We start from the raw sequence: 57,671 nt of genomic DNA, 5'->3' as shown, positions 1-57,671 counted from the left end.
GCATCCAGGTGGGCGGCCAGAATTTCATCGTGCCAGTCGATGCGACGCTGGAGACGCCCTATGACGTCGAGACGCAGACCATGCCGCTCGACCTCATCCTCAACCATCTCAAGCAGAATTCGCGGGTGCAGTTGATCTTCCTCGACGCCTGCCGCAACAATCCCTTCAATGCCCAGAAATTCTGGATGGCGGAGAAACTGGAGCCGGTCGGCGCCACGCGCGGACTTGCGCGCATCGACAGCGACCTCGGCAGCCTGATCGCCTTTTCCACAGAACCCGGCCAGGTGGCGCTCGATGGCACCGGCGCGCTCAGCCCCTATTCCGAATCCTTCATCAAGCGGGCGAGCGAACCCAACAAGGAAATCCGCCAGGTCCTGACCGATGTGCGCCGCGACGTGATGGCCATGACCGGCGGCAAGCAGGTCCCCTGGGAAAACTCCTCGCTGATGGACAGCTTCTATTTCATTCCGGCGCCGCCGCCGCCGAGCGTCGAATCGATGCAGCAGGTGAGCGTGCCGGAGGGTGCGGCCACGACCAAATTGCCGATCGCTCCGCCGCATGACGAGACCGGCTCGGCGCTGCTCGTCACCGTCAACCAACTGCCTAAGACCGGCAAGCTCAGCTTCGACGGCAAGCCGGTCGAGCAAGGTGCAAAGATGCCTGCCGCGGCACTGACGGCGCTGACCTATGATTCATCAGGTGTTGCTGCCGGAACCGTCGGCCTGATTGGCTATACCGTGAGCGATCCATACGGGCAGGCGGCGCAGGGCGTCGTCGCAATCACCGTCTCGGCCGACGCCGGCGCCAAGCTCGCCCAGCTCGAGCAGGAAAAACAGGTGCGGCTTGCCGATGCCGACGCCTATCTGAAGACGCTGCCGCGCGACGTCGAAACGACGATCGGCGTCGGCCCTGTAGAAGCCAGCCTGCCGGTCGTGCCGGCATCGGCCGCGGAGATGACCTTCAAGGTCGCGGCCCTGCCCGACAAGGGCACGCTGCGCGCCGGAGACCGGGTGATCGGTCTCGGACACGTGCTTGAAGCCGCCGATATCCCGGCGCTTTCCTACGAGCCCCAGATCGGCACTGAAAACCAGCCTTTCGCCCTGACGCTGCAGGCAGCCAACGACGACTTGCCGCCGGCGACCGTCACTTTCAAGCCGACGCTCGACGCCTGCGATACGTCAGCCGCGGCTCCGCTCGACCTGCAGGGCGTGACGGCAGGCAAGTTGCCGAACGAGATCGACGCCGATGAAGCACTGTCGGCCTGCACGGAGGCGATAAAGGCCTATCCCGAGGTGGCGCGCTTCGTCTATCAACTTGGCCGTGCCCAGCTTGCCAACCGCGACGCCAAGACGGCTTTTGCGACGATCAAGAAGGCGATGGATGCCGGACATGTCCGGGCAATCCAGCATCTCTCGAGCATGTATGAGATCGGTGCAACCGTGCCGCGCGATGCTGGAAAAGCTGCGAAGATTGTTGAGGCAGCAGCGAAAAAAGGGGATCCCTACGCGCTGCAGAGCTTTGGGAATGCCCTGTATTTTGGTCGGGGTATTGAGGCGGATCAGCAGCAGGGATTACGCATGATGCTCCAGGCAGCCGATCTGGGCCATACTTATGCAATGAACGCTCTCGGTTATATTTTCCTAAACGGCGTCAATGTCCCGGCCGATCCGGAGCGCGGCATCCGCTTCTACGAAGCCGGTGTCGAGCGCAATGACATTTATTCCCAGAACAATCTGGCTCTCGTTTACCGCTTTGGAAAAGGCGCACCGGCGGATCTCCCGAAAGCGCTCGAGCTTTTCACGCGGGCGGCCGAGGGCGGTCAGCCCTATGCCCCAACTAATCTCGGGCGTATGTACCGCGACGGTGTCGGCGTTGTCGCGGACAAGGCGGAAGCGGTAAAGTGGCTCGAGGTGGGTGCGGAGCGCGGCGACTATTGGGGCGCACTCGACCGCGCGATGCTCGCGAAGGAAGAGGGCGCGGACGCTGACAGCCTTGCGATCGCGGCTCGTTATTTCGCTCTGGCGACCGCCATCAACTTGCCGGGCAGCGGCGATCCGAAGAACCAGGCGCTGGCGGAACTCAAGAGGCTTCCTGGCGCTGCCAAGAAGAATGCGGAGTCCGTCTTTGCGGCCGAGCTGAGCGCTCAAGAGCAAAAGGCAATTCCAAAGACCAAGTCGCTCGATGACAGGCTCGTCAAGCTCGCCAAAGCGACATGGATAAAGCGAAATCCGAGGTACGATCTCTTCTGAAACGGCGGTCCGGGGGCGCCCTATATGAACAACAAGCTAATCATCCGTATGCTATTGTGCTCGACATTCATCGCAGGCTCAGGCGCGATCCTGCAGAGTTGCATCTTCGATCCTGGCGCCAGGACGCTGTTTGCCAGCGAAGAGCCGGTGGCCAGGAGCGCCACGCCTGCCAGGAAAACCACGCCCACCGTTAGAAGAGTGGCCGCACAGAACAATCCACCGGCTTTCTCCCGCTCCGAGAACAGTTCCAGTGGGAATTCCGGCGGCGGCGGCATGGGCGGCGGCTCAGGCTCGAGCGGCTCCTCCAGCTCCAGCGGCAGCTCTTCCAGTTCTAGCGGTGGCCAGTGGAACTAATAAACATCAGTAGTTACGCTGTTTGATGCGTTGTTTATCAGCCTCGCGATACAAGCCGCAACCCTCATTGGCGCAGTAGCCGGCATTGCGCTTTCGACCTATCTGCAGCTTGAGCCCGGCAAGGCAATGGCGCTTGCCGTGTTCTGCCTTCTCCTGGCGTGGATCGCCGTCGACGGCACATTCGCTGCTCGTTCGACCTGGGCATCGCGAAAGAGACGAGACGAGGCTCCCGCCATTTTCTGGCGTCGCATCGGGACGAAGCTTGTGGGCCTCGCCGCGCTGCTTGGCGTGGTCGTGATCGCCTGTTCGGTCTTTCCGTTTTTCACGCAGTCGTCGGCGGTCCGATGGATCATCGAGGCTGGGCACACCACTATTCCCCTTTCCATCGCACTTGCCGGCGCCACCATTCTCTACGTCGCGGTCACCGATTTAGTCGCGGAGGAGCCCGACGATTATCTCAATCAGGTCGGGCGCGCGGTGTTGATGCAGGATTTTCGCGAGGAGGACGTGCTGTTTGCATTGCGCCTGCTCGCGATCAAGTGTTTCTTTCTCGTGCTGATGTTCTCGGGCGGCATGGCGGCTCTTTCCGATCTTGCCGAGAAGCCGGCCTGGGCGTTTCCGCCGCTTTCGGCGGCATGGTTCGAAGGCCTGTTGCGGCTTGCCTTTCTTCTCGACATCGTGCTTGCCGCCGGCGGCTATGTCGCGACTTTCAAGCTCTTCGGATGGAATGTCAGGGCAACGGAGACGACCGCACTCGGCTGGCTCGTGTGTCTCATCTGTTACGAGCCGTTCTTCCCTGCGATCTCGCATGCTTTCGTGCCCTATGGCGAGGGGCCGGGCTGGGAGACGGTGATCCAGGAAGGTTCGGCCGTCTTTATCCTCTGGAGCGTCGCGACGCTGTTCTGCACCCTCATCTATGTCTGGGCGACCGTCGCTTTCGGGCCGCGATTTTCCAATCTCACGCATCGCGGCATCATCACATCGGGCCCTTATCGCTTCATGAAGCATCCGGCCTATGTCTCGAAGAACATCGCCTGGTGGCTGGTTGCGATCCCAGGCTTCCTCGCCAGCGGCCTTGCGGAAGGACTTGCCCGGGCCGGCATGCTGGCGATCGTCAGTCTTATCTACCTGCTGCGCGCCCGCGCCGAAGAACGCATGTTAAGCCGGGACCCCGCCTATCGGGACTATGCCGGCAGCGTCGCGGCGCATGGACTTCTGGCGATGGCGAAGCGGCGGCTGACATCAAGACCGGCGGCGTGAGTTTCCCGCCGTTTAGCCATCGAGCCCCTTGAAGCGCACCGGCTGGTAGCCGCGCATCAACAGGCTGCCGAGCGAATAGGTATTGCGGCAGACGCGGCCCTTGCAGGCATTTGGGGAGGCCTCCATCACCTCCACCTTCTTATCGGCCGTGAAGCGCATGAACAGCAGCACATGCGAGCCGGGCTTGTTCAGTGCATCGCCCGGCCGCATTGACCAGGGGTCGGAGAGGCGCTTGGTGATCCCGGGGATGGCGCGCGTCGAAACGTGCATCTTCAGGCCCCAGGCGTCGCTGACGAAACCGGAGCAATCGACGCCGAGGATGTTGGATTGCGGCGCGCTCTTGGTGCAGACGTTGCCGGCGGTCTGGCCCTTTTCCACGCCGCCGATGAAATTCTCGAGCGGCGTCTTGCAGCCCCAGCAGTAGGGAACACCTTTGACCGTCTGGCCGCGTTTGCCGATCAGGTAGATCGGGCGGCGCAGCCGGTTCATGTTGACGCAGCCCGGTCCCGGATCCCTGCCATAGGCGGTTGGTGTCACCAGCCAGTTCATCGTCTCGAAGCCGATTGCCCGCTCGATGACGTCGCTGCGCGATTTCGGCACGATCGCCACCTTCGGCGTCTTGCCGGGCTTGCCGGCAGCCGGCTGCTTGGTGGGCCGAGCGACGGCAAGCTTGCGGCCGGGCTCCCGGCCGTCGAGCCGCAGCACCTGCGCCCGGCTTTCCTGCGAGCGGAGATAGAGCACGTCACCGCGCGGACCGATCGCCACGAAGCGTCTGGAGAATACCGTACCCGGTTCGATCGGCAGGTCGTAGACCCGGTCCATCGCGCCGTTCGGCGTGAATCGCACCACCAGCATGCCGGTGCGCTCGGGCCGGTCGGCGGGTACGAGCTCGACCAGCACATAAGGCCTGCCCGTCGTGTCGATGTCGAGAAGTTCGACGGTGCCGATCCGCCCTTCCGAGGCGAGTTGCAGCGAGAGGAAATTCTCCTCCGAACTGCTGCGCCGCAGTAGGATCTCCGCCTTGTCGTTTGCAGCAGCCGAGACCTCGGCGACGATATCGCCGAGCCCGCGGCTCGGCACATATTGAATGACCGGCGGGCGGGCCTCGGGCCGGCTGGTGCTGCGACCGATCTCGTCGATGATGCTGTTCAGCGGACCCGGCGAAACCGAGCCCATGGAGGCGAAAACCGAGCGGGTGTAGTCGTCGGCATCAGCGCCGCCGTCGACGGCGCGCAGCGTCTGCGAGCGGCCGTCGGCATCGGTGGAGCGCTCGAGCGGCACGACGCCGTCGGACCAGAGGTAGAGTTCGTTGTGAACGACGGCGAGATCCTCCGCCGTGGCATTTTCCGGCAGCGGCAGGATCGCAGGCTCGGCCTGCGAGCGTTCGGCGTCGACGGCGAGCACGCGGCCGTTGTTCTGGTCGAGGATGTAAATGGTGCCGTCGTCACCGACGGTGATCGCCGCCGGCCCGGATGCCTCCGCTTCCTCGTTGGAAGAAATGATGCCGACCGAACGCGCGCCGTCGCCGCCGCGAAGCTCGATGATCGTCGTGTCTTTGGCAAAAACCGGCGAGGCGACCGCAAGTGCCGCGGCAAACAAAATATGCGACCCAAAACTACGCATTGCCTCGACCCCCAGAACAGGATGATTTTAGTCCGATCCGGCTAAAAATCTGAATCCTGTTCTCAATTAAGGTTAGTGCATGATGTCGTCCGAAAACCGATCACACTTTTCGGCATCATGCACTGTTACCGTCACGCTTTTCAAAAATGGTAGGCTAGATATGACTTCTCAGCAAGCCGTTGCTTTCCAAACGATTTGGAGATCTGCGCGGGCGATAGTACAAGATCATCGTCTCGAAGATTCGTCGGCAGGGAATGCTTATGCTGGAATGGAACGGTGACGAACTGGCGCTCGATATAAGCTTGCTGGAGCAGGTTCGCGCGGCGAGGATAGATTTCTCAGACCGCGTCTGCGCTGCCTCAGCCAGCAAGGACGACAAGCATCTGGCGCAACTGCGCTCGGAGCCGACCTACCTGATGGCCGAGTTCCTCTATTCGATGAAGGTCTTCGGCATCAGCACCGCCGAGGACATCGAGCGCTTCGCCGATCTGCACAATGATTACGTGGTTTCGCTGACCCGCGATCCGGCCAAGCTGCAGCGTCTGGGGCTTTCACAGGATCGTGCGCTCGCCTCGATGTTCACCGCCGACACCAAGCCGCGGCTGATCCAGAACTGGGCTGACAAATCAGGCGCGATCGACCAGTCCAATCTCGCCCGTTTCCTTGTTGCGGTGATGTCGAGCGAGACCTGCCGCAAGACGTTGATCGATTTCGAAACGGCAGGCTTCATGCAGCGCAAGCGCTCGCCCTACGGCACCATGGTCGTCTGGTCGACCGGAATGATCGAGGAGATCTTCGGCGAGATGCTGCGCGATCTGCGCCTCGGCTTGCAGCAATTGAAGATCCTCTGATGCATGTCGCCCGGAAGTGTGCGGCGGTGGGTCAACGACATGCATAAAACAAAGAGCGAAAGCGCCGCTGCCAGCCGATTTCAACCCTCCCAATCGATTGGCACTGTGCGCCGTTGCCTTCCTTTCGGCCTCTCCCTATTCTCGGGGCGCCTATGCATGTCGCCCGGAAGGGTGCAGCGGTTCCGGGAGAACGACATGCAAAAAACAAAGAGCGAAAGCACGTCGCATGAATCAAGTTTAATGCGACGTGCTTTTGTCGCGCAGTGGCGCCAATAAGACGGAAGTGACGACGATGACGAAATCCTGGCTCATAACCTTGTCGATCGGCATTCTGCTGGCGCTGCAGATACCTGAGCTCGCGCATTCCGGCCCTGCCGAAGACGCGCTTGCGGCGCGAAACCCCTCGCTTGCGGCGCTGCGTCATCATGACGAAAAGGCCTTTGCTGCGGCGACTGCAATCATCGCCGAACAAGAACGCGCCAAGGGGCTGGCGCCCGGCGAGGCGAAGCTGCCCGATGCGACCTCTCCCGGCCGCGACATGGGCTCAGGCCCCGGCAAGGAATTCACGGTCGACAATCCGGATATTCTTTGGCTCTACAATTCCTCACCCGAAGGAATGAGCGACCTGATCTCGATTTTGAAATCAGCCGGGCAGAAACCCAAGAACTAACCATCTCCCTGCAGTTGAATGGACTATAACAGGCCCCGGTTATGCCAGAGCGTGAGTCTTGCTCACGTCTTTGCCTTGTCGGATTCTTGGCGGTTCCAAATAATTTGTAACCCTCCCTCAAGCAAGACAGGCAAAGGCATCCCAATTTCGCCAGTCAGTGCTATTCTCATCTTCAACACAGTGTGAGATGTTCGAAGAGGAGGTTTTCCAATGCCGAACCGCAAAGCCATCTTGGCAGCAGCCACCTTTCTTTCGTTCTTCTCGGTGGTTCCCGCCGTCGAGGCGCAGAACGAACGCACGTTGACCGAAGCGCCGGCGCAGACCGGGCCCGTCAGCGTCACCTTCGATCGCGCTGAAGCCAAATACGCCATCGGCGAAGTTGTCGGCCTCTTCATCCAGTCGACCGAGAACGCCTATGTCACGGTGCTGAATGTCTCGCCGAATGGCGCAGTCGTGAAGCTTTTCCCGAACAAGTACCAGACCGACGCCCTTGTCGGCGCCGGCAAGCGCGTGCAGGTGCCGGATCCGGCAAGCGGCGCCAAGCTGCAGGTTTCAGGCCCGGTCGGTCAGGAGCAGATCAAAGTCTTCTATTCCTCCAAGCCGCTGAACATCTTCGCCGATCTCGGCGGCAGCGGCGGCGGCATGTTCCGCTCGGTTGACGGCGGCATGGATGCCGTCTCCCGAAGCCTTGAAGAGGCCCGAAGCCTCGGCACCAAGATCAGCAGCAAGACGCTGATGTTGACGACGGTCGATAGTCCGGCCGCTGTCCCGCCCGTCGCAGCCGCCCCCGCAGCAAAACCCGCCCCGGTCGAGCAGGCTGCAAAGCCGCCCGTTGCCCCGAAACCTGCAGCCGCTCCGAAGCCGAAGCCGGTGACGAAACAGGAAGTCGCCAAGAAGCCGGAAACGGTGGTGGAAAAACCGAAGCCTGTTGCCCCGAAAAAGGTCGCGCCGAAGCCCGTCGAGCAGGCAGCACAGCAGCCGCCGAAGAAATACAAGATCGTCACCAACCTGGCGCCCGGCCAGGAGCTTGCCGCCGACGAACTGGAGCTGATCGGGCCCGCCGATACGACTTCATCCACCAAGCCGACCCAATATAAGCAACCGACGACGCAGTATAAGCAGCCGGCCCAGACGTCCCAGACGAAGATGCCGAAACTGCCGATGCCACAGATCAAGATGCCGCAATTCAAGCTTCCCGGCGGCTTCAGCATCAAGATGCCGCAGCTAAACCTCGGCCGTTCGGCCGAACCTGGCCAGGCAGGGGAAGAGATCGAGGTAGCAAACGCCGATACGCCTGTTTGCACGGCTCTTCTCGATAAGCTGAACACCGCCGTTGCCGCCAAGGATATCAGTGCCGCCGCGTCTGAGGCCGATGCGATCGCCGTCAGCGCCGATTGCGGCCAGTTCCAGGTGAATGCCCAGCGCCGCGTCGCGGCCCTCAGGCTTTCGGCTGCCCAGGAGATGATGGCCGCCAACCAGCCGGTCGCCGATTACGAGCCGTTGCTTGTCGCCGCCGACAGCCCGCAGGTGCTCTGGCAGGCCTCCGCCACACTCGGCGAAATCTATTTCTCCTCACGCCGCTTCGCCGATGCCGCCGCCGATTACCAGCAGGCGATCGAGATCATCAAGAACGAGACCCGCACGCCGAAGGCGCCACCGGCCGAGACGATCTCCGATCTCATCCAGCGCGCCGCCCAGGCCCGCATCCTTGCCGCCAACCCGACGAGCGACAATCCTGAAGGCAGTTTCGTGCCGGCCGAGAAGGATCACCGCAGCGGCGTGCTCGGCGGCATCTATTCCGAGAATGTGCGCGGCATCGTGCCGGTCTCCATTCCGGTTCCGATCACCTTCGACTTCAACAAGTCGAGCTTCACCTCGATCGGCACCGAAGCCGCCGAGGAGCTGCTGGAGGCGCTGAAAGAGCAGAAGCCCGGCCGCATCATCCTCATCGGCCATACCGACCGGCGCGGCGGTGACGACTATAATCAGAAGCTTTCCGAACGCCGCGCCCAGGCCGTCGCCGACTTCCTGAAGAGCAATGGCCTCGACGCGACAATCGACGCCGAAGGCCGCGGTGCATCCGAGCCGGTGGACGTCACCGCAACCGCAAATCTCACCGAAGACGATGTCGATGCGCTGAACCGCCGCGTCGAATGGCGCCGCGAGTAGCTGAGGCGGGGAGGAGCTTGGCCATGACCGCATTCGTTTCCATGGCCGCAGCACTTGCCCTCCTCACCACGGCGGCCACCGATAGCCTGGCAAGGGTGATCGAGGCGCCCGAGCGTGGTGCGGTCAGGGCCGTACTGATCGGCATCGACCTCTACCGCAACGTTCCGCCGCTGCACGGCGCCGTCGCCGATGCCGAGGATCTTTCGCTTTCGCTGCGTTCGGTCGGCGTCGAGGACATGACGCTCTTGAAGAATGGTGCTGCCGACCGCGAGGGCATCTTCCACGCGATCGAGGCCGTGACCGAAAGGGCAGGGCCTGGCGATCTCGTCGTGCTCGGCATCGCCGGTCACGGGTCGAGCGAGCCGGAACGCGTCAAGGGTTCCAAACCGAGCGGCCGCGACGAGGTCTATGTGCTTGCCGGCTTCGACACCCGGCTACCGGGTTCGCGCGAGCGCATCTTCGGCGACGAATTCAAGGCGCTGATCCGCAATCTAGAGACCAAGGGCGCCGATGTCGTCTTCATCGCCGATACCTGCCATGCCGGCGGCATGACCCGCGACGTCGATCCGCGCGGCGCCGAGATCACCTGGCGTCAGGCGCCTTCCTATACGATCGAGGAGGACGACCTCGCGCCGATTTCGACCACGGCGGATGCGCTGTCCACCGGCTTCGATTTCAAGCGGCTGACCTTTCTCGCCGCCGTCGACGAAAACACCAAGTCGCCCGAGATATCAATTCCCGGCATTCCGCAAAAACGCGGCGCGCTGAGCTATGCCACCGCCCGCGCCTTCGAAGGGGCGGCCGACCGCAACGGCGACGGCGCCGTCAGCCGCCGCGAACTGTTCGAATATGTGCGCCAGGCGGTCTACCAGTTCACCAACCAGCGGCAGAACATCTTTACCGAAAGCCCGCCCGGAACCGATCTCGATCGCGCGGTCGTCTATCATTACGAAGGGGCGGGGGCCCAGGCGGCGGCGGAGAAATCAAACACTCCGCTGCCCGCCGAGCCCGCACCGATCAGCGTTGCCGCCCTCGGCTCCGATCCGGTGCTGCAGGGGATCGACGCCGCCGTCACGCCGTTCAAGCTGACGGAAGGTGCCGATGCCGAACTTGTCTTCGATCCCGCAAAACACGAGGCGATTGCCGGCGGCGATGTCGTCGCCTCCGCCATCGGCGCCGGCGACATGCCTTTCGTCGTCGACCGGATGGCCGCGCTCGATGCGCTGAAGCGGCTCTCCGAGACCAACCCGCAGACCGTGCGCGTGATGCCTTCCGATACCGTCCATCGTGAGGGTGAACGCGTCGGCGTCACCGTTTCGGATCTATCAGGCCGCAAGCTCGTGCTCTTCGACGTCACCGGCGATGGGACCGTACAGTTCCTGTATCCGGGCGAGAAGGAGGTCGATGCCGAGATGTCTGCCACCTTCGATCTCGACCTGTCCGTCGTCGCACCATTCGGCACGGACCTGCTCGTCGCCGTTACCTCTGAAACGCCGATGCCCGAACTTCTGGAGTTCCTGAAGCAGAACGACAGGCGCCGCACCGCCGGCAATATCGCCAAGCGCCTCGGCGAATTCCTGCCCGAGGGCGCGCGCGTCGGATTTACGGTCCTCTATACCTCCGCTGGAGCCAAGCTATGAGCACGTCGATCAGCAGGGTCCTCAATATTGCGTCCGTCATGCTGCTTCTGGCTACTCCCGTGCTGGCGCAGCAGGATACCGATTTCGCCGGCGAGGATGGCGGGCGGGTCATCGGCGGCCAGGCGGCCAAGAAGGGCGAATGGCCCTGGCAGGTGAAGATCCTGGCGCCCGATCCCGAACAGCGCGGCCGCTTCGGCGGCCATTGCGGCGGCTCGCTGATTTCGCCGCGCTGGATATTGACGGCCGCCCATTGCGTCACCAGCGGCCGCTCCGGCAAGCAGGATCTCTTCGCCCGCGACCTGCTGATCGTCGAGGGTAAATCGAAGATCGATAAGGTGATCGCCGTCGATGGGCCCGATAAGCCGGGACTGGCCGTGGAAGACGTGATCATTCACGAGGACTTCGACCGCAAGGTCTTCGCCAACGACATCGCCCTCATCAAGCTGAGCGAGCCCGCCAAATCGAAGCCGGCGATCCTTGCCTCGGCCTCGGACGACGAAGTGGAGGCAGCCGGCCACCCCGCCGTCGTCACCGGCTGGGGCTACACCAAGGCCGATCACGGCTGGGACGACAAATACCTGCCGACCGAGCTGCAGGAAGTGGAACTGCCGATCGTCCCGCGCGAGGACTGCCGCGCCGCCTATCGCGACAGTTCGATGCGCATGAACCCGATCGACGAGCGCAATGTCTGCGCCGGTTATGCCGAAGGCGGCAAGGACGCCTGCCAGGGCGACAGCGGCGGGCCGCTGGTCGCCCAGCGTCCCGACAAGCGCTGGATCCAGCTCGGCATCGTCAGCTGGGGCGCCGGCTGCGCTGAGGCCGAGCACTACGGCGTCTATACACGTGTTGCCGCGTTCCGCGACTGGATCGCCGCCAAGACCGACGGCGACGTGCCTGATGTTGAAGGGCCTGCTGCCAATGATCAGGTCGCGTCCACCACCACCAGTAGCGGGATGAAGCAGAGGAAGTCCGGACAGGAAGAGGCCAACCTCGCCATCACCACCCCACCCGCCGGCGATACCGCCCCGGCTGGGACGACCGAAACGCCAGACGCGCCGGCCAACGATACCGCGCCAGTTGACAAGCCCGTCGCCGACGAACCCGCCGTGCGGCCAGCAGTCGTCCAGACGCCGGTGATCGAAAGCAAGCCCGGTGACCGCGCGCTGTTGATCGGCATCGACGACTACGAGATGCGCGAGGCGAAGCTGACCGGTTCTGCGACTGACGTAAAAGCGATGCAGGTCTTCCTCGCCAAGACGCTCGCCTACCGCCCGGAGCAGATCCACACGCTGACCAACCGCAAGGCGACCCGCGAGGCGATCCTTGCCGAAATCGACGACTGGCTGGTGCGCCAGTCGACGCCCGGAAGCCGCGTCTTCCTCTATTTCAGCGGCCAGGGCTCTGAAGAAATGGGCGCCGAGGAAACGACGAGCCCGACGCTGGTGGCCGTCGATGCCAAGCTGGTGCGCGAGGGCGGCAAGGTGACGGTCACCAACCAGATCCGCGAAACCGAGATCGCCGCAAGGCTGAACAGCCTCAAGGATCGCCGCGTCACGCTGCTGATCGATGCCTGCCATGTCGGGCCCGGCAGCCGCAGCGCGGTGGCCGCACCATCCGGCACCGTGCGTTGCCTCGGCCCGGCGCTGGCAGGGCTCGAACCGCCGAACAAATCAGGCAAGGAAGCGAAATTCTCCTTCGGCGGCGAAAACGCCATGGTCTGGTCGGCTGTCAACGCAGGGCAGTGGGCGCTGGTCGATAGCGAGGCCAAGCCACCGCTTGGCGTCTTCACCCGCCGCTTCATCGAAGGCGTGCAGGATGGCGTGGCGCGCGCAGCCGACAAGCCGAATGTCAGCAATGCCGCTTTGCTCGATTATGTCCGGCGTAAATCCGACGAATATTGCCGGACGCATGCGGGAGATTGCCGCTTCACGCCGGTGCCGCAATTTTATGGCCAGCCGGATGCGCTCGGCCGGGATGTCATCACCGGCGACGAGGCGAAGACGGCGGTCGCCGCCGTCGAGAATACGCTGAAGAGCGACAATGAGGCGGGCGTCGCCGTCGACGTGCTGCCCGGCACTGCGGTCAGCATCGGCGACAAGGTGGCGATGCGTGTGTCCACCAAGAAGTCCGGTTACCTGATCCTGGTCGATATCGATGCCTCCGGCAAGCTGACACAGCTTTTTCCTAACAAGCGCTCGATGGGGCTGAAACCATCAGCCAAAAGCGGCGACAACCGGCTCGATCCGGCTCGGCCGGTCGTCGTGCCCGATGCGCGCAATCCCTATACCGGCTTCGAATATGTGGTGGAGGGACCGGCCGGCGTCGGCATGGTCGTTGCCATCCTCAGCGACAAGCCGATCGAAGTGCTCGACCTGCCCGATGTGCCGACGCCGCTCGTCGGCCAGCGCGCCGCCTTCAACTATGTCTATGATCTCGCCCGAAGCCTCAGGATCGTCGGCGACGACGAAACCGGCGCCCAAGGCAAATGGTCGTTCGATTCCAAATTCTATCGCATCCGCTGAACAGGAGCGAACCATGCCGAAATCCACTCTGTTAGCGGGTCTTGCCGCTTTTCTGATGGCGCTTGCCCCGGCCGCTCATGCCGGCAACTCCGGTGACAGCAAGGCGATGCTTGCAGCACAAGCAGGGCTTGCCGCCGAACTCATCGATCGCACCCTGGCAAAGGAGGGTGCTGCCAATATCATGGTGTCGCCGGCAAGCCTTGCCGCGGCACTCGGTCTTGCAAGCCTCGGCGCTTCCGACGAGGGCAAAGCCTCGATCGCCAAGGGCCTCGGCTTCGGTGGCGAGGTCAAGGGACCGGAGACGGCGCTTGACGCAATGACCCCCGAGAAGCCGGCGGCTGCGGATGCGCCATTGACTGCGGCGGTCGCGATCGTCTTCGACGACAAGCTGGTGCTCGTCCCCGATGCGCTTCCCATGCTCGCCGGCCACCGGATCAAGCCCTCGATCGAGGATCTCGACGGACCGAAATCGGTCGAGCACATCAACGGCTGGGTAAGCCAGGCAACGCGGGGCGCCATTCCTGTCATCCTGGACTCTCCACCCGGCGGCGGCTTCGTCAGTCTTGGCGCGCTCTCCTTCAAGGCGCGCTGGAAGACGTCTTTCGAGAAGGAAAGCCCGGCAAGCCCCTTTCAGAGGCCGGATGGATCGACGATTTCGGTGCCGATGATGCATCTTGCCGGCGATGGTCAGAAATTCCGCGTCGACGAGAAATTCACTGCCGTCGATCTTGCCTATGCCGGCGAGAGCTACAGCATGGTCGTGGTGGCGGCGCGCTCCGGCAAGGGTGTGGGCGGCGCGGACCTGAAGACGCTCACTTCCTGGCTGCAGGGAGAAAAATTCGAAGCCGCCAAGGGCGAAATCTTCCTGCCCCGCTTTTCCCTGAACGACGGGCGTGATTTGATGCCGATACTCAATGCGATGGGCGTGACGCCCGAGAAGGCCAAGGATGCGGGTTTCCCGGGTTTCACCAAAGAAAACATCCGCTTGTCGCGCGTCCTTCAGAAGACGATGATCAAGGTTGACGAAAACGGCACGGAGGCGGCGGCAGCCACGGCTGTAATCACGGAACGCAGCATCGATCCGAAGCTTGTCCGCGTCGTGGCCGATGCCCGTTTTGCCTTCGCGCTTCGCGATACAAAGACCGGCCTGCTGCTCGCCGCAGGCCTTATCGGCGATCCATTGCTGGCAGGCGAATAGAGTTCGGTTTCATGAATGTAATGAATGCAGGGGGACACGTGCATGAGAAGTGATCTGATCGCCCGCTACACGATCGGCGAGCCGGTCTACGAGAACGAGTTCATCGTCTATCCGGCCCAGGACAAGCGGATGGACCATGCGGTCTTCATCGTCGCGCCCGATATGGCGCTGAAACTGGACAAGGCTCGTTTCGAGCGGGTCTGGACCTCCATCAACGAGGCCAAATCGCTGACGGCACGGCGCTTCGTCGAGATCGAGGACCTCATCCCGCCGTCGCCGGAAGACGACAATTTCTACATCGTCGAGAAGCGGCCGTCGAAAACGCTACACCAATATCTCGATGAAACGGAAATGGTAGCTTACGAGCGCGCCGTTGAGATCGGCCGCCACATCCTCGAGGGGCTGGCAACGCTGCACGGCGCCGGCTACGCCCACAATGCGCTGACGGACCAGTGCATCTACGTCTCCGAGGATTATTCCGGCCTGTCGGTGCGGATCGGCAACCTGCATCTGATCTCGAAGATCGGCGAACACATCATCCCGCCCTATGTGCCGGAATTCGGGGCGCCGGAAATCTATGCAAGCGGCACCTTCTCCGCCTCGTCGGCACTCGATATCTACGCAATGGGCATGATCGCCTACAAGCTCTTCCTGCCGCGGCAGACCTATGCCAGCGTCTTCGACAGCGTCATGGTCTGGGAAGACGAGCATCAGCGCGAGCAGAGCTGGAAGAACATCCATCTCGACCCTTCCAATATCTTTCCCCGCCTCGACGTGCTGATCCCAGGCTTTCCCGAGGGTCTTGCAAGTCTGGTGGAAAGGATGCTGAGCCGCGATCCAAGCGCGCGACCGCGCACGGGCGCCGATGCGTTGGGCGAATTCGCCCGGGTGACGACAGGCATCCAGCCGATGTCATGGGATCCGCGCGGCGGCATGCAACAGCAGCAGGACGCCCCGAAGCCGAAAAAATGGACGCCTCTCAAGATCTCCATGATCGCCGCACTGCTCTTGATCTGCATCGGCGTCGGCGTCTTCACCATCCCGAAGCTGCTCGCCCCGGATCCGAAACTCGTCGCCGATGTCGGCACCTGGAAGAAGGAGGCAGAAAGCCGCAAGCAGAAGGCGATCGCCGCCAAGGCGCCGGAGCGTCCTTCCGGCGATCAGGCAAAGCTCGCCTATGATACCGGCGCCGCGGCGCTGACATCGGCCGATGCCCTGCTCAAGGATGAAGATTACGAAAAGGCGCTTCCGGGCTTCCAGACGGCAGCCATCAATCTCGGCAATGCGCTGATCGGCATCTCGAAGGAGAACGCCGAGAAGGCGAAAGCTGCCGCTTCGGCCGCCGGCGGCGACAAGGCGCCAGGTTTTGCCGAGGCTGACGCCAAGATGAAGACTGCCGCCGATGCCGCCACCGCAAAGCAGATGCATGCCGCCGTCGACGCCTATGACGCGTCGAAAACGACGTTTGACGAGCTCGCCAAGGCGCTAAGCGCGCTGACGGCGGCCGAAAAGGACGCGGCGGGAAAACGCGAAACCGTCAATCGCATCGGCGCTGGCGATAGTCCCGATGTCGCCAAGGCGACCGGGCTGATGACGGATGCCAAGACCAAGGCAGAGCAATGGCAGATGCCGGCCGCGACATCTGGCTACGGCGACGCTGCCAAGCTTTTGGATGCCGTCATCGCCGATGTCATGGCGGCAAAGGACGAGGCGACTGCGCTGAAGCAGAAAGTGACCGATCTCAGCGCCTCGATCGCGACCCGCGCAGGTGCTGCCGATCCGGCGCTTGCCGCACTCGCTCCGAAGATCGGCGAGGCCGACGGCCGCTACACCGCCGAGGCTTATAAGCTCGCGGTCGTCGCCTATCAGCCGATCCTTGCCGATCTCGAGGCGCTGTCGGCGCGCGGCTTCTGCCCGGTTTCGCAGACGCTTGCCTTCGAGACCGTCCCGGCCGGAAGTTATTCGCTGGAGAACGTCCGGCTGATGACCTCGTCGATGAAGGAAATCGGCGGCATGCTCGGCGTTGCCAACGACGCCGTGAAGATCGACAAGTCCTTCTGCATGCAGACGAAGGCGGTCACCCGTGCCGAGATGGCGGAATTTTACACCGCCAATTCCGATCCCGCCGCCGCACAGGCCTATGGCGACAATCCGCAGCAGCCGGCCGACGACGTGCCGCTTGCCGTGGCGCAGAACTATACGGCCTGGCTGTCGAAGCAGCTGAACGCCCCCGTCCACCTGCCGTCGGCGACGGAGTGGATGGCAAGTGCGGCGAAGATCACCCAGGAAAAGCTGCCCGATAACGGTGATATCATCCTGCAGTGGAGCGCCACCCCCTGCGAAGCCGGCGGCAATGTCGCCTTCATGGCGCAGGAAGGTTCGACCTTCGTCGTCTGCTCCGATGCGTCGGCCGGCGGCATTTTCCGCGTTACCGCCGAATTGCGGTGAGCGGTCGAAACGTTGCGACTGATAGGGGGAGCGGTGTGCCGCTGACACGGGGCAGGGTAATCTGTTGCAAACCCAGAATGCGTCCATCAAGGCGACACTTGTCGACGCAGCGCGGGGCGGATCAACATAAGGTCGTAGGCGCCCTTTCTTCATCATTCGACAGCTCGCGCTCAAGGGGTGCCACTCGCAAGTTTTCAATTCCACATTTCAGAATACGCGCGTATATTGAAATTGGGACTGCAATATCCGTGCCTTGAGGGGTCGAGGACAATGTGCTGGAACACATCATCAGCATTCACGCCGGTAGGGTTTGCTTTGCGAGGCCCGGCATCTCGCAAGATCGTATGGACGCTGGGCGACGCGGCGCGTCTCCTGATCAACGACTGGCCTTGCGATGACGGCGAGGAATATGTGGCTGCAGTCAAAGCCTGCGTCGACGCATTGAGCGGCAAGATTGCCCCGGAACAATTCCGGGAAGCGCTTCTGCGTGCGGCCGATGAGGCCGGTATCGCTGCCCTATCGCTCGTGCGGCAGGGAGTGGGAGAGCGACGACCGGACCTTCCCTCAAGCGCGCAAAGATAGTCCGAGCTTCGAGGGCCAACCGCCTTTCGCCGTCACGTTTGCGCCAGTTGCAAACATCGTGGCGTCTCCGACGATTTGATCGACCCTCGTTGCTTTATTGCCCGCCTCGAAATTTCTTGGCAGGGGTGTCTGGCGGTGGCAATAATTCCTACCATAAGTGTATGGAGGTGAGTTATGGCCAATGTTGAGAAGATCAGCGTCTCAGTGACGCCGCAACATGCCGACTTGCTGCGTGACGCTGTTGGAAGCGGTGCCTACGCCAGCGCCAGCGAGGTCATCCGCGAAGCGATGCGCGATTGGTCCGCCAAATGGCAGCAACGCAGCGGCGATATCGAAAAGCTGCGCGAAATGTGGGCCGAGGGCAAGGCGAGCGGAACTGCCTCGCCAGTCGATTTCGATGAGATGCTTGCGGAAGCGCGGCAGGAACTGAAGGCTGCCCGCGGACATGGCGGTTAAGCTTCTCTGGACGCCGAGGGCGAGAGTCGACGTCAAGCAAGTCTTCGTCGACATAGGCAAAGAGCAGCCCCAGGCGGCCGAGCGGTATTTCCAGCAGTTCCGCTACAAGGCCGGCTTGCTTATCGATCATCCGCGTCTTGGCGAGCGCCACCCCGAGATCTTCCGCACCGCGCGGATGCCAGTCGAAGCGCCGTATGTGATCCTGTACGAGACGCACCCCGACACGGACGAGGGCGAGGTTGATGCGGTCGAGATCATTCGCGTGGTGGATGGCCGGCGCGATCTGGCGGCGCTTTTCTAGGAATTTAAGGTGGACGAGGATAGAGGCTGTCGCACACCCTCAAAGGCGGCTTAATCTCCGTTCACACGCACGCACAGGTCTACACACACCGGGAAATCTTTATGCAATAACTAAATAAATTCAATATGATATCGCATGATGCAACTGACTTTGAGATAAAGGTCATCGCCAGTATTCCGGCAAGTCCTTGACATCGCTACCCGGCTCGCGCGGCATCGATGGTGAACAAGCCACATTTGTATGTCAGCGAGCAGCCGCAAGACTGGCGGTCAGCGGCGCGCCGGAGGCTTCACCGCGGCCCGCCGCTGCAGCGCGAAGCGCGCTGCCGAGCAGTTGACATCGGGAACGAGATCGTAGGTCTGTTGGTAGAGGGTCAGCGCCAGCGTTTTGTTGCCGCGGTTTTCCGAGGCAAGGGCTGCGAGTGCCGTGCGCTTGTAGGCCTCGACGATCGGCTCGGCGGCCTTCGCCAGCGCGGCGTCATCAGACGGTTCGGCGGCAAGCGAAAGGGCGGCATAGGTTGCGTCGCCATCCCTGCCGACACGGCCGCCGACTGCCCCGTTGAAGCTCGCCTCCGAAACCTGGCGCATGCGCCGGGCATTCTTGATGCATGTCGGAATGCGGCCGGCTTCCGCATTGATGCGTTCTGCCGTTGGGCCACCCTCCGCGCTGCCGCTGTCGGAGAGGATCACGTAACCGATGATGCCGACGATGGCGAGATAGGCGACACCCATGCCGGCGAGGAAGGCCGGCTGCTTGAGGAGCGATTTTTTCGGCTTGTCGTCACCTGCCTTGGAAGCCTCCTTCTTCGGCGCCTCCTTGGCGGCGGCCTTGACGACGAACTGGAATTCGACGTCCTTGCCGAGGCGGAAGCTGTCGCCGGCTTTCAGCGAGGCCGTCTGCAGCAGGGCTTCGCCGCGCAGCATGATCGGGTTCAGCCCCATGCGGCGAATGATGAAGCCGCCGTCGCTCTGCCGCTCGATGCGCGCATGGATCGGCGCAAGGAACGGATCGTCGACGACGATATCGGCATTAGCAGCCCTGCCGATCGACATTTCCGGCCGGTCGAGCACATGGCTGCGGCTCTGGCCACCGGGACCGGTCTGCAGAAGGCTTGGTTTGTTTCCGCGAAAGAAGGAAAAAAAGGCCATGATCAGAACATCCCACTCGACATCATCTCGACAATTGCAGGCGCCAGTACCAGAAGCAGGATCGACACGACGATCATCATCGCCGGCATGACGATCTTGGCCTTCAGCTTTTCACTGGCCCTGTCGGCCTTTTCCCAGCGCCGGAAGCGTAGGTCGCGCGCATGTTCGCGCAACAGCTCGACGCGGTTGCTGCCCTCGACTTCGCCCTGGATCACGGCGCGGATGACGCGGATGACCTCCTCGGCGGTCATGCGGCGCTCCAGACGCTGCAACGCCTCGATCATGCCGGTGCCGAGCGCCACGTCCTTCAGCGTCTGTTCGATCTCCTCGCTCATGACAGTGCCGGGTGCGGCTTCGGCATAAAGCCTCAGGCTTTCCGGCAGCGTCGCCTGCGCCTGCTGCGTCATGACGACCAGATCGAGGAAATAGGGAAATTCGCGCGAAATGCGTTCCTTGCGGTCCTGCGCCTTGTCGTCGGCGACGACCCAGAAATAGATCGCGGGGATCAGGCCGAGGATCAGCCCGGCCACGAGCCCGCCGATCACGCTGCCGCTGGCAATACCGAACAGCAGGCCGAGCACGACGAAACCGAAAAGGCTTAAGACCACGAGAAGCGCGATATATTCCCGCCCCGTGACGCCGCCGAAGGGCCGGCCGCCATAGATCAATTTCTGCTCCAGCTGCGCGCCGTAATCAGCCAGGAGGGTCTCAAAATGCGTCAGCACGAATTCGACCGGCGTGCGCATGCCGATGCTATCGACGATATTCGGCGGCGGACCATCGCCGCCTGCGGACCGGCGCACCACCTGAATGCTGCCGAGCATATCGCCTATCCACCAGACGAACAGCGCAGCGGTGATCCCGGCAAAGACGATGGCGATCGGGGCGAGGGGTATCTGAGACATCAGACCGACACCTTCATCATCGAGCGCATCCAGAAGAAACCGGTCGCGTAGAGAATGGCGCCGACGATCGCGATGACGATGCCGATGGCGTTGCCGAACACCTTGTCGATCAGTTCCGGCTGGCCGAAGAAGATCATCAGCATCATGAACAGCGCGCCGCCATTGACGACGCGAAAGTTCATGCGCGCCTGCGACGACGAGGTCGTGATCTTCTGATCGAGCTTCCAGATTTCCTTGAAGGATTTCGACATTTCGGTCAGCGGCTCGGAGATGTCACCGCCCTGGCGGGCAAAGAGACCGAGGGCTGCATCGACCATCTTGAAGTGCAGGCTCGGCACGTTGCGGCCGTGGCGGTCGAGCGCCTCGACCAGGCCGATGCCGAGCTTCTGTTCGCGGGCGATGCGCTCGAACTCGCGCGAGGCCGGCATCTGGCCGGTATCGGCCACCGCATTGACGGCGATGGCGAGCGGCTTGCCGGTGCGCACCGCCGAGACGATCTGGTCGACGGCATAGGGAAGCTGCGATTCGATCTGCAGCCAGCGACGCTGCAGAAAATAACGGATCATGCCCTTGGGCAGGAAAATGGCGACCGGGATGGCGATGACGATGCCGAAGATCGGCCCGAAGATCAGCGAAATCACGATGAAGACGACGATCGCCGTGATGCCGTAGGCAAGGATCATCGTATAGGGTGGAACGGCATCGCGCCCGAAGACCTGCGCCGCCTCGCTGGCCAGCGCAATGTCGCGTTCGGTGGCACGCAGCAGCGGCGCCGGCCAGCGCACCGGCGCGCCCCAGACGAGCAGCCCCGCCGTCACCGCGCCGAGGGCGACCGTAAAAATCTGCAGAATGCTGATATTCATCGTTTCCCCCTCAGAGCAATTCCAGAAAAAGTGCGAAGCGGTTTTTCCGTCCGGAATTGCGTAAAAACAAAAGCTTAGAGCGGTTCTGCGTTTCCGCGAAACCTGAACCGCTCTAGACGAACATGTCCAGTTTTTCGATCTCGCCGTCGTCGTTGAACTCCACGAGCTCGGCGACGAAGCTTGGCAGGTAGCCGGTGAAGGCATGCACGGCCTGGCCGCCGGCGCGGCCGACGAGATTGAAGATCGGCTCGACGATGATGAGGCCGGTATCCGGATCGATACCGATCACCTCCGATATTTCGGTGACGGCGCGCCGACCATTTGCCAGGCGGTTCAGCTGCACGACAAGTTCGACCGCGGCAACGATCTGCTGGCGGATCGCCATGACAGGCAGCGAGCTCTGCCCCTGCAGCACCATCACCTCCAGGCGGGTCATCATGTCCTGCGGCGTATTGGCATGCGCCGTCGTCATCGAGCCGGCATGGCCGGTGTTCATCGCCTGCAGCATGTCGATCGCCTCGGCGCCGCGGCACTCGCCGACGATGATGCGGTCGGGACGCATGCGCAGCGCGTTGCGCACGAGGTCGCGGATGGTGACGCTGGTCTCCGACTCCGCCGTCTTCGGCCGCGATTGAAGATAGACGACATGAATGCCGTCGAGCTGCAGTTCCGACGTGTCTTCGACGGCAACGACGCGCTCGCCCACCGGAATGAACTGCGACAGGCTGTTCAAGAGCGTCGTCTTGCCGGAGCCGGTGCCGCCTGAGACAACGATGTTCTTGCGGGAGCGGACGGCCGCCTCGAGGAAGGCGCGCATCGGCTCGCTGAGCGCACCGGCGGTCACCAGTTTGCTGATATCGAGCCGCGACTTGCCGCCGAACTTGCGGATGGTGAGGCAGGCGCCCTTGACCGCCAGCGGCGGAATGACGGCGTTGACGCGAGAGCCATCCGGCATGCGGAAGTCGGCCATCGCCTCGCTCTCGTTGATCGAGCGGTTGGAATCGACGGCGATGCGCTCGATCACCTTCATCAGCTGCCGCTCATTGGCGAAGGCGAAGGGATAGCGCTCCAGCAGGCCGAATTTTTCGACGTAGATCTCGTCGTAGCGCGTCACCATGATTTCCGAGATCACGTCGAGATCCATCAGCTCGGAGATCGTTCCCCAGCGATACATCAGCTCCTCGATGCTGGAGCGCAGGTGCATATGGGCGATCTCATAGCGGTCACCGGCGTTAAAAAGCGCTTGCCGAGACTGGAAAGCTGCGCTGAAACGGGTGTCGAGCTGGGCAAAGTCCGCGCGGGTGGATTCGAAGTTGAGCTTGAGCTGCAGCGCCGAAATCAGCGCCTTGCCGACGTCGAAGAGGCGGCGATTGTCCTGCTCCTCGCGCGACAGGCTTGCGGCATTCGACGATGCGTCGCGCCGCCCCGTTCGGGCAATGCGTTTGGCCAGCCACCGATAGACGGCGTTCTTGATGACAAGGATGACGAGATCCTGCTGTGCTGCGTCGAGCGCCTCCTTGATGAACATGTCGAGGCGTTCGCGGATGCGGTTTCGCGTGTCCTCGCGGCCGAAATCGGCGGATTTCACCAGCCGGTCATATTGCGTGTCCTTCAGCAGACGTTCGTGGATTTCCATCTGCAGGGCGAGCACGCGTTCCTGATCGGGAAATTGCGTCACCACCTCGGCGGCCGCGGCCGGCTCGACGAGCTCGATCGTGACATTCGGCACCCAGATCGACATGCCGGCCGAGACTGCAACCGGGGTGCCGGCCCGAAGCGGCTGATCGTCGACCCGCGTCGGGTTGCGTCCGTGATGCTGCACCGACCATCCCTGGCCGGACTTCCGCAGCACGAATTGCGGCGAAGAGACGTGGCTGCCCCGCAACCGCACGACCCCCGCGCCGGCGGGCAGCGTCAGCGTGCTGCTCTCGCCGACGAAATAGGTTTCGTTCGCCGAGAGCGGGATGACCTCTCGACCGCTGCCGTCCTCATAGGAAATCTTCAACAGCATGGCTTATTCCCCCGCGACGGTCACATGCGCGTCCAGTTGATGCTCGGCAGGTCCTCGACGGTATTGTCGGCCGGATTGCGCAGCACGAGGTTTAGGCTGCCGTTCGACTGGCCCATGGCAAAAATCAGCATTTCGGCTTCCGACGGCGTCACTTCGACGGTCACATTGTTGTAGGTGCTGTTGGCCTTGGTGACCGCACCCTCCGCCGTCGTCGCCGCGCCGACGGCCAGAACCTTGACATTTTGCAGGAAGGTGCGGGTGACGACGCGGGTACGCGAGCTGATGCCGAGTTTATAATCCTGCGCCTGCTTGCGGTAGGCGTTGACGTCGTTCTCGTCGGCACCGGGATACTGGGTGAGATAGTTCTTCAGCATCTGTTCGACCGGCGACTGCGGCTGGGCTGGAGCCTGCGGCTGTCCGGCTGCGGGCGGCGCCTGGCCCGGCACGGCAGGCTGACCTGGCACGGCAGCGGGCTGGCCGGGAGCTCCCGGCTGGGTCGCGGCGGCCGGCGCCACGGGCTCGACCGGTTCGTCGACCGTGCCGAGGATGTCGACATAGCTGCCCGGCTCGACGAAATGGCCGACGGCCGCGGCCGCGTTGACGGGAAGGGTGAGCGCCCGCTTGCCGGGCGCGATCATCGTCGTCAGGCGTCCGCCATCGGTATCGTCGAAATACTGGAAGAGCAACACCGAGCCGGCCGGAATATCGCTCGCGGCCGTCCTGTCCTTCAGCCATTCCTGATAGGCGCTGGCGGCGGGAACCGCGAGTTTGGCCAGCGCGCCGAAGCTTTCCGGCAGCATCACCGGTTCGGCGAGCATGTCGGGCGTGATCGCCTGTCCTCGCGTGACCTTCCTGTCGGGCTGGAGCCGCATGAAGGCATAGGCCACCTGCTCGTTCTTGACGCTCTCGGTCCAGAAGTAGAGCAGAACGCCGGTGATGAGCCCGACGATGACAGCCGCGATGAGCTTCCAGTTCATGGTGTTATTCCTTCGACGAAGGGTTGCCTGATTTGAATGACTTCGACGGTCCGGCCGTCGGTTTTGCTGCGAGTGTACAAGACATTGGCCTCGACGCTGCCGCGCCGGCCATAAAGTGCTGTGACCCCGCCGCGCTGTGCCGGCGGCGTCTCGATGGTAAAACCGTCACGGGCAAGCAGATCGGCGCGTTGATCGGACCAGCGCACGGCCGACAGCGTGCCTTTCGACACGACCGTGCGCGACGTGTGGCTTTGGTCGCGATCGCCGATATCGCTCAGCACCTCGACACCGGCCGGCGGACGCAGCGACATCGGCAGCTTGCTGACATCGGCGGGGGCCGCAAAGGCCGGCAGCGTCGAGGCAACATCCTCGAAGCGGCTCATCAGCACCTCGGTCCTCGGCGCATCGGCGGGACGGCGGATCATGATCGAGACGCCCGGGATCGGCGCTCTTGCCGAAGGATTTTTAGGATCCTGCCGGCGGAGATAGTCGAGGGCCGCCTCGCCGTCGCCGTCGAAGAACCGCACCACCACGGCGAGATCGTCGCGGATGCGGCTCGTCTTCGGGACGATCAGCATGTTGGCGGCAATGACCGCGGTCAGTTCTTCCTTGTTATCGCTCCTGGGCAAGGCCGGCCTTGTATTGGCGGCCAGCACCCGCAACCATTCATCGGTGATATCGGAAATGCTGCGATCGCTCTGGTAGGGCGTGAATTCAAGCGGCTGGCCGTTGATGACGAGATCGCGCGGCGCCCGCTCCGGCGCGCCGAGGATGCCGGCCAGCATCGAATTCAGCGTCACTTTGAAATCCTTGTAGATTTCGGCACGGACCGGTGTGGCCACGGCGACGGCGAGCCCGATCACCAGCACCAAACCAGTGAGATGGCCGGCAAGGTGACCGGCGAGACGAAAGGAGATGCGCGCGCCCTGCATCATCTTATTTCGCTCCCGGGAAGACGCCGTCGAACAGATCGCCGGAATCGTCGGCCACATCGCGGATTTCCCGACGCAGCGTCGGATCGTAGCCACGGCGCGTGGTATCGTTGTTGTGGGAGGCAAACAGCGTCGAGTCATCAACCGTGAACGCGTCCTTCCAGCGGAGGCTTCTGATCGTATCGAGATCGTCGGAATCCCTGAACTTGTAGACCCGGTCGGCCGTCGCGGTGACGAGCTGCGGCTTCTCATTGGCGAGGTCGCCGACCATGTCGCCGAAATCGCGCCCGTCGCTCTTCAAGGTATTTTGCACGTCGTCCCAGACAAAGGTGCGTTGCGGGTCGCCGTCGCCTTCATGCGATGGCGTGCGCGCGCAGCTCATGGCGTCGCCCCCGGGCAGTGCCGGCAAGGCCGGGATCGGGAAGACGTTCGAGAAATCCGACGTGCAGTCCAGCCCATTCGCCTCGGCGAAGGCGGCGTTGCGCATCGCAAGCATGGTTCCCACCTTCTTGGTGGAAATCTTGTTGGCGTGGATGACGAAAATCACGATCAGCAGGATAACCGGCGCGGCGAGCACGAATTCGATCGAGGCGAGACCGCGCCTGTCGCGGTGCAACCGCATCAGCAGCCCGCGGCCTGGAAGACCGCCCATAGGCTCAGTGTGTGTTGACGGCAGCCCAGGCATTGGCTCCTCCTCGGTCGAAGACGCGGGTCAGGCCGGTAAAACTGTCGGCCGCCGGGCTCTGCTTGATGGTGTTCGAAACCTCGCCGATATCGTCGGCGAGCGTGGCGGGCGCAAGCGATGCCAGCCAATCCTGTGTGTAGAGGTCGAAGGCCGTGTAATTGTGGACCCAGCTCTGCGCGAGCGCATAGGCCGACGGCGTCTTGTCCTTGAAGATGCGGATCTGCAGCCTGGCGCGCGGGGCGCGCGAAACGATCGCCAGCGTCTGGTAGTCGTCGAGTTGCTCGCCGCCGAAAGGCGTGAAATTGAAAGGTGTGCGTCCCTTCAGCCAGTAAGGCTTCGGGAAGGAGACGACGGGCAGTGCGCCTGCCATCGAAATCGCAGCACCCGCCGGGCTGCACACCCCATCCCAGATCGTGTCGAACTTGCGGGTGAAATCATTCTCGTCCTTTGTCTGCGCGTCGGAATAACGCGGCGGCACGTCGATCGGCAGCTGGAAGGGATTGGTGACGCCAAAGCCGACGCCGAAGACCTTGTCCGCGAGCCAGAAGCTGACGTCGAGCGCTGCTTCTTCCAGCCAGCTCAGATCACCGGCATATTGCTCGACGATCGCCTTGAACGGTACCTTGCTCAGGTAAGCTGGGCCGAAGGCTTCATAGAAGATGTAGAAGTTCACCAGCGCATCGTCGATGCCGCTTTCGTGGTTCACCCAGTCGCGAATATGGCTGCCATCGACGCCGCCTGCGGTCAACGGACCCTTGCCGTTGGGGAAGCCGCGGTTGGCAAACTCGCCGCGCATGAGGAACGGGTCCTGCCCTTGGGTGCCATAGGTCATGGCAATGCACATTTCAGCGTAGGCCGAGGCGGGATTGATGCCGTCGCGATCGACCGGCAGATTACCGCCCGCACCCTCTCCGGCGTTGTTGCAGGACTCGCAGGGCGGATGGAAGACGACATGATCCGACTTGTTCAGGCGCACCAAATGCAGGGCCTCGTTGCCAACGCGCTGCGGGAAGCTTTCGACGAGATAGTCGTTGAGGTCGTTCATGGCGTCGATAATGTCGCTGGACTTCACGATGAGGCCCCAGGGATCATAATCGAGCTGTGCTTTTACCGTATAGCCAATCGCCAGGCCGGCTTCCGTCGCCCGGAACCCCTGGAAAGCCAGGCAAGCGCCGTAGATGATGCCACCGACGATCGGCACCTTCTGCCAGCCCGGGCAGTAGGGCATCGGCGGAAGCGGCGGCAGGAGCGACGCCGGCCCGAAGCCTTCGGTGAACGAATATTCGGCGAGTTTCGCCAGAATGGCGGCCGAGCGCACGGCCAGTTCCGCCGTCGTCAGCTGGAAGGCGACCGAGGTCGCCATGACGACGGTTGCCTGCGAGGAGGCGACGTTGTTCATCGCCATGATGTTGAGATAGCGGGCTTCCCAGTCGGCGTGGACGAGAGCAGCAGCGTCGGCCGTGTCCTGCGTGCGCTGCTTGTCGTAGATCATCTGTCCCGTATTCAGGATCCAGACGATCATCAGCGCGAGCGCGATCGTCATGTAGAGAATGATCGGTGACAGGAAACCGCGTTCGTCGCGGTGCAGGCGCTTGATCAGGGTCGGTGTCATAGCAGGTTCACCTCCGCCGTCGAGATCGTGTAGTAGCGGCCGTCTTTCCTCTGGCCGCGGGCAAAGACCCAGCCGGCATATTCGAGCAGCAGGAAGCGCGCTTCCACCTTGGCGGTGACCGGCACATGCGGCGAGCGGTTGATGGCCGCATAGAGCGCCATCGGCGCGCGGTCGACGGTCACGGTGACGTTTTGCGGGTCGAACATGTAGCGGGCCTGGTTGCGCATCGCGCGCCAGTTCTTCGAAAGCCCGGAGGCATCGGCAAGGTTTTTCAGCGCATCTTCCGGCGGCTGGCAGGCGCCGACGCATTTCAGCTGGTCGTAGGGTGCGGCCGGGATCAGCGCCAGGCGGGCGGCAAGATCGGCTTTGCCGGCAGCAGCGTCGTCATCGCAGGTCTTGACGTCGATTAGGCTTCGCAGCGTGATCGGCAGGGCCGGGCAGAAATAGACGCGGGCGCTGCGGGCCGCCGCATAGGCGGCATAATGGGTGAAAAGGTGGTTTTTCGCCAGGATGGTGAACTGGAAGACCACGAACATGAAGAAGACGAAGACCGGCGTCACGAGGACGAAATCCATCATCGTCGTGCTGCCGGAGATATCGCCGTGCAGCTCCGATATCCGGCGCCGGCGAGCGGAAAGCCGCGGCAGCAGCAGCATAGAGGCAAGCAGCAGCATGGCGATCGCAAAGGTACCGAGGAGCGCGCCGTGATCCTGAGGGACCCAGAAGGTCCGCGAGTGCAGGATCGAACTCCAGAAGGCACCGTCGAAGATGGGGCGTTCGAGTTCAGCGCGCATTGCCGTTACCTCACGAATGAAAGAGGGGTGAAATCGGGCATGAAAAGGCACCAGAGAAGTCCGAGAGCAGCGGCAACGCCGAAGCGAACGGTATGATGGGTTTCGCGCGGCTTCAGCACGGAAGCGGCATCGCGGAAACCGGCAGGCAGGAGAAGCGCAAACAATCCGACCGTTCGGGCCAGCACGCTCCACTGAACACGCCGCGCCATGGAGAAAACGGCAATCACGCCGCCGACCATCAGCGATGCAAGTGTGACGTCGATGGCGGGCCAGAGGCCAAGAATGGCGCCGAGCGCCGCCATCAGCTTGACGTCGCCGCCGCCGCAGCTTCCGGCTGCGAAGGCGATGATGAAGATCAGGCCGGCTGCAAAGAGGCCTGCGAAAGCAAGCCCTATCCCCGCGAGACCGCCGCTGACTGCCGCCAACATGAACCCGCCAAGCAGGCAAGGATAAGTGACGGCGTTCGGGATATGACCGTGGCGATGGTCGAGCACCGCCGCGGTCATGGTGCAGGCGACGGCAAGAGCCGCCGCCGCAGGCACCAGGGTCAGATCATAGGTCGTATCCATGATCCCGACCCGCTTATTGACCCGGCTCAGGAATTCTCTCGGCATCCGAGAGCGCCGTGTTCTTTTCGTTGAACCATTCGCCGATCTGTTTGCCGAATGCGAGCAGGATCAGCATCAGCGGAATGACGATCAGGGCGACGGCCAGGACGATCTGGGCCATGTCGCCGCGTTCGTCCTTGTGAAGTGCAATTGCGAGAGTCTTGAGTTTACCAAACATGTGAGTACTCCTCATTCCCAGGTTTGTTTCGGTTCGAAGCCTTGGTGAAGATGAACCAAGCATACGCTATCGATCCGAACGAGCATGTTGCTCGATCCAATGATATTTTCTGCTTCAGCTTATCTTCCCCGGCGGCCAACGTTTGTTGAGCAACACCATTAAGACCCAAGAGTGCGCCCAAGGCCAGCCCTCCGTCAAGCAAACGAAACGAAGGGTTCCAATTGTCTTGGAGGCATCGGCGACAAAGTCGCAGTTGACGCCGGGTTTTTTTAACTAACCTTTTGAACAGGCTGAAGTTTTACCTGTGGAGAAGAAGTTTTTGATGGTCCTTCGCGGCTTCGTCTACTGCTCCATAATTGGCCAATTCTTTCAAAGCGATAGAAGAGAAGGCGTACCGCGGGCAGAATCACCGCCCGCACGGCACCCGACCATGGCGTTGTTTGATGATCTGGATTAAGCTTTCCTGAAATGGTGGGTATCGCCCGCCAGTCGATCCGGAGAGAGAACGATGGAAACGATGAGCAGCATCTTAATACTTGGATTGGTCCTCATTCCATTGATGATGTTCTTTCCGACCGCGGTTCAGATGATGGCGACGCTGTTCGGCATGAGCACGGTCCTGGTCGGGATGCCGCTCTGATGAAGGCCGTATCCGACGACGCTGCCGAACAGGCCACCTTCCAGGTCCTGACCCGGGCGCTGGACAAGCTGCTTGGGCCGATCCGTTTTCTCCTCGATGATCCGAGCGTGTCCGAAATCCTGATCAACGGCACATCCGACATTTTCGTCGAAAGGCGAGGCAAGCTCGAACGCGCCGATACGCGTTTCGCCAGTCGTGAGGATCTGGAATCGGCCGCGCGCAGCATCGCGCAGTTCTCAGGCAAGCGGCTGACGCCGGAGGAACCGAGCGTCGAGGCCCGTCTGCCGGATGGTTCGCGCGTGCAGATGATCCAGCCGCCCGCGTCCCGCACCGGGCTTTGCATCTCCATCCGACGCTTTCTGAAAGAACATCGCAGCATCCACGATCTCGTCACCCAGGGCAGCCTGACCGACGAGTCGCTGACGCTGCTGCAGGCGGCCGTTGGGCTGCAAAAGAACGTCATCATCTCCGGCGGCACCGGCACCGGCAAGACGACGATGCTGAACGCGCTGTCGGAAGCCTTTGCCGACCACGAGCGCATCATCGTCATTGAAGACACGTCCGAACTGCAGATCCGTAAGGAACACGTGGTCTATCTCGAAGTGACGAAGCCCGATCGGTTCGGCCGCGGCGGCGCCAGCATCCGCGACCTGTTCCGCTCGTCGCTGCGCATGCGGCCCGACCGGGTCATCGTCGGCGAGTGCCGCGGCGGCGAGGCGCTCGATATGATCCAGGCAATGACATCAGGTCACAGCGGCAGCCTTTCGACGGTGCATGCGAATACGCCCTATGACTCCCTGCACCGGCTGGAAACGCTGGCGCTGATGTCTGATATCGACATGCCGCTTCGGCCGCTGCGCGCCCAGATCGCCTCGGCGGTCGACGTCGTCGTGCAGATCGCCCGCTTCAAGCGCACAGGAAGGCGCCGGGTTGTCGAGATTTCCGAGATCAAGGGCCTGAACAATGACGGCCAGTATATCGTCGAAAGCATCTACAAGCTCGAGGGCGACGGCCATTCCAATCCCGACGGCGCACTGCTGTGGACCGGTGTAGTACCGAGCTTTGCCGCCGATGCGCTGGAGGAGCTGCAAGGCGCGGCGCGCCCCGAATGGGTCGGCGCCGCCTCGCTGCATACAGCTTGAAAACGATCGAAACCCGCCTCTAGACCAGGGTGATTTTGGGCCGGATCGGCCTAAAATCATCCTGGTCTACGTTATATAGTGAGAGCATGATGTCATCGGAAAACCTCACACTTTTCGGCATAATGCTCTGTCAGACGTCGTCCTTTTCAGCGCTCGCCGCCATATGCACGAGATCGTCCCAGAGGCTTTCGGCAAAACTGCGCAGGACCGTGAGTTCGAAGCTGTCATCGCCGGTGCGGACGATCTGCACGGAGAGATGACCGACCATCGTCATGGCCGAATGGCCTTCCGGAAAGACGGAAGGATCGAGATCGACGGCGGCCCCCCTTGAGAGAAGTGCGCGCGAAGAACGGCCGGAAACGCCGATACGCACGCGCCCGTGGCTCTGGTCCATGACGAAAGCCTTTCCCGCAAGTGCTGCCGCGAGAGCATGGAGGCTGGCGGGCACGAGCGGCTCGTCGCCGGCGACGAACCATTGCCGGAAGCCTGCCTTACGGATCGAACTTTTCGCAAAGCCTGCTTTCACCAATTCTGCGGCGAGCGCGGTGGGCTCGATTGCGCCGAGCACATGCAGGAGATGGCCCTCCGGCAAGGCTTCCAGCCGGACGCCCGCCCCTGAGATGCCTTTATATGCTGCCCCGGCCAGAACCGGCTTGTGTTGCGGAAGATCACGCATGGAGCTTCTCGTTTTCGGGATCGATGAAGACGGGATGGCAGAGCACCGCATCGGTGAATTCGTTGCGCAGGCCGTTCCAGACCGTCACCTTTTCACCGATGCGCTCCGGCCCACGCCTGACGAGCGCCAGGCCGATCGTATGGCCGAGCCCTGGCGAAAAGGCGCTTGAAGTGACGTAGCCTTGGTCGTTTTCGAGGGTCGCCGCAACGCCGTCGGCGAGAATATGCGAGCCGGTGCGGAAACCGGTCGCCGGATTAAGCGGCTTGACGCCGACAAGGCGCTGCCGCTCGGGATCTTGCAGCCCTTCGCGGGCAAGCAATGCCTTGCCGATGAAATCCGGCTTGGTTGATGAAACCATGCGGCCGAAACCGAGGTCGCCAGGCGTCACCGTGCCGTTGATTTCGGCATGGGTGACATGGCCCTTTTCGATGCGCATGACGCCGAGCGCTTCGGCGCCATAGGCGCAGATGCCATGTTTCTCGCCCGCCGCCATGATCGCATCCGCAACGCCTTCGCCGTAGCCGGCGGGCACCGCCAGCTCGTAGGCGAGTTCGCCCGAGAAGGAAATCCGGAAGAGCCGCCCTTCAAGTTGGCCGCCGAACAGGGAGACCTTGCGCGCGCTCATGAAGGGGAAGGCTGCATCCGACAAATCCTCGTCGACGATCTCCTGAAGAATGGCGCGCGACTTCGGCCCGGCAACGGCCATCTGCGCCCATTGATCGGTCGAGGAGGCGAAGCAGACGTCGAGTTCCGGCCAGAGCGTCTGGGCGCAGAATTCGAGATGGGTCAACACGCCGGCGGCAAGTGCGGTCGTCGTCGTCATGAAGAAATGCTCGTCACTGAACCGGCTGGTGGTGCCGTCATCATAGATGAAGCCGTCCTCACGCAGCATGATGCCGTAACGCGCCTTGCCGACAGCGAGCTTGGCGAAGCCGTTGCAGTAGATGCGATCGAGGAAGGTCGCGGCATCCTTGCCAAAGATTTCGATCTTGCCGAGGGTCGAGACGTCGCAGAGGCCGGCATTCTTCCGGATGTTCAGCACCTCGCGGTCGACGCTTTCACGCCATGTCGTCTCTCCGGCGCGCGGAAACCAGGCGGACCGGTACCAGAGGCCGGTTTCGACGAAGATCGCGCCATTCTTCTTAGCCCAGCCATGCAGCGGCGATTTGCGCGCCGGCTGGAAATGTTTGCCGCGCGACGCCCCAGTCAAGGCGCCGAAGGAAACCGGCGTGTAGAAGGGCCGGAAAGTCGTCGTTCCCACATCGGCGGGCGACACGCCGCGCGCCTCGGCAAGGATGCCGATGGCGTTGATGTTGGAAAGCTTGCCCTGATCGGTGGCCATGCCTGATGTGGTGTAGCGCTTGGCAAGCTCGACATGACCGTAGCCTTCGCGGACGGCGAGGCCGAGATCCTTGAGATGCACGTCGTTCTGGTAATCGACGAAGGCCTTGCCCTTCGAGCCCTTGACCGACCAGAGCGGCTTTGCCTGTGCAGCCGCCTCGGACGCCAAGGCAAAGGCCGGTTCCGCCGCCGCGAAACCGATCGCCTTCAACGCGGCAACTGCCTTTGCGGCGCCATCACCGAGGCAGGTCGCGGTTTGCGCAAGGCCGGCAGCCGAGCCGGCAACGGTCAGACCTTCCTGCTGGACAGGCGCCAGAAACGCCGAGGCTTCGTCCGACCATTGCGGTTTCGCACCGCGATGGCAGGCAAGATGAATGATCGGGCTCCAGCCGCCCGACATGGCTAGCGCATCGGCTTCGATCCGGCGGGTGCCGGTTGCGGTTTCGACGCTGACGCCGCGCAGGCGCTTGCCGCCAAGCGCATCGATGACCCTGGCGCCCTTCAGCACTTCGGCGCGGCCCTGCCAGCTCGCGGCCGCATCCGCGCGGCTGTCGACGATCGCCGCGACGGTGAGGCCGGCGGCCTCCAGATCGGCTGCGGTTCGATATCCGGCATCGTTGGTGGTGAAGATGACCGTGCTTCTGCCGGGCGCGACCGCCTGCCGATTGAGATAGCTGCGCATCGCGCCTGCCATCGTCACACCGGGAATATCGTTGCCGCCGAAGACCAGCGGACGCTCCTCGACGCCGGTTGCAAGGATCGCCTGGCGGGCGACGATGCGCCACAACCGTTCCACGGGGCGTTCCGGATCCGGCATCGCCACATGCTTCTGCACCCGTTCGACGGCGCCAAAGACATTGTCGTCATACCAGCCGAACACCGTCATGCGCGGCAGGCGGCGCACGTTCTCCAGGCTCGCCAGTTCGGCAAGCAGCGCGCCGAGAAGCGCATCCGCCGGCTTGCCGTCAATGGTGGCGCTGTCGGAAAGCAGGCTGCCGCCAAGTTCGGACCCCTCGTCGGCGAGGATGACGCGCGCACCGGCGCGGCCGGCGGTCAGCGCTGCGGCAAGACCGGTCGGGCCGGCACCGATCACCAGCAGATCGCAATGCGCCCAGCATTTCTCGTAGCTATCGGGATCGGCCTCGTAGGAAGCCCTGCCGAGGCCCGCCGCCTTGCGGATCACCGGCTCGTAGAGCTTTTCCCAGAGGGCCGCCGGCCACATGAAGGTCTTGTAGTAGAAGCCGGCACTGAGGAAGGGCGACAGCAGCCCGTTGACCGCGCCGACATCGAAGCCGAGCGAAGGCCAGCGGTTCTGGCTCTTTGCCGTCAGCCCCTGGTAGAGCTCGATCATCGTGGCGCGCGTATTCGGCTCGGTGCGCCCGCCGCTGCCCGTCGTTACCAGCGCGTTCGGTTCGGCAGCGCCCGCCGTCAGGATGCCGCGCGGGCGGTGATATTTGAAGCTGCGGCCGACGAGCTGGACGCCGTTGGCAAGCAGCGCCGAGGCGAGTGTATCGCCCGGATGGCCTTCGAGTGGCCTGCCGTCGAAAGTAAAACCGAGCGTCGTGGCGCGGTCGATGCGGCCGCCGGAGGAAAGACGGAAGCTCGTCATGCCGGTTCTCCGCTTAGCTTGGAAAGAGCGGCATCCCTGACGCCGTGGACCACATGGGTGACGGTATCGCGTTCGACGATCAGCCAGCGGCGGCATCCGGAAGAGTGGTGCCAATATTCGCTGTGCCGGCCTCTCGGATTGTCGCGCAGATAGACATAATCGAACCAGGCCGCCGCACCGGCATCCGGCGCCGGCCTGATAAGGCCGGCATCGCCGCGGATCGAGAACTCCTCCTTCGGTCGGGCGCCGCAATGGGGACAGGAAATCAAGCTCGCCATCTTAAATGTCCTCAGTGCAGATTGGGCTGGGCGCCGACGCCCTTTTCGTCGATCGGATAGCCCCGCGCGAAGCGGTCGAGCCGGAAGGCGCGGGCGGTCTGATGCGGCGCGTTGCGGGCGATCAGATGGGCGTAGCAGAAGCCGGAGGCGGGTGTGGCCTTGAAGCCGCCGTAACACCAGCCGGTGTTGAGATAGAGATTGTCGATATGGGTGCGGTCGATGATCGGCGAGCCGTCCATGCTCATATCCATGACGCCACCCCAGGAGCGCAGATAACGCACGCGCGACAGCGACGGAATCAGCGCCAGCCCGGCTTCGGCGACATGCTCGACCGAGGCGAGATTGCCGCGCTGGGCATAGGAATTGTAGCCGTCGATGTCACCGCCGAAGACCAGGCCGCCCTTGTCCGACTGGGACGCGTAGAAATGCCCGGCGCCGAAGGTGACGACCGTGTCGATGAACGGTTTCAGCCCTTCGGAGACGAAGGCCTGCAGCACATGGCTTTCGATCGGCAGGCGAAGGCCGGCCATATCGGCGACGACGGTGGAGTTGCCGGCGGCAGCAAGCGCCAGCTTGCCGCAGCCGATGAAGCCCTTGTTGGTCTCGACGCCGGTAATCCGACCGTTTTCGCTGCGGATGCCGGTCACCTCGCACTGGGTGATGATGTCGACGCCGTGCTGATCGGCGCCTCGCGCATAACCCCAGGCGACCGCATCGTGGCGCACCGTGCCGCCGCGCGGCTGGAACAGGCCGCCCATAATGGGGAAACGGGCATTGTCGAAATCGAGGAAGGGCAATTTCCTGCGTACCGCCTGCCGGTCGAGAAGCTCGGCGTCGACGCCATGCAGCCGCATGGCGTTGCCGCGGCGCGTATAGGCGTCGCGCTGCGCGTCGGAATGGAAGAGGTTGAGAACGCCGCGCTGCGAGACCATGGCGTTGAAGTTGAAGTCCTGCTCCAGCCCCTCCCAAAGTTTCATCGACAGCTCGTAGAACGGATTATTAGCCGGCAGCAGATAGTTCGAGCGGATGATCGTCGTGTTCCTGCCGATATTGCCGGAGCCGAGATAGCCCTTTTCGAGGACAGCGACATTGGTGACGCCGAATTCCTTGGCAAGGTAGTAGGCGGTGGCAAGACCATGCCCGCCGCCGCCGACGATGATGACGTCGTAATGCGGCTTCGGCGCCGGGTCGCGCCAGGCCGGCGCCCAGCCTTTGTTGCCGCGAAGGCCGTTCAAGAAAATCGAAAGAGCGGAATAGCGCATGGTCACTCCGGAAAGAACAGCTGCATGATGCCAGAAAGAGAAGGGCTGACTTGCACAGAAGGGACACAAATCGCTAAGAAAGAGACATGTCCTCTATTGATAGTAGAAATGTCCAGAAAATCGGCTTCATCCTGATCCCGGGATTTGCGCTGATGTCCTATGCTTCGGCGACCGAACCGCTCAGGGCGGCAAATCTTTTGGCCGGACGCGAGATCTATCGACTGCAGATCTTCTCGCCCGATGGCGCGCCGGCGCTCTCCTCCTCGGGCACAAGCGTCCCCGCCGAGCCTCTCCCGGTCAGGGGCTCGGGGCTCGGAACGGCCTTCGTCTGCGCCGGCGGCTTGCCCCGCGACTGGCGGTACCCCGGCGTACTTGCCTGCTTGCGGCAGCTGTCGCGCGAAGGGGTGAGGATCGGCGGCATCTCGGGCGGCCCCTATCTGATGGCCGCCGCCGGACTGCTTGGCGGCCGCGACTTCACCATCCACTGGGAGCATGCGGCCGCCCTTCTCGAAGCCTTCCCGGACCTGACGCCGCGCCAGGCGCGCTTCGTGATCGACGGCAACCGGATCACCTGCGGCGGCGGCATCGCACCGCTCGACATGATGCATGTGCTGATCGCCGAGCGCATGGGGCCGGATTTCGCCCGCCGGGTCAGCGACTGGTATCTGCACACCGAGGTCAACGAGCCCGCTGCACCCCAGCGCGCCTCGCTGGCGCAGCGTTACGGCGTCCATCATTCCGGCCTGCTCAACGTTCTCGAACGGATGGAAGAGACGATCGAGATGCCGCTCGAGCGTGCCGCCATGGCGCGCATCGCCGGCGTCACCACCCGCCATCTCGACCGGCTCTTTTCGGCCCATCTCGGCACCACCTTCCTCGATCAGTACCGCAGGATCAGGCTGCAGCATGCCCATCGCCTGCTGAAGCAGAGCCCGCTTTCCGTCTCGGAAATCGCGGTGGCCACCGGTTTTTCCAGTCTGAGCCATTTTTCCCGGATGTTCCGTGCCGTCTACGGCATCGCTCCGCGCGCGGCGCGGCGGGAATAGGTTTTCTTCACGGTTGAGGAATTTTCACTATGACGATAGGGTTGCCTTCAGACAAAAGAGAAGGCGGCGGTGGAAAACCCATGAAAACCAAGCGTGAAGCGGCAGAGCAACCGGAACAGGCGCAGAGTGGACGCGCTCCCTTTTCCCAGGATCCGCACGCCGTCCGCGAGCCGAAGGAAAACAACCTCGAAATGGCGATAGGCCATGAGGTGCGCGCCTACCGCAAGAAACTCGGCATCACGGTCACCGATCTGGCGGCCGCGACCGGAATTTCACTCGGCATGCTGTCGAAGATCGAGAACGGCAACATCTCGCCGTCGCTGACGACCCTGCAATCGCTGTCGCGGGCGCTCGGCGTGCCGCTGACGGCCTTCTTCCGCCGTTTCGAGGAACCGCGCAATGCCGTCTTCGTCAAAGCGGGGCAGGGCATCGAACTCGAACGGCGCGGCACGCGCGCCGGCCATCAATATAATCTGCTCGGCCATATCGACAACAATACCAGCGGCGTCATCGTCGAGCCTTACCTCATCACATTGACGGCCGATTCCGACACCTTCCCGACCTTCCAGCACGAGGGCATGGAATTTCTCTACATGCTCGAAGGCGAAGTCGTTTACCGCCATGGCGACCAGCTTTTCCAGATGGAGCCGGGCGACAGCCTGTTCTTCGATGCCGATGCACCACATGGGCCGGAGCAGTTGGTCAAACTCCCGAGCAAATACCTCTCGATCATCACCTATCCTCAGCGCAGCTCGAAAGGCTGACTTGCCTTAAAAGAAAAAATCTTTCTTCCGAGTTGAAAACCGAAAACAGACCTGCTAGTCCTTTCTCAACACGAACGGAGGTCTGGTCATGTGCGGAATTGTGGGGCTCTTCCTCAAGGATAAAAGTCTCGAACCGGAGCTCGGGGCACTGCTGTCCTCGATGCTGATAACGATGACGGATCGGGGGCCGGACAGCGCCGGTATCGCGATCTATGGCGACGCCAGCGGCAGCAATGCCAAGATCACCATCCAGTCGGCCAATCCGAAGAAGGATTTCGCCGACCTCGAGGCCGAGCTCGGCCAGGCGGTCGGCGCACCGGTCGCCATCCAGGTTAAGAGCACCCATGCCGTCATCACGCTTGCGAAGGATCTGCTCGATGCGGGCAAGGCAGCCGTTGCGGAACTGCGCCCGAACATCCGCATCATGAGCAGCGGCGACGCCATCGAGATCTACAAGGAAACCGGCCTGCCGAAGGATGTGGTCTCCCGCTTCGCGGTCAATTCAATGGCCGGCACCCACGGCATCGGCCATACCCGCATGGCGACGGAATCAGCCGTCACGACGCTCGGCGCCCATCCTTTTTCCACCGGCTCCGACCAATGCCTGGTGCATAATGGCTCGCTGTCCAACCACAACAATCTGCGCCGCGAGCTGAAGCGCGAAGGCATGACCTTCGAAACCGAAAACGACACCGAGGTCGCCGCCGCCTATCTGACGGCAGAGATGGCCAAGGGCAAGAATCTCGGCCAGGCGCTGGAAGGCGCGGTGGATGACCTCGACGGCTTCTTCACCTTCGTCGTCGGCACCAAGTCCGGCTTCGGCGTGGTGCGCGATGCGATCGCCTGCAAGCCCGCCGTCATGGCCGAAACGGAGCAGTATGTCGCCTTCGGTTCGGAGTATCGGGCGCTCGTCAATCTGCCCGGCATCGAGAATGCCCGGGTCTGGGAGCCGGAGCCTGCAACCGTCTATTTCTGGGATCACCAGAAGGTCGCTTGACCGGCGCCTCATGCATATTCTCCAAGGGTTATCGAAACATGCCTGTCATTGATCTTGCCACTACGCCGTTGCGTGAACTCAACAGCGCCCTGCACAACATCCAGAACGGTTCGAACGATCTTTCCTTCGAAGTCGTCAATCCGCGCGGCAGCCATTCGGTTGCCGTCGGCATCGATGCGCCCGTCACGGTCGATGTGAAGGGGTCGGTCGGCTATTACTGCGCCGGGATGAACGACGGCGGGACCGTCACCGTTCACGGTTCGGCAGGTCCGGGTGTTGCCGAAAACATGATGTCTGGAACAGTCGTCATCGAGGGTGATGCCAGCCAGTATGCCGGCGCAACCGGCCGCGGCGGCCTCCTTGTCATCAAGGGCAATGCGGCATCGCGCTGCGGCATCTCGATGAAGGGCATCGACATCGTCGTTCATGGCAATATCGGCCATATGTCGGCCTTCATGGGCCAGTCCGGCCACCTCGTGGTGCTCGGCAATGCTGGCGATGCGCTTGGGGATTCGCTCTACGAGGCGAAGCTCTTCGTGCGCGGTTCGGTCAAGAGCCTGGGTGCCGATTGCATCGAAAAGGAGCTGCGTCCCGAGCATCTGACGAAGCTGGCCGAACTTCTCGAAAAAGCGGGCGTGAGCGAAGTGAGGCCCGAGGAATTCAAGCGTTACGGCTCGGCCCGCAAGCTCTACAATTTCAATATCGACAACGCCGACGCGTATTAAGGCGAGGGACCATCATGAGCTATCACAACCCCTATACCCCGCCGCGCAAGTCCGCGACCTTCGACGATTACACGCTGGCGGAAATCCGCCGTGCGGCGGCGACCGGCATTTACGACATCCGTGGCGCCGGCACCAAACGCAAGGTGCCGCATTTCGATGACCTGCTTTTTCTCGGCGCATCGATCTCGCGCTATCCGCTCGAAGGTTACCGCGAAAAGTGCGACACGTCGGTCGTCCTCGGCGCGCGCTTCGCCAAAAAGCCCATTCACCTGAAGACGCCGATCACCATTGCCGGCATGAGCTTCGGCGCGCTCTCCGGCAATGCCAAGGAAGCGCTCGGACGCGGCGCGACGATTGCCGGAACCTCCACCACGACAGGCGACGGCGGGATGACCGATGAAGAGCGCGGCCATTCGCAGACGCTGGTCTACCAGTATCTGCCGTCGCGATACGGCATGAATCCCAAGGACCTGCGTCGCGCCGATGCGATCGAAGTGGTTGTCGGTCAAGGCGCAAAGCCCGGCGGCGGTGGCATGCTGCTCGGCCAGAAGATCTCCGATCGTGTCGCCAACATGCGCAATCTGCCGAAGGGCATCGACCAGCGCTCGGCCTGCCGCCACCCGGATTGGACCGGCCCGGACGACCTCGAAATCAAGATCCTGGAACTGCGTGAGATCACCGACTGGGAAAAGCCGATCTATGTGAAGGTCGGTGGCGCGCGTCCCTATTACGATACCGCACTTGCGGTGAAGGCTGGGGCCGACGTGGTGGTGCTCGATGGCATGCAGGGCGGAACCGCCGCGACGCAGGATGTCTTCATCGAAAATGTCGGCATGCCGACGCTCGCCTGCATCCGCCCCGCCGTCCAGGCGCTGCAGGATCTCGGCATGCATCGCAAGGTGCAACTGATCATCTCGGGCGGCATCCGATCGGGCGCCGACGTGGCCAAGGCACTGGCGCTGGGTGCCGATGCCGTTGCCATCGGCACGGCGGCACTCGTTGCGATCGGCGACAACGATCCGCATTGGGAAGAAGAATACCAGAAGCTCGGCACGACGGCCGGCGCCTATGACGACTGGCACGAAGGCAAAGACCCGGCCGGCATCACGACGCAGGACCCGGAACTGATGAAGCGCCTTGATCCAATCGCCGCCGGCCGCCGTCTCGCCAACTATCTGAAGGTTATGACGCTGGAAGCCCAGACCATCGCGCGCGCCTGCGGCAAGAACCACCTGCACAACCTGGAACCGGAAGATCTTTGCGCGCTGACGATGGAGGCGGCCGCCATGGCCCAGATCCCGCTCGCCGGCACAAACTGGTATCCCGGCAAGGGAGGCTACTGATTTCTACTACCGGCCGGGCAAACGTCCCGGCCGTCTCGCATCCATAAGCAAAGTGTCTCCAAGAAATCCAAAGGGGAACGAGAATGACACTGGACCTTGCTGCTTTTGCCAAAGACAAAGGCATCAAATATTTCATGATCAGCTATACCGACCTGTTCGGTGGCCAACGCGCCAAGCTGGTCCCGGCAGAAGCCATCGCCGATATGCAGAAGGATGGCGCCGGCTTTGCGGGCTTCGCAACCTGGCTCGATTTGACGCCAGCCCATCCCGACCTGTTCGCGCTTCCCGATGCGTCCTCGGTCATCCAGTTGCCCTGGAAGAAAGACGTCGCATGGGTTGCAGCCGACTGCGTCATGAACGATCAGACTGTCGAACAGGCACCGCGTGTTGTGCTGAAGAGACTGGTCGCCGAAGCTGCGAAAGAAGGGCTCAGGGTGAAAACCGGCGTGGAGCCCGAGTTCTTTCTGATTTCTGCGGACGGCTCGGTGATTTCGGACCAGTTCGATACCGCCGAGAAGCCTTGCTACGATCAGCAGGCCGTGATGCGTCGCTATGATGTCATCGCCGAGATCTGCGACTACATGCTCGAGCTCGGCTGGAAGCCCTATCAGAACGACCACGAGGACGCGAACGGCCAGTTCGAGATGAACTGGGAATATGACGACGCGCTTCAGACGGCAGACAAGCACTCCTTCTTCAAGTTCATGGTCAAGTCGGTCGCCGAAAAACACGGCCTTCGCGCCACCTTCATGCCGAAGCCCTTCAAAGGCCTGACCGGAAACGGCTGCCATGCCCATATTTCGGTCTGGGACATCGATGGCAAGGTCAACGCCTTCGCCGACAAGGAAATGGCCTTTGGGCTCTCCGCTCAGGGTAAAACCTTCCTCGGCGGCATCATGAAGCACGCCTCCGCGCTCGCCGCGATCACCAATCCGACGGTCAATTCCTATAAGCGCATCAACGCGCCGCGCACGACATCGGGCGCGACCTGGGCGCCGAACACCGTGACCTGGACGGGCAACAACCGCACCCACATGGTGCGCGTGCCGGGACCTGGACGTTTCGAGCTGCGCCTGCCTGATGGTGCGGTCAATCCGTACCTGCTGCAGGCGATCATCATCGCGGCCGGCCTCGACGGCATCCGCAGCCAGGCAGACCCCGGCCGGCATTACGATATCGACATGTATGCCGAAGGGTATCTGGTGAAGGACGCGCCGCGCCTACCGCTCAACCTGCTCGACGCGCTGCGCGCCTATGATGCAGACGAGGGCTTGAAGCAGGCGATCGGGGCCGAGTTTTCCGCCGCCTATCTCAAGCTCAAGCATCAGGAATGGAATGCTTTCTGCTCCCATTTCACCCAGTGGGAACGCGACAGCACGCTCGACATCTGAACGGACGGGCGTTCTGAAGACACGCTGATGCGCCGGAGCAGACAAGCTCCGGCGTGGTTGCAGTGCCGCGTGTATTTCAGACGCCAAAACGACGCTAACACTTTGAATTGCTGCGTAATTATCAAGTCGAACCCGATTTAAGGAATTATGCAGTAGGCCATCTGCGCTCGGGATAGCGAAGGAAGAAACAGCATGAAGAGTTTCGTACTCACCGTATCCTGCAAGTCGACGCGCGGCATCGTCGCGGCGATTTCGAGCTATCTGGCCGACAAGGGCTGCAACATCATCGACAGTTCGCAGTTCGACGATCTCGACACCGGCAAGTTCTTCATGCGCGTCAGCTTCATTTCGGAGGAGGGGCTTTCGGGCGCCGATATCGACACCGGTTTTGCGACCGTCGCCGCTCCTTTCGAAATGGATTACGATTTTCACGACAGCGAGAAGCGCATGAAGGTGCTCTTGATGGTGTCGCGCTTCGGCCATTGTCTGAACGACCTGCTTTACCGCTGGAAGATCGGCGCCCTGCCGATCGATATCGTTGGCGTGGTCTCCAACCATTTCGACTACCAGAAGGTCGTGGTCAACCATGACATCCCCTTCCACCATATTCCGGTCACCAAGGCCAACAAGGTGCAGGCCGAGGGCCATATCATGGACGTGGTCGAGCAGACCGGCACCGAGCTGATCGTGCTCGCCCGCTACATGCAGATCCTGTCGGACGAGATGTGCCAGAAGATGTCCGGGAAGATCATCAATATCCACCACTCCTTCCTGCCAAGCTTCAAGGGCGCCAACCCTTACAAACAGGCCTATCAACGCGGCGTGAAGCTGATCGGGGCGACGGCCCATTACGTCACCGCCGATCTCGACGAAGGCCCGATCATCGAGCAGGACACGGCGCGCATCACCCATGCGCAGTCGCCCGACGACTATGTCTCGATCGGCCGCGACGTCGAAAGCCAGGTGCTGGCGCGTGCCATCCACGCCCATATCCATCACCGCACCTTCATCAACGGCAACCGCACCGTGGTCTTCCCGGCAAGCCCGGGAAGTTACGCGTCGGAGCGGATGGGCTGAGAGATGATTGGCGTCATCGCACCCATCGCGCCAGAGCGCCTATGCCATCAAAGTTTGGGAAATGCATGCCGGGCGGGCTTGCCACGACGCGAAAGACTTATATAGTCAGGAAATAAATATTCCGTAGAGGAAATAAGAGGGAACGGACAATGGCTTTATCATGGCGTTTCTCCGTCTTGGCGGATCGGCATCGCGCACTGGGATCGAAGCTCGAGGACTGGAGCGGTATGGGCACCGCCTGGACCTATGACAAGGATATGTCGGAGGAGCATGTCGCCGTCCGTACCAAGGCCGGCATCATGGATGTTTCGGGCCTGAAGAAGGTGCATCTGGTCGGCCCGCACGCCATCGCCGTGCTAGACTCCATCACCAGCCGCGACCTGACGAAGATCTACCCCGGCCGGTCGGTCTATGCGACGATGCTGAACGAGCGCGGCCACTTCACCGACGACTGCATCGTCTATCGCACCGGCCCGAATTCCTGGATGCTGGTGCATGGCTCCGGCTCCGGCCACGAGGAACTCGTCAAGCAGGCCGCGGGCCGCAATTGCGCCGTGCTCTTCGATGACGACCTGCACGACCTGTCGCTGCAGGGACCGCTCGCGGTCGACTATCTGGCCAAATATGTGCCCGGCATTCGCGATCTCAAATACTTCCACCACATGCAGACGACGCTGTTCGGCGCGCCGGTGATGATCTCGCGCACCGGTTATACCGGCGAGCGCGGCTACGAGATCTTCGTGCGCGGCCAGGACGCCGTCATGGTCTGGGACCGGATCGTCGAGGAAGGCAAGCCGATGGGCATCATCCCCTGCTGTTTCTCCGTTCTCGACATGCTGCGGGTCGAAAGCTACCTGCTCTTCTACCCTTACGACAATTCGCAAATGTATCCCTTCGCCGATCAGCCGCCCGGCGATAGCCTCTGGGAACTCGGCCTCGACTTCACCGTCAGCCCCGGCAAGACGGGCTTCCGTGGCGCCGAGGAGCATGCCCGCCTCAAGGGCAAGGAACGCTTCAAGATCTTCGGCATGCTGATCGATGCCGACGGACCGGCCGATCTCGGTGACGAAGTCTTTGCCGACGGCAAAAAGGTCGGTGTCATTACCTGCCCGAGCTATTCCTCCCTGACGAAGAAATCCATGGCGATTGCCCGCTTGGACGTTGACAAGGCGGTGCATGGGACGAAACTCGAAGTCCGCGGCAAGACAGTAAAGGCAAGCGCCACCGCCCATACACTTCCCTTCGACGATCCGGAGAAGAAAAAGAGGATTGCCGTAGGTTAAGGAGCAGGCGAATGCTCGTTGCAGGCATCAAGAGCCGACCCGTCTACACGGGCCTGACCATCCAGCCCAATGCCCGGCGGCACATTTTCGCGCTCGAAGGGGAGGGCGCCAGGGCTCTGCTCGATCAGCAGCCGGCGCTTGACGAAACGGCTCTTGCCCGCAGCGAGATCCTCTATGTCGCCCGCGGTTCGCAAGGATCCGGCCTGGACGAGACGCTGCGCCACCTCGGCGCCGACATGTTCTTCACGGCTCCGACCATCGCAACGCTGCTCTTCCGATTGAAGGGTTCGCTTGCCACTGCTCACATGGGCACGCGGCTTTATCTGTCGGGCACGGAAGGCTTCATCGGCCAGGCAATGCTCGTGGCGCTCGATTACGGCATGGACCATGCCTCCGTCATCACCGAGCATCGCGGCTCGCTGGCACGGCGGGTGCAATGCGTCCATTGCAAGGGCATTACCGACGACGTCACCACCAGCCCGTTTGCCTGCAGCCATTGCGGGCTGCCGCTTCTGGTGCGCGATCACTATTCGCGCCGGCTCGCCGCCTTCCAGGGCGTCAATATCGATGCGGAAGAACCGGGCAGCGCGCCTGACCCCGAGGAGTTGTTCCTTTGAGCGGTGGTACTGAAATTCCTGTCCGCGTGGTGCGGATCACGCCGATTGCCGAGCGCGTCAAGCGCTTCCGTTTCGAGCGCCTTGACGGCAAGCCGATGCCTTATTTCTCCGGCGGCGCCCACGTCATCGTCTTGATGAACGATGGCGGCCATATGCGCCGCAACGCCTATTCGCTGATGTCGCCGCCGCATGATTGCGCAGCCTACGAGATCAGCGTGCTGCACGTCGAGAATTCGCGCGGCGGCTCTACCTTCATGCATGAGAAGGTCAGCGAAGGCGACGAGCTCAAGGTCAGTTATCCTGTCAACCTCTTCCAGCCGGACTGGCGCGGGCGCAAGCATCTTCTGATCGCCGGTGGCATCGGCATTACCCCCTTCATCGCAATGATGGAGCAGTTTTCCCGCGAGGGCGCCAATTTCGAGCTGCATTATGCCATCCGCACGCGCGACCGCGGCGCCTATTGGCAGCATCTCGTCGAGCGCTATGGCGGACATCGCATCAAGATCTATTGCGATGCCGAAGGCGGCGCCATGCCGCTGACGCGCCTGCTCGGCACCCAGCCGCTCGGCACGCATCTTTATGTCTGCGGCCCGTCAGGGATGATCGACGGCGTGCTGAAGTCGGGACTGGACGCCGGCTGGCCGGAACAGAACCTGCATTCGGAACGGTTCCTGTCGTCTCTACCAGGCAAGCCCTTCGCGATCGAGCTCCTGCGGTCCGGCAAGACCGTGAAGGTCGGCCATCACGAAAGCATGCTGGAGGCAATCGAGGCGGCGGGCGTCGACGCGCCCTTCCTCTGTCGCGGCGGCGCCTGCGGTCAATGCGAGACCGGCGTCGTCACCTGCGACGGCAAGCTGCTGCACCATGACGTCTATTTGACGAGCGAAGAAAAAGCATCCGGCCGCAAGGTGATGATCTGCGTTTCCCGCTTCGAGGGAAACACGCTGCATCTTGATCTCTAGCGGCATTGGAAGCGGAACAAGGAGACCGGACATGGCAATCGTCTTCAAGCAGGAAACCTTCCGGAACGATTTCAGTTATCGGAATAGCCCCGAGAATATCCGGCGTTTCCCGTTTCCCTTTGACCGCGACGAATACATGTATTCGGTCAATATGGAGCCGCATGTCCACGGCCGGGCGGGAACCGTCTACGAAAGCTTGATCGACGTCGACGAGCATTATGTCGCCGAGATGCACGACCGGGCGCTGGTCCTGAAGGAAGATCCGCTGCGCTATCAGGCGCTGCCGCACATGATGAGCGCGCAATGGGATACGCTCGAACTTTTGATGGAAGAGCAGGCGGCAGGGTACCCCGACCATTTCACGCTGATCCGCAACGGTGACCAGTGGCGTTGGATCAACCGCCCGCTCGGCATCGACGACAGCTTCACCTTTGGCGATGCCTCGACGCTGCCCTATGAGCCCTTCGAATATATCACCCGCCAGGCCCAGGGCGATTTCTGCATCGTCGACCAGCGCGACAGCAATCTCTGGATGGACGCCGGCATGGTGACGACGCAGGCCGACTGGTCGCTCGATTTCGACATCGGCATGAACTTCATGGAATGGCATGGGCCGGTGCCGCTCGCCCACCAGATCGGCGTCTTCGACCGAGCGCTGAAATTCCTGTTGAACCTGCAGCAGGGCAAGCCGACACGGCGCTTCAACTGGACGATGACGATCAATCCGCGGCTCGACACCAGCCCGGAGAATTATCACAAATGGGGTCCTGACCGCACCACGGTGACACCTGATAATGTCGGCGAGAAGGTGCATCTGCGCGTCGAGCTGCAGAGCCTTTGGCGCCTGCCACGCTCGAACGCCATCCTTTTCGTCATCCGCTGCTACCTGATGAACATGGAAGAGCTCGTGACCGTGCCGAAATGGGCGCGACGCTTTCCGCGCGTGCTGAAGACACTGCCGCCGGAGCTCATCGACTACAAAGGCCTCACCCGCTTCCGCGAGACGACGATCGACTGGTTTTCCAAGTATGACGATGGGGCGCCGACCAGCCCCGGCATCTATCCGGACTGACACGCAGGACAATGCGATATAATCAAGAGGGGAATGCTTCATGACAAGAGTAGCCGTCATTGGTGCCGGTCCTTCCGGACTGGCGCAGCTGCGCGCCTTTCAATCGGCCGCCCAAAAGGGCGCCGAGATCCCGGAGATCGTCTGCTTCGAAAAACAGTCGGACTGGGGCGGGCTCTGGAACTATACCTGGCGCACCGGCCTCGACGAATATGGCGAGCCGGTCCACGGCAGCATGTATCGTTACCTCTGGTCGAACGGACCGAAGGAATGCCTTGAATTCGCTGACTATTCCTTCGAGGAGCATTTCGGCAAGCCGATCGCCTCCTATCCGCCGCGCGCTGTGCTCTGGGATTACATCAAGGGACGCGTCGAGAAGGCGAACGTCCGCCACTGGGTGCGCTTCAGCACGCCGGTACGCATGGTCCGCTTCGACGATCAGACGAAGAAGTTCACGGTGACGGCGCATAACCGCGTCGAGGACCGGATGTATGACGAGGAATTCGACTATGTCGTCGTGGCATCAGGTCATTTCTCGACGCCGAACGTGCCCTATTTCGAAGGCGTGAAGACCTTCAACGGCCGCGTGCTGCATGCCCACGACTTCCGTGACGCGCTGGAGTTCAAGGGCAAGGACATCCTGCTCGTCGGACGCAGCTATTCGGCCGAGGACATCGGCTCGCAATGCTGGAAATACGGCGCGAAATCGGTGACGACGAGCTATCGCTCGAAGCCGATGGGCTTCAAATGGCCGGAGAATTTCGAGGAGCGGCCGTTGCTGATCAAGCTCGAAAACCGCACCGCGCATTTCCTCGACGGCTCGACCAAGGAGGTCGATGCGGTGATCCTCTGCACCGGATACCAGCACCACTTCCCATTCCTGCCCGACGAACTCCGGCTGAAGACCGCCAACCGCCTCTGGGCTGACAGCCTCTACAAGGGGGTGATCTTCGACAAGAACCCGCAGCTTTTCTATATCGGCATGCAGGACCAGTTCTATACCTTCAACATGTTCGACGTGCAGGCCTGGTGGGCACGCGACGTGATGATGGGCCGCATCACGCTGCCGCCGGAAGAGGAGCTGAAAGCCAATTTCGACATGTGGCGCGCCCGCGAGGAAACACTCGAGGATGCCGAGCAGATGATCTGGTATCAGGGCGACTATGTGAAGGAACTGCTTGCCGAAACCGATTATCCCTCCTTCGACATCGAGGGCACCAACCAGACCTTCATGGAGTGGGAACATCACAAGGCTCACAACATCATGGGCTTTCGCGATCATGCCTACCGATCGCTGATGACCGGCAACATGTCGCCGACGCACCACACCCCCTGGGTCGAGGCGCTCGACGATTCCATGGAGGAATATCTACGCAACTGATGAGGCGGGCCTGCATTGCCGGAGGAGGGTGTTCGTGCACTCTCCTCCGGCATATTGTGAGCCGCGCCTTTGAGCGAGACGATTGCAACTCTTCTCTTCGGATGTGGCCTTCATGGATTTTCAAACGAGCATTCTCGGGCGCATGAGCGGTTTTCTCTACCGCTGCCGAGCCGATGAAAACTACACGATGCTTGAGATGACCAACGGCATCGAGCGCATCTTCGGTTATCCCGTCGATGAAATCGTCGGCAACCGCACGCGAACCTTCACCTCGATCATGTACGAGGAAGACGTGCCTTTGATGGATGAGATCGTCGGACGGGCGCTGGAGAAGCGCACGGACTGGACGATGGAATATCGTATCCGCCACGCCATGGGGCATCTCATCTGGGTCACCGAGACAGGCGGCGGTATCTGGGACGAGAAGGGCGAGCTTCTCTATCTCGAAGGCAGCATCATCAACATCGAATCGCTCTATCAGCGAATCGATGAACAAACCTCCGGCATGCGCGTCACCGCCTCGAAGACCAATGAGATCCTGCAATCGCTGCGTTACCTGAAGCTGCTCGCCGTCAATGCCGGCATCGAGGCCGCCCGCGCCGGCACGGCCGGATCGGGCTTTGCCGTGCTGGCCGCAGAAATGCGCACGCTCGCCAACTCCTCGGAAGAGGCCGCACGCGCCATTTCCAACGCACAACGCAAGGCCGAGGGCTGAGCTTTACCCAAGCAGCGGCAGATTTGCGGCTCAAGTCGAAAGCCGCAATATTAACCGGGCAGCGCTTCCGCAGATTGCAACGCTTTTCCAATGGCTTGCGGTAATTCTGCGCTTAAAGAATCTCAGGTGATTGTCGGTGAAATTAAGGCCGCGTTAACTTTTTGTTAACCATAGCAGCGGTAGACATGGTCAACGATTTCTTCACATAGATGACCAAAGTGCTAACAGACGCTCGCTCTATCCGCATCAAGGGCCGCTCTTTCCTCGCGGTCATGCTGTCTCCGGATCTTCCCATCGATGATTGGTTGATCCGGCTGGACGATTTGGCCGCGCGTTCGGCCGGCTTCTTCCTCGGACGGCCTGTCGTGCTCGATCTGACGGACCTGCAAATCGACCGGCCACAGCTGAAGGACCTGATTGCCGAACTTGCCAAGCGCAATGTCAGCATCATGGGCATCGAGGGCGCGCGGCCTTCGATCCTCGGATCCGGCATGCCGCCGGCACTCAAAGGCGGTCGGTCGGTCTCCGACATCGAAGTTCAGGCAAAGGAGCCTGCCGATCTACCCGGCAAACCGGCAGCGGCGGAGGCCCGCCCGGCCATGCAATCGATCGTCATCCGGGAACCGGTGCGCTCGGGGCAATCGGTGATCTTTCCGGAAGGCGACGTCACCGTCATCGGATCGGTCGCCTCGGGTGCCGAGGTCATCGCCGGCGGGTCCGTCCATATCTATGGCGCCTTGCGTGGCCGAGCCATGGCGGGATCCATCGGAAACGCATCGGCGCGGATCTTTTGCCGCAAGCTCGAGGCCGAGCTGGTTGCAATCGACGGCATCTACAAAATGGCGGAAGACATGGCCGCCAATCTTCGCGGACAGGCTGTTCAGCTCTGGCTCGAAGACGACGCGATCATGGCAGAGAAACTGATCTGACGGCAGCGCCGCGCCTCTCTTCGAGAGCCGCACAGCACGCTTTAACACTTTGAATTACTGGGGCCACGGCAAAGGAGAGACAATGATGGGGAAAGTGATCGTCGTCACGTCAGGCAAGGGCGGGGTTGGCAAGACAACCTCGACCGCCGCATTGGGAGCGGCGCTGGCGCAACGCAATGAGAAGGTCGTCGTCGTCGATTTCGACGTGGGCTTACGCAATCTCGACCTCGTCATGGGCGCCGAGCGCCGGGTCGTCTATGACCTGATCAATGTCATCCAGGGCGACGCCAAGCTTACCCAGGCGCTGATCCGCGACAAGCGGCTGGAAACGCTGTTCCTGCTGCCGGCCTCGCAGACGCGTGACAAGGACAATCTGACGGCCGAGGGCGTCGAGCGCGTCATCAACGACCTGAAGCGCTATTTCGACTGGATCATCTGCGACAGCCCCGCCGGCATCGAGCGCGGCGCAACGCTTGCCATGCGCCACGCCGATGTGGCCGTGGTCGTCACCAATCCTGAGGTCTCTTCGGTGCGCGATTCGGATCGCATCATCGGCCTGCTCGATGCCAAGACCGCCAAGGCCGAACGCGGCGAGCGGATGGAAAAGCACCTGCTGCTCACCCGCTATGACGCCAACCGCGCCGAACGCGGCGACATGCTCAAGGTCGACGACGTCCTGGAGATCCTGTCCATCCCGCTGCTCGGCATCATACCCGAAAGCATGGATGTTCTGCGGGCATCCAATATCGGGGCGCCGGTCACGCTGGCAGACAGCCGCAGCGCGGCTGCGATGGCCTATTTCGATGCCGCTCGTCGGCTCGCCGGCGAAGTTGTGCCGATCGCCATCCCAGAGGAAAAGAGGAACATTTTCGGCAAGATCTTCGGACGGAGGGCAGCATGAATATTTTCCGTCTATTCAACAAGCAGAGAACCGCACCGGCCGCCCGCGAACGGCTGCAGGTCCTTCTCGCTCATGAACGTTCCTCGGCGGGGTCGGACCTGGTCTCCCTGCTGCGCGAGGAAATCCTGGCGGTGATCGCAAAGCATGTGCAGCTCGACCACGACAAGGTGCAGGTGACGATCGATCGCAACGAATACGTCTCGACCCTTGAGATCGACGTCGAAATCCCGCTGAACGCAGCCGTTCAGGCTGCTTGAAAGAGAGCGCTGCCTGTTGCGACAACAGGCGGCGCTGACGATCAGGACTTCCTGGCTTTGCGATTGGCGTAACGCAGGTCGCGTTCGGCCTTTCGGGCGGCTTCGTCGGCAATCACGCGGGCGATCCGCTCTTTATCAGCTGCTTCGCGCGCGTCGGCATCGGCGCGTGCTGCGGCCTCGGCGGCAGCCTGACGTTCGGCCTCGGCGGCCTGAGCCCGCTCCAGTTCCTCGAGCTTGACCCGTTCTCGCTGAGCGCGACGTTCTTCCCTGGCCGCGGCAATGGCTTGACGCTCCGCCTGCTTTGCCAGCCTTGTCGGTTCGGCTGAATCCTTGGCGCTACGATACGCATTGAGGAGAGCCGCCTTGGCTTCGGCAGCGGCGCTGCGGCGATCGGAAAGCTCGTTGTTTTTGGCGTTTTTCAAATCTGTTTCCTGACTGTTTGACTTCGACCCTACGGCGCCGCACGTCTTAAGACGCGCAAAGGGCGCTGTAATACCTTGAACTGCTGCATCGCTTTATCCTGAAATCGGACCGATTTAAGGAATTATGCCGTTGGGTCAGATTTTCTTTTTTCGCTTCGCGCTGGGAGCAGTACCCCCTGTCAAGCGATCCTGCAATTCCTTGGCTTCACGCGCTTCGCGTAACCGCAAGGTTTTTTCCTCGCGGGCACGTATGGTCGAATCGATCTCTTCGACCGCGCGGCTTCGCGCCAGGAACTGCGATTGCGCGTTTCCGAAGGCAATCTCCGCCTGCTTGCGTGATTTGCTGTGTGACTCTGTCATATCAATCCTGGATTTATCAGCCCGCTGGCGGAACGCAGCAAAAAGGCCAGGCAACTTGCCTGACCTTGATAGTATCATACTTTCAACTGTGCCGGTACATCCGCGGTCAAAGGAAAGCAGATTTCAGTTTAAGCGGCTTGGAGATTGCAAGCGGACATTTTGCCCGACTTGTTATCGCGCTCAAGCTCGTAGCCGATCTTCTGGCCTTCGACGATTTCGCGCATTCCAGCACGCTCGACGGCAGAGATGTGGACGAAGGCGTCAGCGCCGCCGTCATCAGGCTGAATGAAGCCGAAGCCCTTGGTGGAATTGAACCATTTAACTGTGCCAGTGGTCATAACAAACCCTTTCATAGCAATTGACGACCGCACGTGCGAAAGCACGACGGATGATGATCTCGATTTTGAAGAGGGAAGTTCGTCCAGGGCACGTTGCCAGCGTGCGATAACAAAAGTCAAACAAGCAATATCGACCACCGAGATATAAACATCGAAGCCGGATATGTCAACTTTTAGTTTTTTTGAGCCGCCAAATCGCCATAAGATTGCATCTCGCCGGTCGTGCGCGTCAACGACAGTATCAACAACCGATCGCCGTTTCCCGACCTCCAAAGCAGGCGTTACGAGCGCGGCAGCGTCTTCTGCGGATCGTAATGCGAAAGCGGCACGATCGTCGCCGGCAGGCGCTTCTGGTGGCCGTCGAGCTTGCCGACCTCGACCTCGGTGCCCGGGTTTGCATGCATCACATCGATGCGGGCGAGCGCGATCGTCTTGCCGAGGACCGGCGAGCGCGTGGCGCTGGTGACGACGCCCACCTGCGCCCGGCCGATATGAATGCAATCGCCATGGCCGACGGCCTCGTTGGACTTGATGTCGAGGCCGACGAGCAGATGGCGCGGATGCTCCTTGCGCCGGATCAGCGCCTCGCGGCCGATGAAATCGTCCTGTTTGGATTTCAGCGGCACCGTGAAGCCGATCCCGGCCTCGAACGGATCGGTCTGGTCGGTGAATTCGTGATGGGCGAAGATCAGGCCCGCCTCGATGCGGACCATGTCCAGCGCTTCCAATCCCATCGGCTTCAACCCGTGCGGCTGGCCGGCCTCCCAGACGGCGTCGAACACCGTCAGCGCATCCTTCGGATGGCAGAAGATCTCGTAGCCGAGTTCGCCGGTGTAACCGGTGCGCGAGACGACGATCGGCGCACCCTCGAAGCCGCCGATGCGGCCGACGGTGAAGCGGAACCATTCGAGTTCGCCGATCGTCGGCTGGCGCGGCGCCGTCCAGATGATCTCCTTCAGGATATCGCGGCTCTTCGGCCCCTGCAGGGCGATATTGTGCATCTGGTCGGTCGAAGAGCGGACCCAGGCCTTGAAGCCCTTCTTCTCCGCCTGCTGGCGCAGCCATATGCCGCTGAAATCATCGCCGCCTATCCAGCGGAAGTTCTTGTCGCCGAGCCGGAACAGGGTGCCGTCATCGATCATGCCGCCGTTTTCGTAGCACATGGCGGAATAGACGACCTGGCCGGTCGACAGTTTGCGCACGTCACGCGTCAGGCAATATTGCAGCAGTTCCTCGGCATCCGGCCCCGTCACCTCGAATTTCCGCAAGGGCGAGAGATCGATGACGGCGGCGCGCTCGCGGCAGGCCCAGTATTCCTCGACCGGCCCTTCGCTGGAAAAGCGGTTCGGCAGCCAGTAGCCGCGATATTCGGTGTAGTCACGTGTCAAGGCGGAGAGGCGGGGATGGAAGGCGGTTTCGCGCGTCAGTTCGGCGTCGGCATCTGGGGTCATGCGATAGGCCACCGCTCGTGAGAATTTCTCTTTTCCGGAAAAGGTGCGGACGTGGATATCCGTCGGATCCCAGCCGTTCGCAGCGTCGATATCGTCAGGGCAGGACGAGGAGACGCAGACGAGATCGGTCAGCGCCCGCATCAGCACATAATCGCCGGGACGCGACCAGGGCTCGTCGAGATAGAGCTGGTTATTGTGGTCGATATTGGTGTTGTAGAAATAGTTCAGCGCTTCCCAGCCCTTGCGGCCGGCAATGCCGTAAGGCGCCAGCACCGCATTGAAATTGTCCGTGCAGTTGACGTGGCCGGGATAACCCATGTCGTCGTAGTAGCGCGAATTGCAGGCGGTCGCGAAAGCGTCGTGACGGCCGACCGTATCCTGGACGATTTCGACCAGCGGCTCGAAGTCGCGGTCGAAGGCCTTCGAAGGGAGACCCGGCATCGGATAGCTGCGGCCGAGCAGCGTGCGGGTGACGGTGGAATCGAGCGCGAGGTCGAGACCCTTGTCGACCTTGCGGGCGGCAAACGCCTGGAAATCGGTGCACTGGCGTCCATAGACGTCGATGATCTGGATGAATTCGCCGGCACGCACGAAATAGGCCGCCGCGGTCGCCGCCCGGATGCGAATATCCTCGACCGGATCGGCGGCCGGTTCCGGCAAAGCGGAGGCATAATCGCGGATCAGCAGGCTGCGCTTGATCCTGATCTCGATCGGCGTCGCTGTATCCTGCGCCTCCGGCGACATGGCGCTGGCCGGTGCTGCGACGATCAGCAGGCCCTTCATGGAAATCGTGAATTCCGCCCTGCTGCCCGGGGTCGATCCCGACCCGAAAATGCTGAGCGCGCCGGCCTTTGCAAGATCGGCGCCGCGACGCTGAAGCGCTGCACGCGTGCGGGCAGCACCCTCATCCTCCGCTTGAAGAATGGCCTTCAAACCATCGGCTGAATTGCTGAATGCCGTTCCGAGACCGGCCGCCAGGAACCGCCCTTTCTCGTCGAGGAAGGAGATTTCGCAGACCTGTCCGCCCTCGCTGTCGATGACGATGACGCCATCGCCCGGCTCGACGCGCACAACGACCGATCCGCCGCCCTTTGCCCTGTAGCGCTCGGTTCCTTCCGGCAAGGTGGAAATGCCGGGATAGTGCACGAGGCTCGGAGCGGCCGGCCGCAGGCCCGTCATAGCAGGATGAAGTTCTCGCATACTGCCCTCATGGGAGGATCGGGCGTCCTCGGACACCCACCCATGCAGGTTACAAAATGCCCCGGGAAAGTAAAGTGATGTTGACTAAAAAGAAAATATCTTCACTATGCATAAAGAGTTGAGACTCGGGGAATCCGTCGGGAACACGGATCGTCAAAATCATCCGAGCGGGCTTGAGACCGTCAGGGAGACACGTTCAGGGAGACGTACAAAGATACGTCCGGAACAAATAGAATGGGGAATTTCACCGATGACAGACGTTGTGGAGGCCGGGATTGTATCCGGCACCGAAGGTAAGCTTGTACGTGCGCTCGACTGGAAGGGCGCATTCTGGGTGGCTGCGGGTGTGCCGCCGCTCGTTCTTTTCTCCATTGGCGGCATCGCTGGCACGACGGGCAAGCTCGCCTTCGTCGTCTGGATCATCTCGATGGTGATGGGTTTTCTGCAATCCTTCACCTATGCCGAAATCGCCGGCATGTTCGCCAACAAATCCGGCGGCGCTTCGGTCTATGGCGCCACCGCCTGGCTGCGTTATTCGAAATTCATCGCGCCGCTCTCCGTCTGGTGCAACTGGTTTGCCTGGTCGCCGGTGCTGTCGCTCGGCTGCGCCATCGCCGCCGGTTACATCCTCAACGCATTCTACCCGATTCCTGCAGCGGATTCGCAAATGGTCCTCGACTGGATCTCAGCGCATGCCGCTTCCATCACGGCCGACAGCCCCCGCGTCGCCGAATATATCGCAGCCCATACCGGCACCACGCCGGATGACGCCGTCAAGGCATTGCTCGGCACCGACGGTATCGCAGCGCTGACGCCGGCGATCCGCAGCTGGTCGCTCTTGAGCTTCAACATTCCCTTCCTCGCCACCGCCAATATCAACGCCACCTTCTTCATCGGCGGCATGCTGATGCTGATCATCTTCGCGATTCAGCATCGCGGCATTTCGGAAACGGCAAGCGTGCAGAAGTGGCTGGCAATCATCGTGCTGGTGCCGCTGCTCATCATCGGCCTCTATCCGATCGTCAGCGGTCAGATCCTCGCCACCAACGTCACCGGCCTCGTGCCGCCGACGGCGGCCTATGCCGCTGCCGACGGCACCTGGAGCAATGGTGGCTGGACGCTGTTCCTCGGCGGCCTCTATATCGCCGCCTGGTCGACCTACGGCTTCGAGACGGCCGTCTGCTACACCCGCGAACTCAAGAACCCGAAGACCGACACCTTCAAGGCGATCTTCTATTCCGGCCTTGCCTGCTGCCTGTTTTTCTTCCTCGTGCCCTTCGCCTTCCAGGGCGTTCTCGGCCATGCAGGCATGCTGGCCCCCGGCATCGTCGACGGCACAGGTGTTGCCGAAGCGCTCGGCGGCCTGATCGGCGCCGGCCGGATCGTCACTCAATTGCTCGTCGTACTGATGATCATGGCACTCTTCCTCGCCATCATGACCGCGATGGCCGGCTCCTCGCGCACGCTCTACCAGGGTTCGAAGGACGGCTGGCTGCCGAAATATCTCGACCACGTCAACGAGCACGGCGCGCCGACCAGGGCGATGTGGACCGATTTCGCCTTCAATCTCTTCCTGCTGGCGATCGCCTCGGATGTCGGCGGCTACTTCTTCGTGCTCGCCGTCTCGAATGTCGGCTACATCATCTTCAACTTCCTGAACCTCAATTCCGGCTGGATTCACCGGATGGATTCCGGCCATATCGAACGCCCCTGGAAGGCTCCGACCTGGCTGATCGGCCTTAACACCGTGCTGGCCTTCGTCAACGCGCTGTTTCTCGGCGCCGGCGCCAAGGTCTGGGGTTATTCCAATGCGCTCTGGGTTGGCTTCATCTTCGCCGCCCTGATCCTGCCGGTCTTCGCCTATCGCCACTATGTGCGCGACGGCGGCAAGTTCCCGGCAGGCGCGATGGAGGATCTCGGCCTGGTCGGCCAGGATCTCGGCGTCAAGAAAGCCGGCATGCTGCCCTATCTCGCACTCGCCGGCGGCCTGGCGATCGTCCTGATCGCCAATGTGATCTTCCAGCTTCCGGCCTAAAATCGCCTCCCAAGCAGACAGGCCGTCAAGCCGCCATGGAAACATGGCGGCTTTTTCATGGAAGCGGGCGTCGCCTGATCGTCTCGCCGCCATCGACTGGCATCCTGTCCGCCTCGACGAGAAGCGGACAGGGTTCGTTCGGAGGCGGAAGGAGGGCTCAGCGCCCACCCTCGATCTTGCGATGGCGCTGGTTGATGCCGCCCTTGCCGTAGGGATAGTCGAACGGCTGAGGCGCGCTCACATCGTTCAGTCTCGCCATCTCGTCGTCGGAGAGTTTGAGCTTCATGGCGCCGAGATTGTCGGCGAGCTGTTCCGGTGTGCGGGCGCCGAGGATCACGGAGGTGATCGCCGGCTGCGCCGCTGTCCAGGCGAGCGCCACCTGCGCCATGCTGACGCCATGCACCTTGGCGATCTCTTCGACGAC

Annotated in this window: 52 protein-coding genes (2 of these 52 only partly in view); 31 read left to right on the top strand and 21 right to left on the bottom strand. The window is 62.0% G+C overall.

The window, feature by feature from the left end; translation table 11 throughout:
* The 3 genes in view from AC2444_RS34140 to AC2444_RS34130 are tightly spaced (at most 30 nt apart) and all read left to right on the top strand, a layout consistent with a single transcriptional unit that may run on beyond the window.
* Positions 1-2,249, top strand: the 3' portion of a protein-coding gene (locus AC2444_RS34140) for a caspase family protein (RefSeq protein WP_128407629.1). 331 nt of this gene lie to the left of the window's left edge; only the last 2,249 of its 2,580 coding nucleotides appear in the window; its start codon lies beyond the left edge, outside the window; the stop codon is at positions 2,247-2,249.
* Between the two features lie 24 nt (positions 2,250-2,273).
* Positions 2,274-2,603: a hypothetical protein gene (locus tag AC2444_RS34135; RefSeq protein ID WP_164902371.1), complete on the top strand. Its 330-nt coding sequence runs from the start codon at positions 2,274-2,276 to the stop codon at positions 2,601-2,603.
* Between the two features lie 30 nt (positions 2,604-2,633).
* Positions 2,634-3,863 (top strand): methyltransferase family protein, encoded by a 1,230-nt coding sequence (locus AC2444_RS34130; RefSeq protein WP_245460650.1) that lies wholly within the window; start codon positions 2,634-2,636, stop codon positions 3,861-3,863.
* Positions 3,864-3,875: 12 nt separating this feature from the next.
* Here the strand turns inward: AC2444_RS34130 and AC2444_RS34125 are convergent, their stop codons facing one another.
* Positions 3,876-5,486, bottom strand: a complete 1,611-nt coding sequence (locus AC2444_RS34125; RefSeq protein WP_128407627.1) for an NHL repeat-containing protein — start codon at positions 5,484-5,486, stop codon at positions 3,876-3,878.
* 260 nt (positions 5,487-5,746) lie between these two features.
* Between AC2444_RS34125 and AC2444_RS34120 the strand changes: the two genes are divergently transcribed.
* The 10 genes from AC2444_RS34120 to AC2444_RS34075 all read left to right on the top strand — a co-directional run bounded on the left by AC2444_RS34120 (position 5,747) and on the right by AC2444_RS34075 (position 18,323).
* Positions 5,747-6,337, top strand: a complete 591-nt coding sequence (locus tag AC2444_RS34120) for a hypothetical protein (protein ID WP_012763615.1) — start codon at positions 5,747-5,749, stop codon at positions 6,335-6,337.
* A gap of 292 nt (positions 6,338-6,629) precedes the next feature.
* Entirely contained in the window at positions 6,630-7,007 is a 378-nt protein-coding gene (locus tag AC2444_RS34115) for a hypothetical protein (RefSeq protein ID WP_128407626.1), read from the top strand.
* Positions 7,008-7,217: 210 nt separating this feature from the next.
* Positions 7,218-9,176, top strand: a complete 1,959-nt coding sequence (locus tag AC2444_RS34110; RefSeq protein ID WP_128449878.1) for a DUF4384 domain-containing protein — start codon at positions 7,218-7,220, stop codon at positions 9,174-9,176.
* 23 nt (positions 9,177-9,199) lie between these two features.
* Positions 9,200-10,816 (top strand): caspase family protein, encoded by a 1,617-nt coding sequence (locus AC2444_RS34105; RefSeq protein WP_128449877.1) that lies wholly within the window; start codon positions 9,200-9,202, stop codon positions 10,814-10,816.
* Positions 10,813-13,338, top strand: coding sequence for a trypsin-like serine protease (locus tag AC2444_RS34100; RefSeq protein WP_012763619.1), 2,526 nt, complete (start codon positions 10,813-10,815; stop codon positions 13,336-13,338). The genes AC2444_RS34105 and AC2444_RS34100 overlap by 4 nt, the downstream gene beginning before the upstream one ends.
* Positions 13,339-13,351: 13 nt before the next feature.
* Positions 13,352-14,536 (top strand): serpin family protein, encoded by a 1,185-nt coding sequence (locus AC2444_RS34095; protein WP_128449876.1) that lies wholly within the window; start codon positions 13,352-13,354, stop codon positions 14,534-14,536.
* Positions 14,537-14,578: 42 nt separating this feature from the next.
* Positions 14,579-16,984, top strand: a complete 2,406-nt coding sequence (locus AC2444_RS34090; RefSeq protein ID WP_128407623.1) for a protein kinase domain-containing protein — start codon at positions 14,579-14,581, stop codon at positions 16,982-16,984.
* A gap of 270 nt (positions 16,985-17,254) precedes the next feature.
* Positions 17,255-17,566 (top strand): DUF982 domain-containing protein, encoded by a 312-nt coding sequence (locus AC2444_RS34085; RefSeq protein WP_011655309.1) that lies wholly within the window; start codon positions 17,255-17,257, stop codon positions 17,564-17,566.
* Between the two features lie 174 nt (positions 17,567-17,740).
* Positions 17,741-18,022, top strand: a complete 282-nt coding sequence (locus tag AC2444_RS34080) for a type II toxin-antitoxin system ParD family antitoxin (protein WP_017996885.1) — start codon at positions 17,741-17,743, stop codon at positions 18,020-18,022.
* Entirely contained in the window at positions 18,012-18,323 is a 312-nt protein-coding gene (locus tag AC2444_RS34075) for a type II toxin-antitoxin system RelE/ParE family toxin (protein WP_128407622.1), read from the top strand. Before AC2444_RS34080 ends, AC2444_RS34075 begins: the two co-directional genes overlap by 11 nt.
* Positions 18,324-18,592: 269 nt before the next feature.
* Here the strand turns inward: AC2444_RS34075 and AC2444_RS34070 are convergent, their stop codons facing one another.
* From AC2444_RS34070 to AC2444_RS34020, 11 genes are all read right to left on the bottom strand, one after another.
* The gene (locus tag AC2444_RS34070; RefSeq protein ID WP_017996887.1) at positions 18,593-19,471 is read right to left on the bottom strand and encodes an FHA domain-containing protein; all 879 of its coding nucleotides are present in this window, start codon (positions 19,469-19,471) and stop codon (positions 18,593-18,595) included.
* A gap of 2 nt (positions 19,472-19,473) precedes the next feature.
* The gene (locus AC2444_RS34065) at positions 19,474-20,376 is read right to left on the bottom strand and encodes a type II secretion system F family protein (RefSeq protein WP_012763624.1); all 903 of its coding nucleotides are present in this window, start codon (positions 20,374-20,376) and stop codon (positions 19,474-19,476) included.
* Entirely contained in the window at positions 20,376-21,239 is an 864-nt protein-coding gene (locus tag AC2444_RS34060; protein WP_012763625.1) for a type II secretion system F family protein, read from the bottom strand. Before AC2444_RS34060 ends, AC2444_RS34065 begins: the two co-directional genes overlap by 1 nt.
* Positions 21,240-21,351: 112 nt before the next feature.
* The gene (locus AC2444_RS34055; protein ID WP_012763626.1) at positions 21,352-23,250 is read right to left on the bottom strand and encodes a TadA family conjugal transfer-associated ATPase; all 1,899 of its coding nucleotides are present in this window, start codon (positions 23,248-23,250) and stop codon (positions 21,352-21,354) included.
* 20 nt (positions 23,251-23,270) lie between these two features.
* Positions 23,271-24,227: a Flp pilus assembly protein CpaB gene (cpaB, locus tag AC2444_RS34050; protein WP_017996888.1), complete on the bottom strand. Its 957-nt coding sequence runs from the start codon at positions 24,225-24,227 to the stop codon at positions 23,271-23,273.
* On the bottom strand, positions 24,224-25,162 hold the full coding sequence (locus AC2444_RS34045) for a hypothetical protein (RefSeq protein ID WP_113547797.1): 939 nt from the start codon (positions 25,160-25,162) through the stop codon (positions 24,224-24,226). Before AC2444_RS34045 ends, cpaB begins: the two co-directional genes overlap by 4 nt.
* A 1-nt stretch (position 25,163) precedes the next feature.
* Positions 25,164-25,844, bottom strand: a complete 681-nt coding sequence (locus tag AC2444_RS34040) for a TadE/TadG family type IV pilus assembly protein (protein WP_128449875.1) — start codon at positions 25,842-25,844, stop codon at positions 25,164-25,166.
* Positions 25,816-27,456, bottom strand: coding sequence for a TadE/TadG family type IV pilus assembly protein (locus AC2444_RS34035; RefSeq protein WP_128408103.1), 1,641 nt, complete (start codon positions 27,454-27,456; stop codon positions 25,816-25,818). Before AC2444_RS34035 ends, AC2444_RS34040 begins: the two co-directional genes overlap by 29 nt.
* Positions 27,453-28,250 (bottom strand): TadE/TadG family type IV pilus assembly protein, encoded by a 798-nt coding sequence (locus tag AC2444_RS34030; protein ID WP_128449874.1) that lies wholly within the window; start codon positions 28,248-28,250, stop codon positions 27,453-27,455. The genes AC2444_RS34035 and AC2444_RS34030 overlap by 4 nt, the downstream gene beginning before the upstream one ends.
* Positions 28,251-28,255: 5 nt before the next feature.
* Positions 28,256-28,819: an A24 family peptidase gene (locus AC2444_RS34025; RefSeq protein WP_012763632.1), complete on the bottom strand. Its 564-nt coding sequence runs from the start codon at positions 28,817-28,819 to the stop codon at positions 28,256-28,258.
* A gap of 13 nt (positions 28,820-28,832) precedes the next feature.
* Positions 28,833-29,036, bottom strand: a complete 204-nt coding sequence (locus AC2444_RS34020; RefSeq protein WP_003548168.1) for a hypothetical protein — start codon at positions 29,034-29,036, stop codon at positions 28,833-28,835.
* A gap of 468 nt (positions 29,037-29,504) precedes the next feature.
* Here AC2444_RS34020 and AC2444_RS34015 point away from each other — a divergent pair, with 468 nt between their 5' ends.
* Positions 29,505-30,818 (top strand): TadA family conjugal transfer-associated ATPase, encoded by a 1,314-nt coding sequence (locus AC2444_RS34015; RefSeq protein ID WP_244432282.1) that lies wholly within the window; start codon positions 29,505-29,507, stop codon positions 30,816-30,818.
* Positions 30,819-30,948: 130 nt separating this feature from the next.
* Here AC2444_RS34015 and AC2444_RS34010 read toward each other — a convergent pair whose 3' ends face one another.
* The 4 genes from AC2444_RS34010 to AC2444_RS33995 are packed head-to-tail and all read right to left on the bottom strand — an operon-like array spanning position 30,949 to position 35,984.
* Complete coding sequence (locus AC2444_RS34010) at positions 30,949-31,494, bottom strand: sarcosine oxidase subunit gamma family protein (RefSeq protein ID WP_113547794.1); 546 nt, start codon at positions 31,492-31,494, stop codon at positions 30,949-30,951.
* Positions 31,487-34,444, bottom strand: coding sequence for a sarcosine oxidase subunit alpha family protein (locus tag AC2444_RS34005; RefSeq protein ID WP_128449873.1), 2,958 nt, complete (start codon positions 34,442-34,444; stop codon positions 31,487-31,489). The genes AC2444_RS34010 and AC2444_RS34005 overlap by 8 nt, the downstream gene beginning before the upstream one ends.
* A complete protein-coding gene (locus AC2444_RS34000; RefSeq protein WP_012763637.1) occupies positions 34,441-34,722 on the bottom strand; it encodes a sarcosine oxidase subunit delta in 282 nt (93 codons plus the stop codon). The genes AC2444_RS34005 and AC2444_RS34000 overlap by 4 nt, the downstream gene beginning before the upstream one ends.
* An 11-nt stretch (positions 34,723-34,733) precedes the next feature.
* Positions 34,734-35,984 carry a sarcosine oxidase subunit beta family protein gene (locus tag AC2444_RS33995; RefSeq protein WP_128449872.1) on the bottom strand — a complete coding sequence of 417 codons (1,251 nt, stop codon included), beginning with the start codon at positions 35,982-35,984 and terminating at the stop codon, positions 34,734-34,736.
* An 86-nt stretch (positions 35,985-36,070) separates the two neighbouring features.
* On the opposite strand from AC2444_RS33995, the gene AC2444_RS33990 reads away from it, so the two are divergent.
* From AC2444_RS33990 to minE, 16 genes are all read left to right on the top strand, one after another.
* The gene (locus AC2444_RS33990; protein WP_128439144.1) at positions 36,071-37,030 is read left to right on the top strand and encodes a GlxA family transcriptional regulator; all 960 of its coding nucleotides are present in this window, start codon (positions 36,071-36,073) and stop codon (positions 37,028-37,030) included.
* Positions 37,031-37,110: 80 nt separating this feature from the next.
* On the top strand, positions 37,111-37,794 hold the full coding sequence (locus AC2444_RS33985) for a helix-turn-helix domain-containing protein (RefSeq protein ID WP_012763161.1): 684 nt from the start codon (positions 37,111-37,113) through the stop codon (positions 37,792-37,794).
* Positions 37,795-37,882: 88 nt separating this feature from the next.
* Positions 37,883-38,791: a class II glutamine amidotransferase gene (locus tag AC2444_RS33980; protein ID WP_128449871.1), complete on the top strand. Its 909-nt coding sequence runs from the start codon at positions 37,883-37,885 to the stop codon at positions 38,789-38,791.
* Between the two features lie 38 nt (positions 38,792-38,829).
* On the top strand, positions 38,830-39,516 hold the full coding sequence (locus tag AC2444_RS33975) for a GltB/FmdC/FwdC-like GXGXG domain-containing protein (protein ID WP_026157661.1): 687 nt from the start codon (positions 38,830-38,832) through the stop codon (positions 39,514-39,516).
* Between the two features lie 14 nt (positions 39,517-39,530).
* Positions 39,531-40,859 carry an FMN-binding glutamate synthase family protein gene (locus AC2444_RS33970; protein ID WP_003548137.1) on the top strand — a complete coding sequence of 443 codons (1,329 nt, stop codon included), beginning with the start codon at positions 39,531-39,533 and terminating at the stop codon, positions 40,857-40,859.
* 83 nt (positions 40,860-40,942) lie between these two features.
* On the top strand, positions 40,943-42,250 hold the full coding sequence (gene glnT, locus AC2444_RS33965) for a type III glutamate--ammonia ligase (protein ID WP_128449870.1): 1,308 nt from the start codon (positions 40,943-40,945) through the stop codon (positions 42,248-42,250).
* A gap of 192 nt (positions 42,251-42,442) precedes the next feature.
* The gene (purU, locus tag AC2444_RS33960) at positions 42,443-43,327 is read left to right on the top strand and encodes a formyltetrahydrofolate deformylase (RefSeq protein WP_017996905.1); all 885 of its coding nucleotides are present in this window, start codon (positions 42,443-42,445) and stop codon (positions 43,325-43,327) included.
* 149 nt (positions 43,328-43,476) lie between these two features.
* A complete protein-coding gene (locus tag AC2444_RS33955; RefSeq protein WP_128408094.1) occupies positions 43,477-44,610 on the top strand; it encodes an aminomethyl transferase family protein in 1,134 nt (377 codons plus the stop codon).
* Between the two features lie 11 nt (positions 44,611-44,621).
* Entirely contained in the window at positions 44,622-45,227 is a 606-nt protein-coding gene (locus AC2444_RS33950) for a dimethylamine monooxygenase subunit DmmA family protein (protein WP_128408093.1), read from the top strand.
* Positions 45,224-46,189 carry a PDR/VanB family oxidoreductase gene (locus AC2444_RS33945; RefSeq protein WP_128408092.1) on the top strand — a complete coding sequence of 322 codons (966 nt, stop codon included), beginning with the start codon at positions 45,224-45,226 and terminating at the stop codon, positions 46,187-46,189. Before AC2444_RS33950 ends, AC2444_RS33945 begins: the two co-directional genes overlap by 4 nt.
* Before the next feature lie 31 nt (positions 46,190-46,220).
* Positions 46,221-47,261 (top strand): heme-dependent oxidative N-demethylase family protein, encoded by a 1,041-nt coding sequence (locus AC2444_RS33940; RefSeq protein ID WP_012763169.1) that lies wholly within the window; start codon positions 46,221-46,223, stop codon positions 47,259-47,261.
* A gap of 40 nt (positions 47,262-47,301) precedes the next feature.
* On the top strand, positions 47,302-48,639 hold the full coding sequence (locus AC2444_RS33935; protein ID WP_012763170.1) for an NAD(P)-binding domain-containing protein: 1,338 nt from the start codon (positions 47,302-47,304) through the stop codon (positions 48,637-48,639).
* Positions 48,640-48,751: 112 nt separating this feature from the next.
* Complete coding sequence (locus AC2444_RS33930) at positions 48,752-49,354, top strand: methyl-accepting chemotaxis protein (protein ID WP_128408091.1); 603 nt, start codon at positions 48,752-48,754, stop codon at positions 49,352-49,354.
* Positions 49,355-49,563: 209 nt separating this feature from the next.
* The gene (gene minC / locus AC2444_RS33925; protein WP_012763172.1) at positions 49,564-50,283 is read left to right on the top strand and encodes a septum site-determining protein MinC; all 720 of its coding nucleotides are present in this window, start codon (positions 49,564-49,566) and stop codon (positions 50,281-50,283) included.
* Between the two features lie 85 nt (positions 50,284-50,368).
* Positions 50,369-51,184 carry a septum site-determining protein MinD gene (minD, locus tag AC2444_RS33920; RefSeq protein ID WP_025397600.1) on the top strand — a complete coding sequence of 272 codons (816 nt, stop codon included), beginning with the start codon at positions 50,369-50,371 and terminating at the stop codon, positions 51,182-51,184.
* Positions 51,181-51,441, top strand: a complete 261-nt coding sequence (gene minE, locus AC2444_RS33915) for a cell division topological specificity factor MinE (RefSeq protein WP_003574994.1) — start codon at positions 51,181-51,183, stop codon at positions 51,439-51,441. Before minD ends, minE begins: the two co-directional genes overlap by 4 nt.
* Before the next feature lie 41 nt (positions 51,442-51,482).
* Here the strand turns inward: minE and AC2444_RS33910 are convergent, their stop codons facing one another.
* From AC2444_RS33910 to AC2444_RS33895, 4 genes are all read right to left on the bottom strand, one after another.
* Positions 51,483-51,863 (bottom strand): DUF6481 family protein, encoded by a 381-nt coding sequence (locus AC2444_RS33910; protein WP_012763173.1) that lies wholly within the window; start codon positions 51,861-51,863, stop codon positions 51,483-51,485.
* 135 nt (positions 51,864-51,998) lie between these two features.
* Positions 51,999-52,223 (bottom strand): hypothetical protein, encoded by a 225-nt coding sequence (locus AC2444_RS33905; protein WP_012763174.1) that lies wholly within the window; start codon positions 52,221-52,223, stop codon positions 51,999-52,001.
* A 128-nt stretch (positions 52,224-52,351) separates the two neighbouring features.
* Positions 52,352-52,561, bottom strand: a complete 210-nt coding sequence (locus tag AC2444_RS33900) for a cold-shock protein (protein WP_003548109.1) — start codon at positions 52,559-52,561, stop codon at positions 52,352-52,354.
* Positions 52,562-52,842: 281 nt separating this feature from the next.
* Positions 52,843-55,212, bottom strand: a complete 2,370-nt coding sequence (locus tag AC2444_RS33895; protein WP_012763175.1) for a trimethylamine N-oxide demethylase — start codon at positions 55,210-55,212, stop codon at positions 52,843-52,845.
* A 250-nt stretch (positions 55,213-55,462) separates the two neighbouring features.
* Here AC2444_RS33895 and AC2444_RS33890 point away from each other — a divergent pair, with 250 nt between their 5' ends.
* A complete protein-coding gene (locus AC2444_RS33890) occupies positions 55,463-57,247 on the top strand; it encodes a trimethylamine N-oxide permease (protein ID WP_012763176.1) in 1,785 nt (594 codons plus the stop codon).
* A gap of 157 nt (positions 57,248-57,404) precedes the next feature.
* Here AC2444_RS33890 and AC2444_RS33885 read toward each other — a convergent pair whose 3' ends face one another.
* A protein-coding gene (locus tag AC2444_RS33885) for an aldo/keto reductase (protein WP_222004432.1) crosses the window boundary here: on the bottom strand, positions 57,405-57,671 show its 3' end. The gene runs 765 nt beyond the window's last position; 267 of the gene's 1,032 nt are visible here — the last part of the coding sequence; the start codon falls outside the window, past its right edge; its stop codon occupies positions 57,405-57,407.

The sequence above is a fragment of the Rhizobium sp. WSM1328 genome, assembly GCF_057653715.1.
Note: the sequence above shows the minus strand (reverse complement) of the source record. Positions and strands in the feature narration are given on the sequence as shown.

Coding starts and splice junctions, on each gene's coding strand:
- AC2444_RS34135 (WP_164902371.1), top strand. CDS start 2,274: ATGAACAACAAGCTAATCATCCGTATGCTATTGTGCTCGACATTCATC.
- AC2444_RS34125 (WP_128407627.1), bottom strand. CDS start 5,486: ATGCGTAGTTTTGGGTCGCATATTTTGTTTGCCGCGGCACTTGCGGTC.
- AC2444_RS34120 (WP_012763615.1), top strand. CDS start 5,747: ATGCTGGAATGGAACGGTGACGAACTGGCGCTCGATATAAGCTTGCTG.
- AC2444_RS34115 (WP_128407626.1), top strand. CDS start 6,630: ATGACGAAATCCTGGCTCATAACCTTGTCGATCGGCATTCTGCTGGCG.
- AC2444_RS34110 (WP_128449878.1), top strand. CDS start 7,218: ATGCCGAACCGCAAAGCCATCTTGGCAGCAGCCACCTTTCTTTCGTTC.
- AC2444_RS34105 (WP_128449877.1), top strand. CDS start 9,200: ATGACCGCATTCGTTTCCATGGCCGCAGCACTTGCCCTCCTCACCACG.
- AC2444_RS34100 (WP_012763619.1), top strand. CDS start 10,813: ATGAGCACGTCGATCAGCAGGGTCCTCAATATTGCGTCCGTCATGCTG.
- AC2444_RS34095 (WP_128449876.1), top strand. CDS start 13,352: ATGCCGAAATCCACTCTGTTAGCGGGTCTTGCCGCTTTTCTGATGGCG.
- AC2444_RS34090 (WP_128407623.1), top strand. CDS start 14,579: ATGAGAAGTGATCTGATCGCCCGCTACACGATCGGCGAGCCGGTCTAC.
- AC2444_RS34085 (WP_011655309.1), top strand. CDS start 17,255: ATGTGCTGGAACACATCATCAGCATTCACGCCGGTAGGGTTTGCTTTG.
- AC2444_RS34080 (WP_017996885.1), top strand. CDS start 17,741: ATGGCCAATGTTGAGAAGATCAGCGTCTCAGTGACGCCGCAACATGCC.
- AC2444_RS34075 (WP_128407622.1), top strand. CDS start 18,012: ATGGCGGTTAAGCTTCTCTGGACGCCGAGGGCGAGAGTCGACGTCAAG.
- AC2444_RS34070 (WP_017996887.1), bottom strand. CDS start 19,471: ATGGCCTTTTTTTCCTTCTTTCGCGGAAACAAACCAAGCCTTCTGCAG.
- AC2444_RS34065 (WP_012763624.1), bottom strand. CDS start 20,376: ATGTCTCAGATACCCCTCGCCCCGATCGCCATCGTCTTTGCCGGGATC.
- AC2444_RS34060 (WP_012763625.1), bottom strand. CDS start 21,239: ATGAATATCAGCATTCTGCAGATTTTTACGGTCGCCCTCGGCGCGGTG.
- AC2444_RS34055 (WP_012763626.1), bottom strand. CDS start 23,250: ATGCTGTTGAAGATTTCCTATGAGGACGGCAGCGGTCGAGAGGTCATC.
- cpaB (WP_017996888.1), bottom strand. CDS start 24,227: ATGAACTGGAAGCTCATCGCGGCTGTCATCGTCGGGCTCATCACCGGC.
- AC2444_RS34045 (WP_113547797.1), bottom strand. CDS start 25,162: ATGATGCAGGGCGCGCGCATCTCCTTTCGTCTCGCCGGTCACCTTGCC.
- AC2444_RS34040 (WP_128449875.1), bottom strand. CDS start 25,844: ATGCCTGGGCTGCCGTCAACACACACTGAGCCTATGGGCGGTCTTCCA.
- AC2444_RS34035 (WP_128408103.1), bottom strand. CDS start 27,456: ATGACACCGACCCTGATCAAGCGCCTGCACCGCGACGAACGCGGTTTC.
- AC2444_RS34030 (WP_128449874.1), bottom strand. CDS start 28,250: ATGCGCGCTGAACTCGAACGCCCCATCTTCGACGGTGCCTTCTGGAGT.
- AC2444_RS34025 (WP_012763632.1), bottom strand. CDS start 28,819: ATGGATACGACCTATGATCTGACCCTGGTGCCTGCGGCGGCGGCTCTT.
- AC2444_RS34020 (WP_003548168.1), bottom strand. CDS start 29,036: ATGTTTGGTAAACTCAAGACTCTCGCAATTGCACTTCACAAGGACGAA.
- AC2444_RS34015 (WP_244432282.1), top strand. CDS start 29,505: ATGGTGGGTATCGCCCGCCAGTCGATCCGGAGAGAGAACGATGGAAAC.
- AC2444_RS34010 (WP_113547794.1), bottom strand. CDS start 31,494: ATGCGTGATCTTCCGCAACACAAGCCGGTTCTGGCCGGGGCAGCATAT.
- AC2444_RS34005 (WP_128449873.1), bottom strand. CDS start 34,444: ATGACGAGCTTCCGTCTTTCCTCCGGCGGCCGCATCGACCGCGCCACG.
- AC2444_RS34000 (WP_012763637.1), bottom strand. CDS start 34,722: ATGGCGAGCTTGATTTCCTGTCCCCATTGCGGCGCCCGACCGAAGGAG.
- AC2444_RS33995 (WP_128449872.1), bottom strand. CDS start 35,984: ATGCGCTATTCCGCTCTTTCGATTTTCTTGAACGGCCTTCGCGGCAAC.
- AC2444_RS33990 (WP_128439144.1), top strand. CDS start 36,071: ATGTCCTCTATTGATAGTAGAAATGTCCAGAAAATCGGCTTCATCCTG.
- AC2444_RS33985 (WP_012763161.1), top strand. CDS start 37,111: ATGAAAACCAAGCGTGAAGCGGCAGAGCAACCGGAACAGGCGCAGAGT.
- AC2444_RS33980 (WP_128449871.1), top strand. CDS start 37,883: ATGTGCGGAATTGTGGGGCTCTTCCTCAAGGATAAAAGTCTCGAACCG.
- AC2444_RS33975 (WP_026157661.1), top strand. CDS start 38,830: ATGCCTGTCATTGATCTTGCCACTACGCCGTTGCGTGAACTCAACAGC.
- AC2444_RS33970 (WP_003548137.1), top strand. CDS start 39,531: ATGAGCTATCACAACCCCTATACCCCGCCGCGCAAGTCCGCGACCTTC.
- glnT (WP_128449870.1), top strand. CDS start 40,943: ATGACACTGGACCTTGCTGCTTTTGCCAAAGACAAAGGCATCAAATAT.
- purU (WP_017996905.1), top strand. CDS start 42,443: ATGAAGAGTTTCGTACTCACCGTATCCTGCAAGTCGACGCGCGGCATC.
- AC2444_RS33955 (WP_128408094.1), top strand. CDS start 43,477: ATGGCTTTATCATGGCGTTTCTCCGTCTTGGCGGATCGGCATCGCGCA.
- AC2444_RS33950 (WP_128408093.1), top strand. CDS start 44,622: ATGCTCGTTGCAGGCATCAAGAGCCGACCCGTCTACACGGGCCTGACC.
- AC2444_RS33940 (WP_012763169.1), top strand. CDS start 46,221: ATGGCAATCGTCTTCAAGCAGGAAACCTTCCGGAACGATTTCAGTTAT.
- AC2444_RS33935 (WP_012763170.1), top strand. CDS start 47,302: ATGACAAGAGTAGCCGTCATTGGTGCCGGTCCTTCCGGACTGGCGCAG.
- AC2444_RS33930 (WP_128408091.1), top strand. CDS start 48,752: ATGGATTTTCAAACGAGCATTCTCGGGCGCATGAGCGGTTTTCTCTAC.
- minC (WP_012763172.1), top strand. CDS start 49,564: ATGACCAAAGTGCTAACAGACGCTCGCTCTATCCGCATCAAGGGCCGC.
- minD (WP_025397600.1), top strand. CDS start 50,369: ATGGGGAAAGTGATCGTCGTCACGTCAGGCAAGGGCGGGGTTGGCAAG.
- minE (WP_003574994.1), top strand. CDS start 51,181: ATGAATATTTTCCGTCTATTCAACAAGCAGAGAACCGCACCGGCCGCC.
- AC2444_RS33905 (WP_012763174.1), bottom strand. CDS start 52,223: ATGACAGAGTCACACAGCAAATCACGCAAGCAGGCGGAGATTGCCTTC.
- AC2444_RS33900 (WP_003548109.1), bottom strand. CDS start 52,561: ATGACCACTGGCACAGTTAAATGGTTCAATTCCACCAAGGGCTTCGGC.
- AC2444_RS33895 (WP_012763175.1), bottom strand. CDS start 55,212: ATGCGAGAACTTCATCCTGCTATGACGGGCCTGCGGCCGGCCGCTCCG.
- AC2444_RS33890 (WP_012763176.1), top strand. CDS start 55,463: ATGACAGACGTTGTGGAGGCCGGGATTGTATCCGGCACCGAAGGTAAG.